General features: G+C 59.8%; 38 protein-coding genes and 1 pseudogene. 21 read left to right on the top strand and 18 right to left on the bottom strand.

Features of this window, described 5'->3' with window-relative positions:
- Window positions 1-829 precede the first annotated feature (829 nt).
- A complete protein-coding gene (locus tag CKW16_RS30345) occupies window positions 830-1096 on the top strand; it encodes a DUF6124 family protein (RefSeq protein ID WP_095133217.1) in 267 nt (88 codons plus the stop codon).
- A gap of 179 nt (window positions 1097-1275) precedes the next feature.
- On the opposite strand, the gene CKW16_RS30340 is transcribed toward CKW16_RS30345, so the two are convergent.
- The 3 genes from CKW16_RS30340 to CKW16_RS30330 all read right to left on the bottom strand — a co-directional run bounded on the left by CKW16_RS30340 (window position 1276) and on the right by CKW16_RS30330 (window position 3060).
- Window positions 1276-1872 (bottom strand): superoxide dismutase, encoded by a 597-nt coding sequence (locus tag CKW16_RS30340; RefSeq protein WP_095133215.1) that lies wholly within the window; start codon window positions 1870-1872, stop codon window positions 1276-1278.
- A gap of 176 nt (window positions 1873-2048) precedes the next feature.
- The gene (locus CKW16_RS30335; protein WP_095133214.1) at window positions 2049-2651 is read right to left on the bottom strand and encodes a LysE/ArgO family amino acid transporter; all 603 of its coding nucleotides are present in this window, start codon (window positions 2649-2651) and stop codon (window positions 2049-2051) included.
- Window positions 2652-2658: 7 nt separating this feature from the next.
- Entirely contained in the window at window positions 2659-3060 is a 402-nt protein-coding gene (locus CKW16_RS30330; protein ID WP_033057513.1) for an ACT domain-containing protein, read from the bottom strand.
- 96 nt (window positions 3061-3156) lie between these two features.
- Between CKW16_RS30330 and CKW16_RS30325 the strand changes: the two genes are divergently transcribed.
- From CKW16_RS30325 to CKW16_RS30310, 4 genes are all read left to right on the top strand, one after another.
- Window positions 3157-4050, top strand: a complete 894-nt coding sequence (locus CKW16_RS30325) for a LysR family transcriptional regulator ArgP (RefSeq protein ID WP_056741339.1) — start codon at window positions 3157-3159, stop codon at window positions 4048-4050.
- Window positions 4051-4104: 54 nt separating this feature from the next.
- On the top strand, window positions 4105-5097 hold the full coding sequence (locus CKW16_RS30320; RefSeq protein WP_046049716.1) for an NAD(P)-dependent oxidoreductase: 993 nt from the start codon (window positions 4105-4107) through the stop codon (window positions 5095-5097).
- Between the two features lie 118 nt (window positions 5098-5215).
- Entirely contained in the window at window positions 5216-6091 is an 876-nt protein-coding gene (locus tag CKW16_RS30315) for an ATPase (protein WP_095133213.1), read from the top strand.
- 123 nt (window positions 6092-6214) lie between these two features.
- On the top strand, window positions 6215-7063 hold the full coding sequence (locus tag CKW16_RS30310) for a cache domain-containing protein (RefSeq protein WP_095133211.1): 849 nt from the start codon (window positions 6215-6217) through the stop codon (window positions 7061-7063).
- A gap of 123 nt (window positions 7064-7186) precedes the next feature.
- Here CKW16_RS30310 and CKW16_RS30305 read toward each other — a convergent pair whose 3' ends face one another.
- Both CKW16_RS30305 and pobA read right to left on the bottom strand, forming a co-directional pair.
- The gene (locus tag CKW16_RS30305) at window positions 7187-8704 is read right to left on the bottom strand and encodes an MDR family MFS transporter (RefSeq protein WP_095133209.1); all 1518 of its coding nucleotides are present in this window, start codon (window positions 8702-8704) and stop codon (window positions 7187-7189) included.
- Window positions 8705-8784: 80 nt separating this feature from the next.
- Entirely contained in the window at window positions 8785-9978 is a 1194-nt protein-coding gene (gene pobA / locus CKW16_RS30300) for a 4-hydroxybenzoate 3-monooxygenase (protein ID WP_095133206.1), read from the bottom strand.
- 179 nt (window positions 9979-10157) lie between these two features.
- Between pobA and CKW16_RS30295 the strand changes: the two genes are divergently transcribed.
- Window positions 10158-11054: a helix-turn-helix domain-containing protein gene (locus CKW16_RS30295; protein ID WP_008156068.1), complete on the top strand. Its 897-nt coding sequence runs from the start codon at window positions 10158-10160 to the stop codon at window positions 11052-11054.
- Between the two features lie 9 nt (window positions 11055-11063).
- On the opposite strand, the gene CKW16_RS30290 is transcribed toward CKW16_RS30295, so the two are convergent.
- Both CKW16_RS30290 and CKW16_RS30285 read right to left on the bottom strand, forming a co-directional pair.
- The gene (locus tag CKW16_RS30290; protein ID WP_046049710.1) at window positions 11064-11285 is read right to left on the bottom strand and encodes a hypothetical protein; all 222 of its coding nucleotides are present in this window, start codon (window positions 11283-11285) and stop codon (window positions 11064-11066) included.
- Window positions 11286-11489: 204 nt separating this feature from the next.
- Window positions 11490-12395 carry a LysR family transcriptional regulator gene (locus CKW16_RS30285; RefSeq protein WP_095133204.1) on the bottom strand — a complete coding sequence of 302 codons (906 nt, stop codon included), beginning with the start codon at window positions 12393-12395 and terminating at the stop codon, window positions 11490-11492.
- A 114-nt stretch (window positions 12396-12509) separates the two neighbouring features.
- Between CKW16_RS30285 and CKW16_RS30280 the strand changes: the two genes are divergently transcribed.
- Both CKW16_RS30280 and CKW16_RS30275 read left to right on the top strand, forming a co-directional pair.
- Window positions 12510-13391: an MBL fold metallo-hydrolase gene (locus tag CKW16_RS30280; protein ID WP_095133202.1), complete on the top strand. Its 882-nt coding sequence runs from the start codon at window positions 12510-12512 to the stop codon at window positions 13389-13391.
- 170 nt (window positions 13392-13561) lie between these two features.
- Window positions 13562-14176 carry an NAD(P)-dependent oxidoreductase gene (locus tag CKW16_RS30275; protein ID WP_095133187.1) on the top strand — a complete coding sequence of 205 codons (615 nt, stop codon included), beginning with the start codon at window positions 13562-13564 and terminating at the stop codon, window positions 14174-14176.
- 121 nt (window positions 14177-14297) lie between these two features.
- Here the strand turns inward: CKW16_RS30275 and CKW16_RS30270 are convergent, their stop codons facing one another.
- Window positions 14298-15179, bottom strand: coding sequence for a LysR substrate-binding domain-containing protein (locus tag CKW16_RS30270; RefSeq protein ID WP_095133185.1), 882 nt, complete (start codon window positions 15177-15179; stop codon window positions 14298-14300).
- A gap of 159 nt (window positions 15180-15338) precedes the next feature.
- Between CKW16_RS30270 and CKW16_RS30265 the strand changes: the two genes are divergently transcribed.
- The 6 genes from CKW16_RS30265 (at window position 15339) to CKW16_RS30240 (ending at window position 22711) form a co-directional block, all read left to right on the top strand.
- Window positions 15339-16976 carry a 5-guanidino-2-oxopentanoate decarboxylase gene (locus CKW16_RS30265; protein ID WP_095133183.1) on the top strand — a complete coding sequence of 546 codons (1638 nt, stop codon included), beginning with the start codon at window positions 15339-15341 and terminating at the stop codon, window positions 16974-16976.
- Entirely contained in the window at window positions 16973-18421 is a 1449-nt protein-coding gene (locus CKW16_RS30260) for an aldehyde dehydrogenase family protein (protein WP_095133181.1), read from the top strand. Before CKW16_RS30265 ends, CKW16_RS30260 begins: the two co-directional genes overlap by 4 nt.
- Before the next feature lie 218 nt (window positions 18422-18639).
- Complete coding sequence (locus tag CKW16_RS30255; protein WP_095133179.1) at window positions 18640-19743, top strand: ABC transporter substrate-binding protein; 1104 nt, start codon at window positions 18640-18642, stop codon at window positions 19741-19743.
- Window positions 19744-19886: 143 nt separating this feature from the next.
- On the top strand, window positions 19887-20795 hold the full coding sequence (locus tag CKW16_RS30250; protein ID WP_095133177.1) for an ABC transporter permease: 909 nt from the start codon (window positions 19887-19889) through the stop codon (window positions 20793-20795).
- Window positions 20792-21640: an ABC transporter permease gene (locus CKW16_RS30245; RefSeq protein WP_095133175.1), complete on the top strand. Its 849-nt coding sequence runs from the start codon at window positions 20792-20794 to the stop codon at window positions 21638-21640. The genes CKW16_RS30250 and CKW16_RS30245 overlap by 4 nt, the downstream gene beginning before the upstream one ends.
- Window positions 21641-21655: 15 nt before the next feature.
- Window positions 21656-22711 carry an ABC transporter ATP-binding protein gene (locus CKW16_RS30240; protein ID WP_046049700.1) on the top strand — a complete coding sequence of 352 codons (1056 nt, stop codon included), beginning with the start codon at window positions 21656-21658 and terminating at the stop codon, window positions 22709-22711.
- A gap of 131 nt (window positions 22712-22842) precedes the next feature.
- Here the strand turns inward: CKW16_RS30240 and CKW16_RS30235 are convergent, their stop codons facing one another.
- Window positions 22843-23772, bottom strand: a complete 930-nt coding sequence (locus tag CKW16_RS30235; RefSeq protein WP_095133173.1) for an AraC family transcriptional regulator — start codon at window positions 23770-23772, stop codon at window positions 22843-22845.
- Between the two features lie 335 nt (window positions 23773-24107).
- Between CKW16_RS30235 and CKW16_RS30230 the strand changes: the two genes are divergently transcribed.
- Together CKW16_RS30230 and CKW16_RS30225 are read left to right on the top strand one after the other, a co-directional pair.
- Window positions 24108-24461, top strand: coding sequence for a putative quinol monooxygenase (locus tag CKW16_RS30230; RefSeq protein WP_095133171.1), 354 nt, complete (start codon window positions 24108-24110; stop codon window positions 24459-24461).
- 42 nt (window positions 24462-24503) lie between these two features.
- Complete coding sequence (locus CKW16_RS30225) at window positions 24504-24734, top strand: hypothetical protein (protein WP_008156042.1); 231 nt, start codon at window positions 24504-24506, stop codon at window positions 24732-24734.
- Here the strand turns inward: CKW16_RS30225 and CKW16_RS30220 are convergent, their stop codons facing one another.
- From CKW16_RS30220 to CKW16_RS30185, 8 genes and pseudogenes are all read right to left on the bottom strand, one after another.
- Window positions 24735-25364 carry a flavin reductase family protein gene (locus CKW16_RS30220; protein ID WP_095133169.1) on the bottom strand — a complete coding sequence of 210 codons (630 nt, stop codon included), beginning with the start codon at window positions 25362-25364 and terminating at the stop codon, window positions 24735-24737.
- 87 nt (window positions 25365-25451) lie between these two features.
- A pseudogene (locus tag CKW16_RS30215) lies at window positions 25452-25646 on the bottom strand (hypothetical protein); the annotation flags it as partial.
- 206 nt (window positions 25647-25852) lie between these two features.
- Window positions 25853-27172, bottom strand: a complete 1320-nt coding sequence (locus tag CKW16_RS30210; protein WP_095133165.1) for an MFS transporter — start codon at window positions 27170-27172, stop codon at window positions 25853-25855.
- Window positions 27173-27463: 291 nt separating this feature from the next.
- Window positions 27464-28789, bottom strand: a complete 1326-nt coding sequence (locus CKW16_RS30205) for a sigma-54 dependent transcriptional regulator (protein ID WP_095133163.1) — start codon at window positions 28787-28789, stop codon at window positions 27464-27466.
- Entirely contained in the window at window positions 28783-30549 is a 1767-nt protein-coding gene (locus tag CKW16_RS30200) for an ATP-binding protein (RefSeq protein WP_095133161.1), read from the bottom strand. Before CKW16_RS30200 ends, CKW16_RS30205 begins: the two co-directional genes overlap by 7 nt.
- 96 nt (window positions 30550-30645) lie before the next feature.
- The gene (locus CKW16_RS30195) at window positions 30646-33396 is read right to left on the bottom strand and encodes an RHS repeat domain-containing protein (RefSeq protein WP_095133159.1); all 2751 of its coding nucleotides are present in this window, start codon (window positions 33394-33396) and stop codon (window positions 30646-30648) included.
- Window positions 33393-37946: a SpvB/TcaC N-terminal domain-containing protein gene (locus CKW16_RS30190; protein ID WP_095133156.1), complete on the bottom strand. Its 4554-nt coding sequence runs from the start codon at window positions 37944-37946 to the stop codon at window positions 33393-33395. Before CKW16_RS30190 ends, CKW16_RS30195 begins: the two co-directional genes overlap by 4 nt.
- Window positions 37947-38180: 234 nt before the next feature.
- A complete protein-coding gene (locus CKW16_RS30185; RefSeq protein WP_095133154.1) occupies window positions 38181-39704 on the bottom strand; it encodes a fumarate hydratase in 1524 nt (507 codons plus the stop codon).
- Window positions 39705-40188: 484 nt separating this feature from the next.
- On the opposite strand from CKW16_RS30185, the gene CKW16_RS30180 reads away from it, so the two are divergent.
- The 3 genes from CKW16_RS30180 to CKW16_RS30170 are packed head-to-tail and all read left to right on the top strand — an operon-like array spanning window position 40189 to window position 43001.
- Window positions 40189-41295, top strand: coding sequence for a GGDEF domain-containing protein (locus tag CKW16_RS30180; protein WP_095133152.1), 1107 nt, complete (start codon window positions 40189-40191; stop codon window positions 41293-41295).
- Window positions 41288-42223, top strand: coding sequence for an iron-sulfur-binding ferredoxin reductase (locus tag CKW16_RS30175; RefSeq protein ID WP_095133150.1), 936 nt, complete (start codon window positions 41288-41290; stop codon window positions 42221-42223). Before CKW16_RS30180 ends, CKW16_RS30175 begins: the two co-directional genes overlap by 8 nt.
- Window positions 42224-42251: 28 nt before the next feature.
- Window positions 42252-43001 carry an enoyl-CoA hydratase-related protein gene (locus CKW16_RS30170; protein WP_095133148.1) on the top strand — a complete coding sequence of 250 codons (750 nt, stop codon included), beginning with the start codon at window positions 42252-42254 and terminating at the stop codon, window positions 42999-43001.
- A gap of 173 nt (window positions 43002-43174) precedes the next feature.
- On the opposite strand, the gene pyk is transcribed toward CKW16_RS30170, so the two are convergent.
- On the bottom strand, window positions 43175-44626 hold the full coding sequence (gene pyk / locus CKW16_RS30165) for a pyruvate kinase (protein WP_074879559.1): 1452 nt from the start codon (window positions 44624-44626) through the stop codon (window positions 43175-43177).
- A gap of 157 nt (window positions 44627-44783) precedes the next feature.
- Between pyk and CKW16_RS30160 the strand changes: the two genes are divergently transcribed.
- Together CKW16_RS30160 and CKW16_RS30155 are read left to right on the top strand one after the other, a co-directional pair.
- Window positions 44784-45170 (top strand): tol-pal system YbgF family protein, encoded by a 387-nt coding sequence (locus CKW16_RS30160; RefSeq protein ID WP_095133145.1) that lies wholly within the window; start codon window positions 44784-44786, stop codon window positions 45168-45170.
- A 231-nt stretch (window positions 45171-45401) separates the two neighbouring features.
- On the top strand, window positions 45402-45761 hold the full coding sequence (locus tag CKW16_RS30155; RefSeq protein WP_095133143.1) for a PilZ domain-containing protein: 360 nt from the start codon (window positions 45402-45404) through the stop codon (window positions 45759-45761).
- Window positions 45762-45990: the final 229 nt, after the last annotated feature.

Raw genomic sequence — 45990 nt, 5'->3', positions numbered from 1 at the left:
CGTCCGGCCCCTCGCCTGGGCTCGGCGTTCCTTCGTTCCGGCATTCATCTGGGGGCATCGCCTCCGGTCGGCTTCGCTTCGACCTCCTCTCGATGTGTTCGACTGCGTCGAACGGCGCTGCGCGCCTCCCCCCAGATGAACGCCTCCACTCAGCCTCCCGATGGGGCGGGTGGATCAAGATCAAGAGCTGCAGGCGAGCTAACGCTCGGCCTGTTGAGTGGTGAAGGGCGGGTGTGCGCTGCTCTGCTTTTGCTTTTGTAGGAGCATGGCTTGCCCGCGATGGCGGCCTGACAGCCGACCAATCTCTTCCTGCCAAACATCCAATCCCTGTGGGAGCGAGCTTGCTCCGGGCGGCGTTCCGACGATGGCGGCCGCACAGGCAACGGATGCATCCGTTTAAACAGCGGGGAAAAAAACCAGACCTTTCCCACGAGGTTTTGATCGTTCCCACGCTCCGCGTGGGAATGCAGCCAGGGACGCTCCGCGTTCCGCTTTTACATGTTTTAAGACATGCGAAAACGCCAGACCTTTCCCACGCAGTTTTCAGGTTGCCCGTCGGAAGCGGAGTCAATAGCCTCTGACTGTCGCTGAAAACTCAGCGATCGGGTGTGAGAACCCGGCAACTTATGGTCATACAGAACTCGTACACGCATAATTGCCGCCAGCTTATCCTGTCGTAAATGCGTTATGGCGGCTGTGTGCGGGCAGACTTTGTTCCTTTGGTCTGGCCCGGGTGTCCATAACCGGTTTCTCACCCCGCACATAGCTGCCACCTCTTCTCCGCGTGAGAACGGTAAGTAGTGGCCCTCAACGAGTGAGGAATTTTTCTATGGATAAATTAATCCCCGACCCACCCTTCAACACCACCAAACCCTACAGTCCCAACACTATGTTCATGATCGCCCCCGACATGGATACCGAATCCCTCCTGGCCCACGCCTGTGAGTCATTGGCCTCGGCAAGTGTCCTGGCCAGCGACTTCGCCACCTACCTGACCGGCTCCCGGCGCAGTACGGCGTTGGCCATTGCGCAGATCGTCATGCTGGCGGACTTAGCCGTTAATCGGGCGTTGGATATCGTCGATCCGCAGGAATAGGCGTTCAGTCAGTTTTACCGCGTCATCGTTCTTCGTCGGAACGCCGCCCGGAGCAGGCTCGCTCCCACAAGTACAGTGGTGGAGCCTGCTCGCGAAGGTGGTCCAACTGCCGCCGCAAGACTTTTCCTTGCCCATAAAAAAACCCGGCAAAAGCCGGGTTTTTTTGACTGGCGTCGATCTTAAGCGGTGAAGGTTTTGCCTTCGAACTGCTCAGCCACGAATTTCCAGTTGACCAGGTTCCAGAACGCTTCGACGTATTTTGGACGAAGGTTGCGGTAGTCGATGTAGTAAGCGTGTTCCCAGACGTCGCAGGTCAGCAGCGGGGTGTCGCCGTTGGTCAGCGGGTTGCCGGCGCCGATGGTGCTGGCCAGGGCCAGGGAACCGTCAGCCTTTTTCACCAGCCAGCCCCAACCGGAACCGAAGGTGCCGATGGAAGTCTTGCTGAATTCTTCCTTGAACTTGTCGAACGAACCGAAGGCTGCGTTGATCGCGTCAGCCAGTGCGCCGGTTGGTTGACCGCCGGCGTTTGGCGCCAGGCAGTTCCAGTAGAAAGTGTGGTTCCAGACCTGAGCGGCGTTGTTGAAGATACCGCCCGAGGAAGATTTGACGATTTCTTCCAGAGTCTTGCCTTCGAACTCGGTGCCTGGCACCAGGTTGTTCAGGTTCACGACGTAGGTGTTGTGGTGCTTGTCGTGGTGGTATTCCAGAGTTTCCTTGGAAATGTGCGGCTGCAGGGCATCGTGTGCGTAAGGCAGCGGCGGCAATTCGAAAGCCATGATGATTCTCCTAATCAGGTCAGTTGCGGTGAGCGCAAGGCCGATCACGGGCGGCCAGACAAGCGCCGGGGAGTTTGTACTCTTTGCGGCGCATCGGACCGGATCATAGCACCGGGGGTGCGGCATAACCACGCAACAACTGTGTGGAATAGAGGTTCCAGAGCCATTTGGAATAATCAGGAGGCGAGGATTAATTGAAAGGCCACTGTGAACATCATCACCGCCACCAACAGATCAAGGATTCGCCAGGTACTTGGCCGAGCCAACCATGGCGCCAACCACGCCGCGCCGAGCGCCAGGGTGAAAAACCACAGCAACGACGCACTGGCCGCGCCCACGACATAAGCGCCGGGCTCGGTTTGTTGGGCACCGAGGGAGCCAATCAGCAGCACGGTATCCAGATAAACGTGCGGGTTAAGCAGCGTTACGGCCAAAGCGCTGAGCATCACTGCGCGCAGCGAGCGCACCGTTTGGTTTTCGCCTTGTTGCAGGCTCTGTTTCGAGCAGGCCCGACGCAACGCCAGGCTGCCATACCAAATCAGAAACGCCGCGCCACCCCAACGGGCGACTGCCAGCAATGTCGGGTTCTGCGCCAGCACCGTCGCCAGGCCGAATACTCCGGCAGCCACCAGCAAGGCATCGCAGGTCACACACAGTGCCGCCACGGGCAGGTGATGTTCGCGCCGTAGGCTCTGAGCCAACACGAACGCGTTCTGAGTACCGATCGCCATGATCAGCCCCGCGGCTACCAACAGGCCGTTCACATAGCTTTGCCACATAAGATGTTTACTCCGCGTTGGCCGCCAGATCCCGCAGCACGTGCAGGGCGCGTTCGGCATCGGCCTGGCCGACGAATAAATGGTCGTGGTAATAGCCAGCGATCACGTTGCAGCTGATGCCGGCCTGGCCTAATGCCGTGGCGAACGCGGCGGTCAGGCCGACGGCTTCGAGGGCCGAGTGCACGTTCAAAGTGATCCAGGCCGCGACGTAATCGAAACTGAAACCGGCCTTCTCAGCGTGGGAACGTTCCAGAATCACCGTCAGACCTTCCTGCTCGCGGAAGCTGCCGACAATCTCCAGGCCTGCCGGCAGCTTGCCGTCGCGCAGGGTGCAGAACACGTATTCTCCGACGTTGAGTTGCGGGCTCATGCTGCGCAGCAGCGTTGCCAATGAAGTTTCGCCAGCCATGTCGATGATCCTTGTTGAAGAGTTCTTGCTGGCCATTCTCCAGTGCCAGGCTGTATAAGAAAAACCAATCATGCTGATCGCTCATTAGGAAAACTGATGTTCGACTATAAATTGCTTTCTGCCTTGGCCGCGGTGGTTGAGCAGGCCGGGTTCGAACGTGCTGCTCAGGTGCTCGGTTTGTCGCAATCGGCGATCTCCCAGCGCATCAAATTGCTCGAGGCACGTGTCGGCCAACCGGTGCTGGTGCGGGTGACGCCGCCGGCCCCGACCGAAATCGGCCGACGACTGCTCAACCATGTGCAGCAGGTGCGTTTACTTGAACGGGACTTGCAAACATTGGTGCCGGCACTCGATGAAGAAGGTCTGCCGGAACGTCTGCGCATCGCTTTGAATGCCGACAGCCTCGCCACGTGGTGGGCGGTGGCGGTCGGGGATTTTTGTGCGCAGCAGCATCTGCTGCTCGATCTGGTGGTCGAAGACCAGACCGTCGGCCTCAAACGCATGCGCGCCGGAGAAGTCGCAGCGTGCGTCTGCGCCAGCGAGCGCCCGGTGGCCGGCGCGCGCAGCGTTTTGCTGGGGGCCATGCGCTACCGTGCGCTGGCCAGCCCGGCCTTTATCGCCCGACATTTTCCTGAAGGTGTACGCGCCGATCTATTGTCGAAAACGCCCGCGCTGGTGTTTGGCCCGGACGATTTCCTACAGCATCGCTACCTCGCGTCCCTCGGCGTCGATGGCGGATTCGAACACCATCTATGCCCCTCGTCCGAAGGCTTCATCCGCCTCACGGAAGCAGGACTCGGTTGGGGGCTGGTGCCTGAACTGCAGGTGCGCGAGCAACTGGAGCGCGGTGTATTGGTAGAGCTTTTGCCTGATAAGCCGATCGATGTGCCGCTGTACTGGCATCATTGGCGCAATGGCGGTCAGTTGCTGGGGTTACTCACCGATCAGTTGGTGCGTTCGTCGAAGCAATGGCTGGTGCCGTTGGACTGACGGGCAGCGTCAAGACCTGACGAAATACGCAAAACGAAATATTCGGAGCAATTCATGAAAATTCTGGTTACCGGCGCAAGCGGCTTCATCGGCGGGCGCTTTGCGCGTTTTGCCCTGGAGCAAGGCCTGGACGTGCGGGTCAACGGTCGCCGGGCCGAAAGTGTGGAGCATCTGGTGCGCCGTGGCGCCGAGTTCATCCAGGGGGACTTGAGCGACCCGGAACTGGCACGCGATCTGTGCTCCGACGTCGAAGCCGTGGTGCATTGCGCCGGTGCGGTCGGTTTGTGGGGGCGTTATCAGGACTTCCATCAAGGCAATGTCCAGGTCACTGAAAACGTGGTCGAGGCCTGCCTGAAACAGCGGGTTCGGCGACTGGTTCACTTGTCGTCGCCGTCGATCTACTTTGATGGCCGCGATCACCTGGGGCTGACCGAAGAACAGGTGCCCAAGCGCTTCAAGCATCCCTACGCCGCGACCAAATACCTGGCCGAGCAAAAAGTTTTCGGCGCTCAGGAGTTCGGCCTCGAAACCCTGGCCCTGCGCCCGCGTTTCGTGACGGGGGCTGGCGACATGAGCATCTTTCCGCGGCTGCTGAAAATGCAGCGCAAGGGACGGCTCGCGATCATCGGCAACGGCCTGAACAAGGTTGATTTCACCAGCGTGCAAAACCTCAATGAGGCGTTGCTCAGCAGTTTGCTGGCCAGTGGTTCGGCGTTGGGCAAGGCCTACAACATCAGCAACGGGGCGCCGGTGCCGTTGTGGGACGTGGTCAATTACGTGATGCGCAAGATGGATGTCCCACAGGTCACGCGCTACCGTTCCTACGGCTTGGCCTACACCGTAGCGGCGCTCAACGAGGGGGTGTGCAAGTTGTGGCCGGGTCGTCCCGAGCCGACCCTGTCGCGCTTGGGCATGCAGGTGATGAACAAAAATTTCACTCTCGACATCAGCCGCGCCCGGCATTATCTGGACTACGATCCGAAAGTCAGTCTCTGGACCGCCCTCGATGAATTCTGCGGCTGGTGGAAGGCCCAGGACATCCGCTGACGCGCGGGTTAGCGCCGCCACACTGAACCGAGTTCGGGGTTGAGGGTCAATCGATGCGGCCGTGGGGGTTATACTGCGGCGCATCAAGCCATCACCGCGTTCCACAAAGGTTGACTCAATGTCCATGCGTAACGATGCCAACGACGACTTCGACGATGTACCAAGCCTGCGTGCCGACAGCCTCGACGACGATGATTTTCCGACCACGGCTCGTAACTCCGTGCATTCGCGGACCGCGCCAGTCGTCAAAGTCAAAAGCCCGAGCACCGGACCGCTGTGGGCGCTGGTTGGCGCCTTGTTCTTTGCTTTTGCAGGCCTTGCCTGGTGGAGCTTTCAGCAGCTCTCGCTGATGGAGCAGCAATTGGTGGCGACCCAGGAAAGTTTCGCGCGTATCAGTGAGGATGCGGCGGGACGCTTGCAGGACATTTCCGGCAAGGTTGTCGCCAGTCAGACCAACGTCAGCAGCGACAGCGAAGCCTTGAAGCTGCAAATCAAACAGCTGGAAAGCAAACTCCAGGATCAAAGCAAACAACAGCAAGGCGTTGTCGGCCAGACCACCGATCTGGACAAACGCCTGGCACTGATGAGCGCACAAACCACCGATCTGGATAAGCGCTTGGCGCAGATAACCGAGCAAGGCACCGAACAACAGACCGCCACCATTCAATTGCAGGCTCAGGTCAAAGTCTTGAACAGCGATGTAGCCGTGCTGAAAAGCAATCTGGCGGACACAGACAAATTCGATGCGCAACTCAAGAGCCTTGGCTCCGACATCGTTGCACTGAGGAAACAAGGCAACCCGAGCGCCGCCATCGAGCGTCTGGAGCAGGAAGTCATCATCCTGAAAAGCCAACAGGACAATCGCCCGGCCGCGACACCAGGCGGGACCAATACCGCCGAATTCGACGCCTTCCGTAGCCAGGTCACCCGCAACATCAACACCCTTCAGGCGCAGATTCAGAATCTGCAACAGCAGCTGCGCGCCAGGCCTTGAGCCATGAATCATTCCCGGATTCCCCGGGAATGATCTCCTTACACACTGCCATTCGCTGAATATCCATACATACCCCATTGCCGTCTACGCTCTTGAAACACCAACAAGAACGAGGGATGCGCAATGGGGTTTTTGCATAGGTTGGCCTTGCTGGGCGTGATGATTTTGCTGTGCCTGGGCCAGGTTCAAGCTGCCGGCACGGAAAAGGACGACAGCCAGGCTGCCAAAGCCTTGCTGGAAAAAGCCCTGGCGTACTACCACGACAATGGCGACAAGGCCTTTGCTGCTTTCAGCCGTCAGGGGGAGTTTGTCGACAAGGATCGTTACGTGTTTGTGGTCGACACCAAGGGCGTGATGCTCGCCAGCGGCGGACCGTCTTCGGCGTTGATTGGCCGTGATGTGTCCGATGTGCTCGGGCCGGATTTGCAGAAAGCCTTCAAAGACGCCTTGAAAGTGCCGGAGGGCAATGGCATTCAGCAGGCCGAATACCGCTGGCAGAACTGGTCCGACGGCAAGGTCGAACGCAAGCATGTGTTCTACCAGCGCATCGGTCAGCGGATCCTGGCGGTGGGGTACTACTTGCCACGGGCTTCAGCGGAACAGGCGATGGCCTTGCTGAACAAAGCAGCGGCCGATCTGGCCAAGGACGAGCAGGGCACGCTCACGGCCATCAACTCCCTCAAGGGCGGTTACTTGCAGGATGACCTGTACGTCTTCGTCGTCGACCTGGATAACCAGCGATACGTCGCCCACGGCACCAACCTGCGGTTGATCGATACCGATTTCAGCAAGATCAAGGACCCGGAAGGCAAACCGGTTGGCGAGCCGATCCTGGCGCTGATGGCCAAACAGGACTACGGCGAATACGAGTATCGCTGGAAAAACCCGGTGACCGGCAAGGTCGAGGACAAGCATGCCTACCTGAAAAAGGTCGGGCATTTTCTGGTGGCTGTCGGGTATTACAGCCCTTGAGCAATGATCGTTCCCACGCTCTGCGTGGGAATGCAGCCCGGGACGCTCCGCGTCCCAAGAGCGGACGCAGAGCGTCCATTGAGGCATTCCCACGCAGAGCGTGGGAACGATCAGGCGGAGGGGTTATCGGACTTTATCCTCACGCCCACGCAACACCATATTCGGCATGGCAATCGCCGCCGCCAGCCCCAGCAGCGACACCGCCGCGCTGACCATCAGCAAATGTTGAAAGGTCAGCAGCAGTTCGGCGCGCAAGGCGTTCTGCGCATCCCCCGGCGCGGCGTTCAAACCATCGAGCAAGACATTTCCCGAACTGCCCTCGGCAATCATCGAAGAGCCGGCCAGGTGGACAAAACTTGAGTCCTGCAACAATGCCAACAGCAGTGCCGACATCAACGCCACACCCACCGCACCGCCCAATGAGCGGAACAGATTGGTGGTGCTGGTGGCGACACCGATGTCCCGCTGTTGCACCGAGTTCTGCGTTCCGACCAGGGACGTCGGGAACTGCATGCCGCTAGCGATCCCGCTGAGCAACATAAACAAACTACTGAGTACAAAGGCCTGGGGAGGACTGAACGCCATACCGAGAATAGAGATCGGCATAAGCAGGGCGCCGGTCAGAATCATCGGTTTGTAGCGCCCGGTCACTGAGGTTCGGCGGCCGGCGAAATACGCCCCGATCGGCAAACCCATCGCCAGCGGCAACAGGTGCAACGCGGCGCTGTCGGCCCCGGCGCCGGTAACGCTCTGGAAGCGCAGCGGCATCAACACAATCAGCGAGATCGCCTGGAAACTGGTAAAGAAAATCGTGCACCAGCACAGGATCGCATTGCGATTTGCGAACAAATGCATCGGCAGCAGCGGCTCTTGCGCCCGGCGTTCATGCCAGACGAACAGCGCCAGTACCAACACCGCACAACCGAGCAGGCCCAGCACTTGCGCACTGCGCCACGAATGGCCCTGGCCGACCTGGGTGATGCCTAGCAGCAAGGCGGTCAAGCCGATGATCATCAGCAACGTGCCGAGGTAATCGATGATCGGTTTACGTTGTGGCACTGGCAAACCCACCAGCGTTCGATTGGCCACCAGCCAGGCACCGAGGCCCAACGGAAGATTGATCAAGAACACCCAGCGCCATGACAGGTACTCGGTCATGTAACCGCCGAGTACCGGGCCGGCCACGCTGGCCACGGCGTACATGCTGCTGAAATAGCCTTGATAACGGCCGCGTTCCCGGGGCGGCACGATGTCGCCGATGATCGCCTGGCTGACCGAAATCATCCCGCCAGCACCGATGCCTTGAAGAATTCGCGCCAGCACCAGTTGCTCCATGCTCTGGGCCATGCCGCAAAAAAACGAAGCGACCGTGAACAACCCCATGCCAAACAGCATCAACTTGCGGCGACCGTACAGATCGCCCAGTTTGCCGTAGATCGGCACGGCCACCGTCATCGCCACCATGTAGCCGGAAATCACCCAGGCCAGCAGACTGACGTCCTTGAATTGTGCGGAAATAGCCGGCATCGAAACGGCGACAATGGTCTGGTCCAGCGCGCCCAGAAAAATCGCCAGCATCAGGGCGATCAACACGCTGCGAATGGCCGGTTTGGGCGTTTCAGGCTGGTTGAGATTGGTCACGGGTTAGAACCTGCGGACAGTGATTGACCCGCAAGGAGCAAGGCGAGCGGGGATGCTCGCCAGTGTAAGTCGATAGCAGGCTATTCGATAGCCTCGTATGGAAGGCCGACGTAATTTTCTGCAATGGTTTTTCGACCGGCCTCGGAGTCGACGAAGTACCCCAGTTCCGACTCGGCAATCCGCTGGCTGAAGGCGTCTTTATCGTCGAAGCGGTGCAGCATCGAGGTCATCCACCAGGAAAACCGTTCGGCTTTCCACACCCGTCGCAGGCAGACCTCGGAGTATTTCTCCAACAAATCCACACGGCCTTCTCGGTAAACCTTCAGCAGAATGTTGAACAGCGTACTGACGTCGCTGGCCGCCAGGTTCAGGCCCTTGGCGCCGGTAGGCGGGACGATGTGCGCGGCGTCGCCGACCAAAAACATCCGTCCGTACTGCATCGGTTCGACGACAAAACTGCGTAACGGCGCGATGCTTTTTTCGATGGAAGGCCCGGTGACCAACGACGCTGCCAACGCGCCAGGCAGACGGGATTTGAGTTCATCCCAGAAGCGCTGATCAGACCAGTTCTCGACGTGCTCGTCGGCCGGTACCTGGAGATAGTAGCGAGTGCGGGTGGCCGAACGCATGCTGCACAGGGCAAAACCGCGCTCATGCCGGGCGTAGACCAGTTCTTCGTGAACGGGCGGCGTGTCAGCGAGGATGCCAAGCCAACCAAACGGGTAGACCCGCTCAAACACCTTCAGGCACTCGGCAGGAATCGACTGCCGGGCAACGCCATGGAAACCGTCGCACCCGGCGATGTAGTCGCAATCGAGTCGATACAGCTCGCCGTCCTTCTCAAAAGTCACGAACGGCTCTTCGGTTTTCATCCCGTGAGGAACGACGTTGCCTGCCTCGTAAATCGTCTTTGCACCGGCCTCCCGACGAGCGGCCATCAGGTCGCGGGTGACCTCGGTCTGGCCGTAGATCATCACCGTTTTGCCACCGGTCAGGGCTTGCAGATCGATGTGTACGCGGCGTGCGTCGAGGGCCAGTTCGAAGCCTCCATGGACCAGCCCTTCGGCGTCCATCCGCTGTCCCACCCCAGCCTGGCGCAACAGCTCTACCATGCCTTGTTCGAGGACGCCGGCACGGATTCGTCCGAGCACATAGTCCGGGGTCTGGCGTTCGAGAATGAGGGTGTCGATGCCGGCGTTGTGCAGCAATTGGCCGAGCAATAAACCGGACGGACCGGCGCCGATGATGGCGATTTGGGTTCTGAGCGTTTTCATTGTTTTTATGACTCGCAAGCTTCACGCGACCAAGGCCGGTGAGTAATTTTTATGGATCGAGTGCTTGCATTTTTCTCTCGCGAGTCTGTCAATTGAAGGGGAAAACTGAGCCGATACCTGTACATTCTGCCAATCGGTGCGATTATCGCCCGCTTACCCCCGAGGCCTGGATTGAAGTGATGAACAAGCCTGACCTACCTTCGATTCCAGTGTTCAAGCTCTACGGTGAAAGCCTGGATTGGCCGACCCCGGACTTGCTGCACTGTGAAACCATTTCCAAACGCAGCCGCGAACACCAATGGGAAATCAAACCCCACCGCCACGCCGATTTGTGCCAGTTGCTCTTCGTATTCAAAGGTCAGGCAGAGCTTGAAATCGAAGGCAAACGTACGCAGCTGACCGAGCCGGCGATCCAGATCCTGCCACCGCTGTCCGTTCACGGCTTCCGGTTTTCCGAGGACGTCGAAGGGTTTGTCGTGACCCTTGCCGCGCCGCTGGTCGCCCATCTTCAGGCGCAACTGGGTAACTCGGTGAACGCCCTGGCCCAGGCCGAAAGTTATCCGGCGGGCAAGGAAGGCGAATACCTCAACAGCCTGTTTTCAGCGCTGCAAGACGAATACACCGGCCACCAGCCGGCTCGCGAAATGCTCATGCATTCGCTGGTCAGCGTGATCATGGTGTGGGTCAGCCGCCAGGTGATTTCCCGCCGCAACGCCAGCCAGCGTCCGCAGCGTGCCCGGGAATATCTGAACGGTTTTATCCAATTGGTGGAAGAGACCTATCGCCAGCACGTCAAGGTCGAGGACCTGGCGCATCGACTGGGGATTTCCGTGTCACACCTCAACGGCACCTGCCGTGAGCTGGCGGGACAACCGGCGTTGCAGATCATGCACGAGCGTCAGTTGCTGGAGGCCAAGCGCTTGCTGACCTACACCAGCATGACCATTTATGAAATGTCCGACGTGTTGGGGTTCTCTGATCCGACCAACTTCACGCGCCTGTTCCGGCGTCGAGTGGGGATCTCGCCCAAGGCATTTCGCGACCGCTTGAAGGCCGATCAGGACAACGAGGCCTGATCACCTTCGTTACTTGAGGGCGTTGAGGGTCGCGTTGTGGGGAATGCAGCGTTCGAAGTTGCAGCTCGCGTATTCACGGGGCAGTTGTCGCAACTGCTCGACGCGCCAGGCCGCGGTGCCATACAGCGCGAGCGTGGCCGCGCAGGTGATGAAAATAGCGAGGTATCTTCTTGTTTTGATGTTCATGGCGTTGACCTCTGAACGAATACCCTTCGGTACTACTTTGAGCATAGGTCAGCGCCAGTGAGTTGCCAGCAAAGCGGCATTTGCATGTAACCCGGTATTCAGAACGCTGATGTCCGATCGTTCCCACGTCGAGGCGTCGAACCGTCCGCGTGGGAATGCCTCAAGGGACGCTCCGCGTTCCAGCTCTCGAAAGGGACGCGGAGCGTCCCGGGCTGCATTCCCACGCGGAGCGTGGGAACGATCATTCGGTTACAGGCCGATATCCCACTCCGGCTCCTCGGGGAATCTGAGCACCAGAAAATCCAGCATGCTGCGCAACGCCGCCGGCATGTGTTTGCGTGAGGCATACACCGCGTAAACGTTCATCTGCCGGGGTTCGGCGTGGGGCAGCAGGCGGATCAGTTCGCCGCTGTGGATATGCACGCCGGCCTGATAGCTGGGGAGCATCGCCACCCCGGCGCCGGCCATCGCCGCGCGCAACAATGTGCTGGCTTCGTTGGCGCTGATGTTGCCCTGCACCGGCACTGACACCTGCTCGCCGTCCTCCTCGAAATGCCAGAGGCTTTTGCCGAAGTAGGAGTGGGTCAGGCAATTGTGCTGGCTCAAATCCTCGACCCGCAGCGGTGTCGGGTGTTCGAGCAGATAAGCGGGGGAGGCGCAGATCACCGAGCGGCAGACCGTCAGCCGCCGCGCGATCAGGTTCGGGTCCAGGTCGTTGCTGGTGCGGATCGCCAGATCGATGCGCTCATCCACCAGGTTCACCGTGCGGTCGAGCATCTGCAGGTCGATGCTGACGCCGGGATGACGTTTGACGTAAGCGGCCATGGCATCCGCCAGTTGTGCCTGACCGAACGAAGTGCTGACGCTGATGCGCAGCAGGCCGCGTGGTGCATCGTCGGGTTCGCTGACGGCGGCTTGCATGTCCGTGGACAGGTCGAGCATCTGCCGACACCGAGGCAGGATTTCACTGCCGGCGGCGGTCAGGCTCAACTTGCGCGTGGTGCGGTGCATCAGGCGTGCGCCGACCCAATCCTCCAGCTCCGCCAGATAGCGCGAAACCACGGGCCGTGACAGGTCCAGGTGATCGGCGGCGGCCGACTGGCTGCCGAGGTCAACCACTGTGACGAACACCCGCATTGCTTGTAGACGATCCATGATTTGCCCGCTTTCAGAAACAAACTATGTCCCAGCATCGCATTTTTTGTACTGAGTCATGCAACTAAGCTCTGTCCCATCGCCAAGCACGGCATTCGGACAACGGAGCAACAGATGATCGGCTTCACCTCGCTTAAACGTATTTTGCTGGCCACCGCCACCCTCGGTTTCGCCGCCCACGCAGCGGCAGCCTCGACCCTGACCCTCGATGTCTACAACCCGGGCGACAAGGCGATCTTCCCGGTGACCTCGGTGTTGGTCAGCGGCGAGAAAGACGCGATTTTGGTGGATGCGCAATTTGGCAAATCCCAGGCCGAGCAAGTGGTCGAGAAGATCCGCGCCAGCGGTAAGCAACTGACCACCATCTACATCAGCCACGGTGACCCGGACTACTACTTCGGCCTCGACACCCTGACCGCCGCATTTCCCAACGCCAAAGTGCTCGCCTCGCAGCCGACCGTGGATCACATCCAGAAAACCGTCGACGGCAAACTGGCGTTCTGGGGGCCGAAAATGGGCGCCGATGTACCGGCCAAAACCATCGTGCCGCAGGTACTCAAAGGCGACAGCCTGATGCTCGAAGGGCAGAAGTTGCAGGTGGTGGGGCTTGAGGGCAAGCAGCCGGATCGCACCTTTGTCTGGATTCCGTCGATCAAGGCTGTGGTTGGTGGCGTCGTCGTCGCGGAAAACATCCACGTGTGGATGGCCGACACCCAGACGCCGCAGTCCCACGCCGATTGGCTGACCACGCTGCACGCCATCGAAACCCTGAAACCGAAAACCATCGTGCCGGGTCATTACCTCGGTGAGAGCGCCCGTTCGCTGGCCGCTGTGCAGTTCACCGCCGATTACATCAAGGCGTTCGACGAAGAAACCGCCAAGGCAAAAGACGCTGCCGCGCTGATTGCCGCGATGAAAAAACGCTACCCGAAGCTGGGTGAAGAAAGCTCGCTTGAGCTGAGCGCCAAAGTCGCCAAGGGCGAGATGAAGTGGTAACCCGATTCACTCACACTCGCTGATCGTTCCCACGCTCTGCGTGGGAATGCCTCAACGGACGCTCCGCGTTCGGCTCTTGATGGGACGCGGAGCGTCCCGGGCTGCATTCCCACGCGGAGCGTGGGAACGATCATTCGCACTGGATACACCCAAGCCAACTGGAGAACGTCATGAGCAAAATCGCAATCATTGGTGCCACCGGTCGTGCCGGTAGCCAACTGCTGGAAGAAGCCCTGCGCCGTGGTCACAGCGTCACCGCCATTGCCCGCGACACCTTGAAGATCGGCCCGCGGGCCGGTGTGGTCACCAAGAATGTCGATGCCCTTGATGCCGAAGCGTTGCAAGCGGCCGTTGCGGGCCATGACGTGGTGATCAGCGCTGCGCACTTCGCGACCCTTCCTGCCAGCGCCGTTATCGGGCCTGTGCAGAAGGCCGGCGTGAAACGTTTGCTGGTGGTGGGTGGTGCCGGATCGCTGTTGCTGCCGGACGGAACTCGCGTCATCGACAGCGAGGGTTTTCCGCAGGCGTACAAGGCTGAGGCCAGTGCCGGTGCGCTGTTTCTGGAAAACCTGCGGCAGGAAAAAGAGCTGGACTGGACCTTTGTGTCGCCGTCGGCAGAGTTTGTCGAAGGTGAGCGCACGGGGACGTTTCGGATCGGCAAGGATGATTTGCTGGTGAGTAGCGAAGGGCGGAGCTGGATCACTTTTGCTGATTATGCGATTGCGATGATCGATGAAGTGGAAGCGCCAAAGCATCCTCGGCAGCGGTTTGCTGTCGGGTATTGATTTCAAGTAACCGATCGTTCCCACGCTCTGCGTGGGAACGCCTCAACGGACGCTCCGCGTTCGGCTCTGGATGGGACGCGGAGCGTCCCGGGCTGCATTCCCACGCGGAGCGTGGGAACGATCAGCGGGAACTGGCCTGCTCCACCAACCACCCCATCAATTCCCTCAACTTCGGCGAAGGTCCGGGTTTTTCCGGGAAAACCAGGTAATACGCCAACCCGGTCTTCACCTTCAATTCAAACGGCATGACCAGCCGCCCCGCACTCAAATCATCGCCAATTAGCGACCAATCCCCGATCGCCACGCCGGTCCCTTGGGACGCCATCGACATCGCCAGGTCCAGCGTTTCGAAATGCTGACCCTTGCCGACATTGCTCAAACGAATATCCGCAGTGGCCAGCCAGGCCTTCCAGTCCCGTTCATCCCGGGTCGGGTGCAGCAACATGTGCTGCTCCAGATCCTCCGGCGTCAGCAGCGGCACCGGACCTTCGAGCAACGGCTTGGAACAGACCGGCGTCAGTTGTTCATCAAACAACCGATGGGACGCCAGTGAGGTGTCCGGTGGCACGCCATACACCACCGCTGCATCGAACTGCTCGCGATGAAAGTCCACACCGTGCTTGACCGTGGTGGTCAATTCCACCGGCACATCCGGGCGCTCCCGTTGCCACTGCAACAACCGCGGCAACAGCCAGCGCATGACGCACGTCGGGGCCTTGAGTTGCAGGGTTTCGCGCTTCTCGCCTATCTGCTCCACCGCTTCGTCGATCAAGCCGAAAATCTGCTGGACCCGTGGCAGCCATTCCCGTCCTTCGGCCGTCAGGTCTAGGCCGCGGGCCTGGCGAATGAACAGTTCATAACCCAGATGTTCTTCCAGCCCGGCGATCTGCCGACTCACCGCACCTTGGGTGATGTACAGCTGTTCGGCAGCACGGGTGAAGTTGCAGCACTGCGCGGTAATCAGAAAAGTGTGCAGCGCCGGCAGGGGAGGCAATCGTTTCATTGGGATCCAAGGTATGACGTGAGGACATGGCTAGTATGACTTTTTATCCATTGTTGCGGCTACGTGTCGCCCGTTCCAATGAGGTCATCCCTGGACCTGCCCACTCATCATAAACACTGCGCAGGTCCGGCGTCTCAAACGAACAAGAAGGGCAAAGACATGGCGACGTGCGGCGAAGTATTGGTCAAGTTACTCGAAGATTACGGGGTTGAGCAGGTGTTCGGCATTCCCGGGGTTCACACCGTGGAGCTGTATCGCGGGCTGGCCCGTTCGAGCATCAACCACGTCACTCCGCGTCACGAACAGGGCGCCGGTTTCATGGCCGACGGTTACGCTCGCACCAGCGGCAAACCGGGTGTGTGCTTCATCATCACCGGCCCTGGCATGACCAACATCACCACCGCCATGGGCCAGGCCTACGCCGACTCGATCCCGATGCTGGTGATCTCCAGCGTGCAATCGCGCAGCCAATTGGGCGGCGGTCGCGGCAAGCTGCACGAGCTGCCAAACCAGAGCGCATTGGTCGGTGGCGTGGCGGCGTTCACCCACACCTTGATGTCGGCGGCTGAATTGCCGGGCGTCCTGGCGCGTGCCTTTGCTCTGTTCCAGGCCGGCCGTCCGCGTCCGGTTCACATCGAAATTCCGTTGGACGTATTGGTCGAAGAGGCCGATGACCTGCTCGCCAGCGTACCGGTGAACATCGACCGCGCCGGTGCCTCGCCGAGCGCAATCAGCCGCATGACCGCACTGCTGGCCGGTGCCAAGCGCCCACTGATTCTCGCCGGTGGCGGCGCCATCGATGCCGCCGTCGAGTTGACTGAACTGGCCGAACTGCTGGACGCCCCGGTGGCCCTGACCATCAATGCCAAAGGCATGCTCGAATCCAACCATCCGTTGCTGATCGGCTCGACCCAAAGCCTTGTCGCTACTCGCGCTCTGGTGGCTGAAGCTGACGTGGTGTTGGCGATCGGCACCGAACTGGCCGAGACCGATTACGACGTCACCTTCGCCGGCGGCTTCGAGATTCCCGGCGTGCTGCTGCGTGTGGACATCGACCCCGACCAGACCGTGCGCAACTACCCGCCGAAAGTCGCGTTGGTAGCCGACTCGCGCAACGCCGCCCAAGCCTTGTTGAGCGAACTGTCCCACCACTCGCTGGCCGAGCGCCGTAACGATTGGGGCCAGGTGCGTGCCGCACGCTTGCGCGACGAACTGGCCGCCACCTGGGATGCGCCGACCCTGGCCCAGACCCGTTTCCTGGAAACCGTCTTGCACGAACTGCCAAACGCAGTCTTCGTCGGTGATTCGACCCAACCGGTGTATACCGGCAACCTGACCTTCAACCCGGAACGCCCGCGTCGCTGGTTCAACTCGTCCACCGGTTACGGCACCCTCGGTTACGCCTTGCCAGCAGCGATTGGCGCCTGGCTCGGCGGCAGCGTTGAAAACGGCGCGCGTCCTCCAGTGGTGTGCCTGATCGGCGACGGCGGTCTGCAATTTACCCTGCCGGAACTGGCCAGCGCCGTTGAAGCGCGCACCCCGGTGATCGTCCTGCTGTGGAATAACCAGGGCTACGAAGAGATCAAGAAATACATGGTCAACCGCGCCATCGAGCCGGTCGGCGTGGACATCTACACCCCGGACTTCATCGGCGTGGCCAAGGCGCTGGGCTGTGCAGCCGAAGCCGTCTGCGGTGTCGAGCAACTGCGCAGCGCACTGCGTGCCGCTACTGATCGTCAGGGTCCGACCCTGATTGAAATCGATCAGACTGTGTGGATGAAGGCGGTGTCGAAATGAGTTTTCCAACGACGCTTGACGGCCTGTTCATCGACGGCCAATGGTCCGCTGGCAACGAACACCTGCGCGTGATCAACCCGGCAACCGAAGCCCTGTTGACCACCGTGAACGGCGGCGATGAACATGCAGTCGATCAAGCCGTCACTGCCGCAACCAGCGCTTTCAAGGAGTGGTCGAAAACCACCGGCGCCGAGCGTGGTGCGATCCTGCGCAGAATCGCTGCGGGCGTGCAGGCCGGCCGCGAACAGCTGATGCATTTGCAGTCGAGCAACAACGGCAAGCCGCTGTTTGAAGCCGCCATCGATGTCGACGACGTGATCGCCACCTTCGAGTACTACGCAGGTTTAGCCGAAGGGCTCGATGCCAAGCAAGACAGCAATGTTGAGCTGCCAACCGACGACTTCAGCGCTCGTGTGCGCCGTGAGCCGTGCGGTGTGGTCGGCCTGATCGTGCCGTGGAATTTCCCGATGGTCACCACTGCCTGGAAACTCGCCCCGGCCCTGGCCGCCGGTTGCTGCGTGGTACTCAAGCCGTCCGAAGTCACGCCGCTGCCGGAACTGGAATTGGCGGCGATCATCGCCGAGGCCGGTCTGCCCAAGGGTGTGTTCAACCTGGTCTGTGGCACTGGCCTGGCGGTTGGCGCGCCGTTGTCGGCTGACCCGCGCATCGCCAAGATTTCCTTCACCGGCAGCAACGCCGTCGGTGTTCAAGTCATGCAACGTGCTGCAGAAACCGTGAAGGGCGTGAGCCTGGAACTGGGCGGCAAATCCTCGCTGCTGGTGCTCAAAGACGCAGACATCGAACTGGCCGTGGAAGTGGCCTGTGGCGGCGGTTTCTTCAATGCCGGGCAGATGTGTTCGGCCACCAGCCGCGTGCTGATCGCCGATGAACTGGCGGACGAATTCCTCATCCGTTTGAAGGCCCGCGCCGAAGCCATTCGCGTGGCCGACCCGTTCGACCCGAACGTGGAAATGGGCGCGCTGGTCAATCAGGCGCAATACCAGCGCGTACTCGGCCACATCGATCGTGGTTTGAGTGCCGGCGCCAAGCTGGTTTGCGGCGGCAATCGTCCGGCAGACCTGCCGCGCGGCTATTTTTTGCAGCCGACCATCTTCATCGACGTGCCCCTCGAAAGTGCGCTGTGGTGTGAAGAGATTTTCGGTCCGGTGATCTGCGTACGCAGTTTTGCCACCGAAGCCGAGGCGATTGCCCTGGCTAACGACAGCCAGTTCGGTCTGGTGGCCAGCGTGGTCACCCGCGACGCCGAAGCGGCAGATCGGGTCGCCAACGCCTTGCAGGCGGGGCTTGTGTGGATCAACGCGCCACAAGTGATCTTCCCGCAGACCGCTTGGGGAGGCTACAAACAGAGCAGCATCGGCCGCGAATTGGGGCCGTGGGGCTTGCAGGCTTTCCAGGAAATCAAACACGTGATTCGAGCGGTCTGACGGCTCGAAAAGGCTCAGCGCATGCCTCGTGATGAGGCATGCGCTGGCGTCATGGCTTCAATGAGTTTTTATCGATAGTCAGGTGTTTTGCACGACCTCAGGATGAAGCGGTCGGCTCAACTAAAACCCTTTGAAACCGGGGGTTTGGTGCTGATCTGGGCGCGCGGATGCAACGGTTGCGACCAACCTCATACTTACAAAAACAAAGGGAGTCCTTCATGGGCGAGCATGATTTAAACAGACGTCAATTCATTAAAACCGTGGGCGTGGCGTCTGTAGCCGCGGCGGCCATGAGTTTGCCCTTCGTCAAGGCCAATGCCAGCGACACACGCTTCCAGGGAAAAACCCTGCGTTTGCTGACCTGGTCCGATGACACGGGCCTGGCTGCACTGCGCAACATCGCGGCAACCTTCGAAGACAAGTACGGCTGCAAGGTCATCGCTGACCGCACCGGCAGCACCTCGGAAATGGTCGCCAAACTCAAGGCCGCCGGTGATCGTCCGCAGTACGACATCATCACCCTGGCAGGCGTCGGTGCCGAAGGTCTGGCCGCGGCCGGACTGCTGGAAAAACCCGACCTCAACCGCATCCCCAACCTGGTCGACGTACCGGAGAAATACCGCACCGGCGCCAACGGTCACGGCATCGGTTACCTGCTGTGGTGCAACAGCCTTGTCTACAGCACCCGCACCATCAAGGAAGCGCCGGACAGTTACGCGGCCCTGTGGGACGCCGAGCTGTCGCCGAACATCTTCCTGCCGCCGCCGAACTGGACCGAAGCGATGGACCTGATCATCATCGCCGCCAAACTGGCTGGTGGTGACGAACACAACATCGAGCCTGGCTTCAAGAAACTCGCCGAGCTGAAAGATCGTGTGGTGACCCTGGGTGAAAACCCGAACCAGATCGCCGAACTGTTCCGCACCGGCTCGCTGGACATGGGTGGCCTGTACGCTCCGGCATTCTTCCCGAAACAGATCCGCGACCCGGCTTACGGTCTGGGCGCCACGTTCGGCATGAAGGAAGGTTTCTACACCGACCTGATGCTCTCGGTGATGCCGAAGAATCGTCCGGGCGATATCGATCTGGCCTACGCCTTCATCAACCACTCTCTGGACCCACTGGTGCAGGGCAAGATGGCTGAGGACATCTACAACGGTCCGGTCAACGCCAAGGCGATTATCTCCGCCGAAGCGCGCAAGAGCCCGTACATCCTCACGCCTGAGCAGATTGCCGAGAAAGCGATCATGCACGACAACGCCTTCCTGGCCTCCGTGCATGACCAATGGATTCGTCGTTACACGGAAATCTTTTCTTCCTGATCTGAATCGCAGGGAGGTTCTTCGAACCTCATCGCGGGCAAGCCTTGCTCCTACAAGAGCAGCGCCTTACCTGTAGGAGCATGGCTTGCCCGCGATCGAGTGCGCAGCACTCGCCAAGATCTTCCATTGACGAGACCCTTGCTATGGAACACCAACCTCTGACTCATCCGGTTGCCGCCGCTCCAGTGCGCACCAATCGGGGTGTTTCGCCGACGGCGCGTGCCTGGTTTTTTCTCTCGCCGTCGATGCTGTTTCTGGGCGTATTGATCGCCGCGAGCCTGCTGGTACTGCGCATGAGCGTGGGTACCAAAGGCGCGGAATGGACTGGGTTCAGCCTGGCCAGTTACGCCCAACTGCTGGAACCGTATTACCTCAAATCCTTGCTGCTGACCCTGCGCCTGGCCCTGATCAGCGCGGTGATCGCCGTCGTGCTGGCGATCCCGGTGGCCTACACCATGTCGAGGCTGACCTCACCGTTTGTGCGACGGATCTTCCTCGCCGCGGTGCTGTTGCCGTTGCTGGTCAACCTGTTGCTGCAAAGCTACGGCTGGCTGGTGATTCTGGGACCTGGCGGGATGCTCAATCAGGCACTGATGGGCCTGGGCCTGATCAAGCGCCCGATCATGTTGCTCTACAACCAGAACGGCGTATTGATGGGCCTGGTGCAAACCGCGTTCCCGTTGGCCGTGCTGCCGATTGCCAGCGCCATGCGCGGCGTCGCCCGTACTTATGAAGAAGCCGCTGCGACGCTGGGTGCCAGCCGTTTGCAGGTGTTCCGTCAGGTGGTGCTGCCGATGAGCATGCCGGGGATCATCACGGGTGCGACGTTGGTATTCGCCTACAACGCCAGCAGCTTCGTGGTGCCTTTGCTGCTCGGTGGTCGACGCGTGCCGATGCTGGCCGTGATGGTCCATGACCAGATCGCCCCGCTGATGAACTGGCCCGCCGCCTCCGCTGCCGGTGTGGTGTTGATTGTCACCACGCTCGCGATCATGACCTTGTCCGAATACATCACTGGCCGTCGTCGGCGCATGCTGGAGGCTTCCCAATGAGCACCCTGATCAAGAAACGTTATGGGCTGCTGCCCGGCGAGACCGGCAAGTTTGCCGGCATCCTGTCGGGCTTCATCCTGCTGCTGGCGGTGTTGCCGATCCTGACCATGATCGTGATGTCGTTCAGCGGTGCGTCGAACCTCGACTTCCCGCCGAGCAGCTACAGCCTGCAGTGGTACAAGGCCGCCTGGCACACCTTCGTGTCGCCGGATGCAAGCGATGTGCTGAGCCTCGGCAAAGCCATGACCACCAGCCTGATGGTCGCGTGCCTGACCATGGTGTTCGCGACGATCGTCGCAGTGCCGGCGGCTTACGCGCTGACCCGTTGCGAGTTCCGCGGCAAGGCTGTGGCGCTGCAACTGATGTCGCTGCCTCTGGTGTTTCCGATGGTGGTGTTGGGGCTGGCGTTGCTGCTGGTGTTCGACAGCCTGCCGTTCCAGATGACCACCTCACGGCTGGTGATTGCCCACGTGATCCTGGCGCTACCGTTCGTGGTGAAAAACTGCACCGCCGCGATGCTCTCCATCGGCAGCGAAGTCGAAGAGGCCGCGCAGATGCTCGGTGCTTCGCCGACCCGGGCGATTATCGATGTGGTAGTGCCGCTGATGAAGTCGGGGATTCTGGCGGGGATGCTGCTGGCATTCATCGTCTCGTTCAACGAATTCACCGTGACCTACTTCCTCTACACCATCGACGTCATGACCGTGCCGATCTGGATGTACAGCCGCACCGTGTCTTCGCTCGACCCAACCGTTTTCTCGTTTGCCGTGCTGATCGTGCTGATCGACTTCGTCCTCATCTGGGCGCTGGAGAAGCTGGTTGGTGAAGGTGGCGTTTCGTTCTGATTCTTGAGGTGCAACATGACTGGTCTGATTCTGGAAAACGTCGAGAAACATTACGGCTCGGCCTGCGCGGTAAAGGATGTAAACCTGCATTTGCCTGAGGGCAAACTGGTGTGTTTCCTCGGCCCATCGGGCTGCGGCAAAACCACGTTGCTGCGCATGATCGCAGGGCTCGAAACCCTGAGCGGTGGCGAGATTCGCCTGGACGGTGAAGACATCGGCCATACGCCTGCGCATCAACGTAATTTCGGCATGGTGTTTCAATCGCTGGCGCTGTTCCCGCACATGACGGTGGGGGAGAACATCGCCTATCCGCTGAAACTGCGTGGCGTCAGCAAGGCTGATCAGCAGGCGCGGGTGGTGGAGTTGCTGCAACTGATTCAGTTGCAGGAAATGATCGACCGTCCGGTGTCGAAACTCTCTGGTGGTCAACGTCAGCGCGTGGCGATTGCCCGGGCGATTGCCAATCACCCGAAAATCCTCCTGCTCGACGAACCGCTGTCGGCGCTGGACGCCAAGCTGCGTGAATCGATGCAGGTGGAAATCCGTCAGCTGCAACAACGCTTGAACATCACCACCATCATGGTGACCCACGACCAGCGTGAAGCCATGACCATGGCTGATATCGTTGTGGTATTGGGTGAGCATCGGGTGCAGCAGGTGGGCACGCCGATCGAGATTTATCGTCACCCGGCCAATGAATTTGTCGCGGACTTTATCGGCTCGGGCAATATCTTCCCGGCCACCGCACTGGGTAACGGCAAGATCGGGCTGCCGGGTGGCGATGCGCTGGAAGTGCCGATCTGCAGCAGCATCGTGGTGGGTGAAAAAGTGAAGATGCTGATTCGCCCTGAGGACCTGCAACTGTCGCATCCACAGGCGACGGCGGGGAATCGGTTGCTCGGCAAGGTGACGTTCGTGCGTGATATTGGCGCGACGATTGAGACGACCGTGGAGTGTTCCGGGGTGTCGTTTACGGCATTGAGCACGCCGTGTCAGGGGTTTGGGTTGAGCATTGGGAATCCGGTGTCGGTGACCCTTCCTGCCGAGGCGTGCCGAGTACTCGGCGCCTGACATTAGAGGTGGTTTGCCTTCACTGGCCCCATCGCGAGCAAGCTCGCTCCCACAGGGTTCTGGTGTACACCGATCCAATGTGGGAGCGAGCTTGCTCGCGATAGGGCCGGCACAACCAACACAAATTTTCGCTAAACACTCAACCGCAACCGCGCCAAATCCCGGAGCGGCGGCGCCCCGAACAATCGGCTGTACTCACGGCTGAATTGCGAAGGGCTTTCATACCCGACCCGATACCCCGCCGCCGAAGCCTCCAACCCTTCCGCGAGCATCAACCGCCGCGCTTCTTGCAGGCGCAGTTGCTTCTGATACTGCAACGGACTCATCGCCGTCATCGCCTTGAACCGGTGATGCAACGTCGACACGCTCAGGTTCACTTCCTTCGCCAGATCATCGATGCGCAGAGGCTGTTCATAGTTGCCGTTGAGCCATTTGATCGCCTGGCTGATGCGATGGCTCTGGCTGTTGGCGATAGCGATTTCGTACAGCCGATGGCCCTGCTGGCTGCGCAACAACCGATAAAGAATCTCCCGGCGAATCAGCGGTGCGAGCATGGCGATGTCTTTCGGCGCATCCAGCAAACGTGCCAGACGCAACACCGCGTCGAGCATCGCGGTGTCGATCCGTTCGACATACAGTCCACGGCCGGTAGGGCGGGTCGGTACGCCCAAAGGGCCAGCGTCGGCGATCAGCGCGGAGATTTCCGCCGGATCAATATCCAGCCGCACCGCGAGGATCGGTTCTTCAGACGTGACGTTCACCACTCGTCCGCTCAAGGGCATCGAGACTGAGACCACCAGGTAATTCAGCGGATCGTAATTGAAGTATTCATCGGCCAGCCTGACCTCTTTTCGCCCCTGCGCCATGATGCACAGCGCGGGTTGCGCCAGTACCGGGGCAAACTCATGGGACTTGCTATGGCGAGACATGAAGAGCGAGCCGACGGCAGTCGCATAAGTGCCATCCTCCTGAGTGTTGCGGCGGATGATGGCGGCCAGTTCCGCGCGCTGTTTCTCCATGTCGGCGTCCAGCGGGGCTTCAAAGTGATCGAGCGACGACATGCAAGGCATCCTCGGTGAGGCGTTGGTAATGAGCTGAGCTTAAGTTTGTGCAAACAACAGCGGTAGACACATCCTGCCAAAAGCTTGCCTGATTCTGCACGGGGTTGAGGTGTTGCGCGGCTATGGCAGCGCATGGCCGGGAATACTTGCTTGAAAGTCGTGTTTCAACCCTGATACAGGATTCACGCGTTGTTACAGGTACGGGGTGCAGCTTCGCAGGATTGTGCAACAAGCCGGCAGGAATCGACTAACCGCGATGGAAGGGGCGCGCTTAATCTTGGATCCTGTCGCAGCCCGTCCCACGGCTGCCACTCGAGTACCTGGGAGGGTTGAACATGTCTACGCAGATCCCCGTCAGTCATATGGCTTTTGTTCGTGCCCGCGCCGGGCGTTCGGCGGAGCTCGGTGCGCGCCTCAGCGCGTTGATCGAGCCGTCTCGCAGCGCCCCGGGTTGCTTGAGCTTTGCCTTGCAGCAATCGCAATGCGATCCCGAGTTGTGGCTGGTGTCCGGTTTCTGGGTCAATCAGCAGGCCATGACGGCCTATTTCAGTAGCCCGGCCATGGATATTTTTGCCGAGCTGGTTCAGGAGATGGTGGTCAACAGCCTGGATTTCCATACCTTCAAGGACGTCTCGGTGGGCCAGGCGCTCAGCCACCCACAGGCACCGGTACACAAACTGGCCGGTTGAGGGTTTAATGGCTCAATTCTCCATTCAGCCAGGATCCGCGACATGGCACGCAAAGCCTTTGAAACCTTCGAAGCCGTATCTGCCGTAGTACCCCGTGAAGGCGGTTATCACGCCGCAATCGCCACCAAGGCCATCGGTGGTTCGGGCGCACCGCGCTTTCACAAGCTGCTCGAAGAACAGACCTTCAAAACTGCCCATGAGGCCGATGAGGCCGCAGCCAAAGAGCTGACCCGTCTAAGGGACGTCAGCGAAGACGGCGACCTGATCTGGTAATTACTTGACCGCCCCCGGGCGATACATCTTGAACAACGCCTCAGGCCCCAGCTGGAAATAATCCGCTGGCCCGCCGCCGCGCAGAATCGGTTCTGCCGCGGCGGTGTCGTACACCCCATCCTTCAATAGCCACTTGGCGATATGCACGGCGACCACTTCGCCGAGAATCAGCCAGCTCGGCACCACGTTGCCATCGGCCCGCTGCAACTGAATGATCTGCGTGACTTTGCATTCAAAGGACACCGGGCTTTCGGCGACGCGCGGCACCTGAATGATTTTCGACGCTGCCGGGGTTAGCCCGGACAGTTCGAACTCGTTGACCTCAGGCCCGACCATGGCAGAGCACTGGTTCATCTGCTCGGCCAGCGGACGGGTCGCCAGGTTCCAGGCAAATTCGCCGGTTCGCTCGATGTTATTCAGGCTGTCTTTGCGCCCGACACTGGAAAACCCAATGATCGGCGGAATGTAGTTGAACGCGTTGAAGAAACTATAAGGCGCCAGGTTCAGGCGGCCATTGGCATCCTGAGAGGAAATCCAGCCAATGGGACGCGGGCCGACGATGGCATTGAACGGGTCATGCGGCAGTCCGTGGCCGTTGGCGGGTTCGTAGTAATGGATGTCGTCAGCCATGGCATGGGGGTTCCTGAATTCGGTTCGTAGCGAAGACGGCCATAGTGCAAGGGCTGACGAGTAATTTCCAGAGTGAGATCAGTTGGTACGGGCTGCCTCGGTGTGATCGGCGCCGTCGGAAGCGACCTCGGCTGAGTCAGTGCGATCGTTTCCAGCGGAGGCGACTGCAGCGCCACTTCCTAAGGTGAAAGCGGCAGAGCCGGTGCGATCGTAACCGTCAGCGGCGAAGGTATTGGCGGCCAGTACAGAGAGGGTCAGGGCGAGGATCAGTTGGGTTTTCATGGTGTGTACTCCAGGTTCGCTTGCACAATGCAATGAATCGGCGAGGAGAGTCCGTGGAGGGCGTTAACCGCTGATTAATTCGCTCTTTTGCTTATGTGACAAATTGTTCGTGGCGCACCTTACTTGTCTTGATCGCACGCTTTCAGCGTCAATGAAAAGGGACAGACCTTTGCCAGGTCTGCCCCTTTTTTGTGTCGCTGGCGGACTCAGTCCGTCTCGATCCGCGAATGCTTGCGGGTGTCTTTCATGGTCACGTAGACCAGCAACGACACGGCAATACACGCGGTGACATACCAGTAGTAACCGGTTTCCATGCCGATGCTCTTGAACCACAGTGCGATGTATTCAGCGGTGCCGCCGAAGATCGACACGGTCAGCGCGTACGGCAGGCCGACGCCCAGCGCACGGATTTCGGTCGGGAACAGTTCGGCTTTGACCACCGCGTTGATCGAGGTGTAGCCGCTGACGATGATCAGCGCTGCCATGATCAGGAAGAACGCGCCCCACCAGGTTTGCACGGTGTGCAGGGTGGTCAGGATCGGCACGGTGAACAGCGTCCCGAGAATACCGAAGGCAATCAGGATTGGCCGGCGACCGACTTTATCCGAGAGCCCGCCAATGATCGGTTGCAGGCACATGAACAGGAACAGTGTGGCGGCCGAAATAGTGGTGGAGTCGGAGATGCTCATGCCGACAGTGTTCACCAGGTATTTCTGCATGTACGTGGTGTAGGTGTAGAACGCCAGGGTGCCGCCCATGGTCAGGCCGACCACGGTCATCAGTTCCTTCGGATGGCGCATCAAGGTGCGCATGGCGCTTTCCTTGGCCTTCTCTTTCTTGGTGAACGACTCGGTTTCTTCCATGCCACGACGCAAGTACAGCGCGACCACGGCACACAGTGCGCCGATGGCGAACGGGATGCGCCAGCCCCAGGCGTACAGCTCTTCAGTGGTCAGGGTCTGTTGCAGCACGATCAGCACCGCCAACGCGATGAGCTGACCGGAGATCAGGGTCACGTACTGGAAGCTGGAGTAGAAACCGCGACGATCCTTGGTCGCCATCTCGCTGAGGTACGTCGCCGAGGTGCCGTACTCGCCACCGACCGACAGGCCTTGCAGCAAACGGGCGAAAATCAGCAGGATCGGTGCGCCGATGCCAATGGTTTCATAACCCGGGCTCAGGGCGATCAGCAGCGAGCCGAAACACATCAGGTACACCGAAGCCATCAGTGCTTTCTTGCGACCGGCCTTGTCGGCGTAGAGGCCCATCAGCCAGCCACCGATCGGGCGCATCAGGAAGCCCACGGCGAAGATCGCGGCGGTGTTCAGCAGTTGTGCGGTGGTGTCGCCTTTGGGGAAAAAGGCCTTGGCGAAGTACAGGGAGAAGGCGGCGTAGACGTACCAGTCGTACCACTCGACCATGTTGCCGACAGAGCCGCTGAAGATCGATTTGATGCGACTGGCAGTGGTTCTTTCTTTGGCAGGCGTAGCTGCCGACCCAAGAGGCAGGGTTTGTGAGTTATCCATGACGGATCCTTCATTTAATTGTTTTTGTGGAGCGCGTTGAAACGCAGCCTGCTTGGGCTATAGCAGGAGCTGTGCCAACGGGAGGAGGGCCGGTTTAGAGGGGTTTTGAAACTTGAGTAAGCGGAAATCCGCTTATGGTGCGCAGGGTGGCAAGCGGATTTTCGCCGAACCTGATCGTTCCCACGCTCCGCGTGGGAATGCAGCCCGGGACGCTCTGCGTCCCAAAAGCCGAACGCGGAGCGTCCGTTGAGGCATTCCCACGCGGAGCGTGGGAACGATCAGTGTGATGGGTTAGATGAACATCTCGCGCGTCAGGCCATGCCGCTGCATCTTTTCATTGAACGTCCGGCGCGGCAGCTGCAGCTCTTCCAATACTGCTTTCACATCGCCCTTATGCCGGGTCAACGCCGCGCGCAAACAATGCGCTTCAAACGCTTCCTGTTGCGCCGCCAGCGATTGCCCAGGATCAATCCCCGCCGGTTCCGGCTCGCCCAGTCCCAGCACCTGTCGCTCAGCAACGTTTGCCAATTCGCGCACATTGCCGGGCCAGTCGTGGCTCAACAGGTGGCTCAACTGCGGGCCGCTCAGCGGTGGAAAAGTGCGCCCCAAACGCTCGGCGGCCTTTTGTGCAAACGACTCGAACAACAGTGGAATGTCTTCACGCCGCTCGCGCAACGGCGGCAGCCGCAACTCGGCCACGTTCAACCGATAGGCCAGGTCCTCGCGAAAGCGTCCGGCCCGGGCTTCGTCCAGCAAGTCGGGTTTGGTCGCGGCGATGATTCGCAAATCCACGCGGATGCTCTGATTGGAGCCCAACCGCTCCAGCTTCTGCTCCTGCAATACCCGCAGCAATTTCACCTGCTGGGCCAGCGGCATGCTTTCGATTTCATCGAGAAACAGCGTGCCGCCGTCGGCGTATTCGAGCTTGCCGATGCGTTTGCCCGAGGCGCCGGTGAACGCGCCGCTCTCATGGCCGAACAGCTCGGCCTCGAACAACTGCTCGGGTATCGCCGCACAGTTCAATGCCACAAACGGTTTGTCGGCACGCGGACCAAAGTCGTGCAGGCAACGGGCAACCAATTCCTTGCCGCTGCCGGTTTCACCACGAATCAACACATTGACCGGCAGCGTCGCCAGGTCCAGCACTTGCCGACGCAGGGTCTGTAAACCACGGGACACGCCCAGCAACGTCGAATCGAGTTTGGCGCGATTGTCCGCCTGCTCGTGCAGGGCGCGGTTTTCCAGCACCAGCCGCCGCTTGTCCAGCGCACGGCGCAGACTGCCGAGCAGGGTTTCGGGGCTGAAGGGTTTTTCAAGGAAGTCGTAGGCGCCATCGCGCATCGCTTCGACCGCCATCGGCACATCGCCGTGACCGGTCAGCAGAATCACCGGCAAGTCGGCGTCGCGCCGCTGAACCTCGGCCAGCAGTTCCAGGCCGGTCATGCCCGGCATGCGCACATCGCTGAGGATCACCCCGGGGAAATGCTTGGGCAGCTGCGCCAGGCACTCATCGGCGCGACTGAACAATTGCACCTCGAACCCCGACAGGCTCAGCCATTGTTCGACCGCGTTGCGAATACTGCTTTCGTCGTCGACCACCATTACTGAATTCAGCATGAGCCAGGGGCCTCCAGGTCGATGGGCAAGGTCACGGTGAACACCGCGCCGTTTGCATGATTGTCGGCGCTCAGGCGTCCGCCCGATTCATGAACGATGGCAAAGGATACGGCCAGCCCGAGGCCCAGGCCATCACCCACCGGTTTAGTGGTGAAGAACGGATCAAACACGTTGGCCAAGTGCTCTTCTGCAATGCCGCCACCGTTGTCAGTGACGGTCAGGCGCCAGAGTTGTTCGTCGGCTTCGAGACGGATTTCCAGGCGTTTGCAGGGTTTGTCCTGCATGGCGTCCAGGGCATTGCGCAGCAAATTGATCAGCACCTGTTCCAGACGAATCGCATCGCCACGCACCCACGCCGGGCGCGTCAGGTGCCGCACCGTGCTGACCTGTTCATCGCGCAACCTTGTGTCGAGCAGCTGCAACGATTGGTCGACCACCGCTGCCAGGTCCAGCCGTTCGCGCAGGCCGCTGGGGCTTTTGCGGGCGAAAGTTTTCAGGTGACCGGTGAGGGCGGCCATGCGCGTCAGCATGTCATCCACCGGTTTGAGCGCCTTGTAAGCATCGTCAACCCGACCGTGGTCGAGCAGCAGCCTCAGAGTAGCAAGCTGCATGCGTTGGGCGGTCAGCGGCTGGTTGATTTCATGGGCCAGCGCGGCAGACATCTGGCCGAGGGCGGCGAGTTTGGCCGATTGCACCAGACCGTCCTGAGCGGTGCGCAGGTCGCGAGTGCGTTCTTCCACCAGTTGCTCGAGCTCTTCGCGACTGCGCTGGCGCAGCTTGGCCAGACGCCAACGCTGATTGAGGAACAGCAACAGAAATACCACCGCCAGCCACAACCCGGCGGCGGCGAGCCCGGCATTGCGGCTGTCTTCGAACGCAATTTGCGGGCGGCGCAGCAGGTGCAACGTCCAGCCTTCAGTGCTCAGCGGCAGCGATTCCCACAGGTAATTCGCCGTCCCGTCAGGACCCACGACCCGCGTCAGGTCACTGTTGTCGTCGAAGCGCCGCACCGATTGATACTCGAGCGGTGTCAGCGGTTGTTTGTCGTATTGGCGGGTGGCCTTGAGTTCGGCGTGATCGCTGTCACTCAGCGGTTTCAACAGGCGATAGCGCCAGCCCGGCTGGTTGGCGATGAAGACAATCCCGCGTGCATCGCTGACCAGCAGCGTGTCGCTGCCCTGACGCCACTCGCGCTCAAGTTCCGGGAATTCGAGTTTCACCACCATCGCGCCAAGGAACTGGCCGTTGTCACCGGTAACCGCACTGGACAGGAAGTAACCGGGAATGCCGCTGGTCACGCCCACCGCGTAAAAGCGCCCGGTGCCCTGAGTGCGGGTCTGGCTGAAATAGGGGCGAAAACCGTAATTGTGACCGACGTAACTGCTGGGCAAACGCCAGTTGCTGGCGGCCACCGCCAGTCCGGTGTGATCCAGCAATTCGAGGGTTGAGGATCGCGCTGCGCCGTTGATCTTTTCCAGTTTGCGGTTCAACGCAAGTTGCTGTTCGGGGCTCACTCCACCGCTTAGCGCTGTGCGTAGTTCCGGGTCCAGCGCCAGCACGGCGGGCAGGGCGCGGTAGCGGTCGATCAGGGTGTGCAGGGAATTGGCGTACAACGCCAATTGCTGATTGGCGCGGGCGGCGTCTTCGACCAGCGCCTGACGCTCGGCGTGACGAATGGCCAAACCGGCCGCGAGGGCCGCGCCGGCGAGGATCAACAGGGTATACAACGACAAACGCACGGTACGGGAAGTCGGCAGCATGCTGGCGCAAACAGGTAGAAAGTCGGGCGGGCACCATAGCATGGTGTGCCCGCCGAAAGAGACAAGGAGCGCCAGAAGTTCTGGAGCCCCAATGCTCTACCTCTGAACTACAACTGACTTGAAGCTCGAGCTTGATCTGCTCGAGCTCACGCTCAAGCGTCTGGACGACGATACCGGTATTCGACTTCGTGAAAGGCTGACATTGCTGGGGTGCCGAGGCAATGCTGGCGACGCCGGAGTGGGCCCCTCTGAATACCCGTAGTTAGGTCCCAACGCTCGAATTGACTCAAGCATCTCTGTTGTTCTCGACGTAATGCCTGTCAAACCTTCGAGCTTGAGTACCTGATTGATGAGTGTGGTTTGCGCGTTCTCGGGCACTACTCCTGGTGGGAACATCTGTTGCTGGAGAATTGTCGTCTCGAGATTACTCATCAGGGCACTTGCTTGAGCTTTTTTTTCAGTTATTTCCTTTGTGTCTCTGAGATAGTCAACAAAGCGACCTACTATCGGGGTTAGATACATCCCGGTCACCGCTGTAGCCGCGATTACGGAAATACTGAGCGAATTAAAAATCCTGAAGGCATCTTGGGTCACGTCGACAGGAGGAACTGTGCCACCCCCTTCTGAATTCCAGGTGCCAGCGGGTGACGCACCTGGGTTAAACACCAATGCTTGGAAGATGAGTTGTCCAGTGATGCCGATAACGGTTGAAACGATCCCAGCGCTATAAACACCCGTGGTGGTAACCGGAAAGAAGTCTTTCGCGACATTTGAGTTGACGACCGACAAAGCCATCCCCTTGGGAGAGCTGACGGCCGATAAGACTCTCGAGCCCAATTCCCTCCAGGAGCCAGGTGTGGGGGGGATGGGGGGAGGCGTTGTTGGGTCTGGAAAATGGGGACCATAGACGGGCGGCGAACCGCCAACAGCAGAGCTGGTGGATGACGGTGGTTGAGGGGCTTGGGTTTTGATTCCCCCCGTGTCATCAACAAAGTTCATCGGGTTGTTTCCCACCATCCGATACAGATTCAACCCATCCACAGCCCCCAACGGATCTGGATTGACCCACCGCCACAACCAAGGCGCGTAGTACCGCAGCCCGTAGTAGTAAAGCCCGCTGACATCCATTTCCTTGCCTGAGTAACGGATGGTTTTATAGCTGACCTCCAGTGCGGAATCCGCCGTCAGCCACGCGGTGCCGCCGAAGGGGTAGTAACCTTCGTGGCTGATCAGGCTAGCGTGTTGATCGAGCTCCATGAGGCTGGAGCCCAAAGGGTCGGCGAGGCTGTAGCGCAATTGATCGGCATCGATGCCGTCGGGTTTTTCGCTGACCCAATGCAGGCATCGCACGCTACCGAACCCGCTCGGCAAGGTAATGACGTGCAGCTCTTCGCCGTTGTCGCGTTTACGGATCTCCAGCCCCGGCAAATACATCACTTCGTGAAAATGGCTGGTCGATGGCGTATGCCATTGGTGGCATTTGTAGACGCGTACGCCCTGGCTATAGCGATAGGTTTCTTCATCGTCGGGTCCGTCTTCGCGTTTGACCAGCGTCACTGATGCCAGTTGATCACGGCTGCTCCACTGCAAGTCGATTCCCGATTGCAAGGCCCGGAGATTGCCGTGGCGGTCAAACAGCGCAGGAAAATCGGGTACGGGGTCTCCCTCTTTCCCGCGCACGCCACGGTTGCTCGATGGGTCAATGAGCATCTCTTGGGTGTAACCCCCCACGGCACGGCCATGGATCAGCTTGTTCAGGTTGCCACCGAGGTCGTACTCATACGTCTGGTGATAGTTGAGATGATTGTTGGGATCGCTCGGTAGCGGGCGGCCCGGCAGGTCAGATGTCGGGGGCGCGTCATGGCCGGTGGCACTGATCAACCGATAGAGCGAGTCATAGGTGAACTCGCGGTGGCCATCCATGTGCTGATTGGCAAAGAACCTGGTCTGGAACGTGTGATCGTCGATGCGCAACACGTTACCGACCCGATCATGGACATACTCGAGGTTCTGCCGCAGGGCCGTTTCAGGCACACCGGCTTTCAAGTGCTTGAGCCGACCATCCACTGCGTCGTAGATCCAGCTGCTGACCACCTTGTTTCCCGCACGCTGTTCGATGATCTGACCGGCGGCGTTGTACCGGGCATCTTCCAGAATGGGCAGCCAGACGCCCTCGGGCTTGATCCGCAGTTGAGCCTTTTTCAGCTGCCCGGTAATGTCATAGCGCAACTGTTGCTGATGATTACCGGCATCGGTCTGGGTCAGCATCGCACCGAGAGGGCTCCAGGTTCGACTACCGACAAAAACCTTGTCGGCAATCGTTCGTGTTTCGCGCAACGATTGGCCCTGCAGGCTGAAGCTGCTGAGCTCAAGCCCACCAGAAGAATCGGTTTGCTTGATCATCTGGCCACGGAGGTTGCAGCCGGGGTCGCCTGAGGCGTCGGCATACATAAAGGTTTCGACGTTCGGTTGACCGTTTTCCTCGATGGCGAGCGGGCGCAACTGAGGGTCGTAGGTGGTGCGCCAATGACTGCCACGTTGATCCCAATGCTGGAGTTTTTCACCGGCCAGCCCCGGCAGGCTCAGACGCCAGCCGGCATCGACAGAATCGACCTTTAGCGGTTCGCCGGAGAGGCGGTACACGGTGGCCAGGTTGGAGACGACCCCGAACAGTCGCGGATCCGATTGTTCAAGCAGTCGCCCGGCGGCGTCATGCCGCTGTCGGGTGATCAGGGTTTCCAGCGTGCCGTTAACGACCTTGCGCAAGTAGGTGACCTGGCGAATCGGTAAGCCCCGGCTATCAATGACCGTCAGGTTCGGGGTCCGCCAATGAATGGTGGTCGTCATGGCTTGCCTGCCTTCAACTCACTTTCAGGCGGCGCAACGTAGGTGTCATTAAAGTCCAGGCTGGTGGAGTACCAGGGATGGATGATCTCGAGCGCGACATCTCCTTTGGCGTTGATGACTTTGTTCTGGCGACCCAGCACGTCGTAAAAGTTCTGATCGTGATGGCCAAACTCACGGAAGGAATGGTCATTGATATAGCGATGTCCATTGGCGAAGTAAGGGCGAAATACCCGAACAGTCAGTCCTTTGTTGTTGTATTCCACACGTTCGCTGACGCGCCAGCGTTGATCGGCGTGCGCGACCTTTGGCTTGCCGTCTTCAATCACCAGCTCACCGTTTTCCACCACAAAAGCCTGTCCCGGCTCGACCAACTGTTTGGTCTGCAGTGGCCGGCCGAAACCATCCACAAAGGCTTTGACGATCTGGATTTGTTGCAGCTCATCATACCAATAGCGGTCGGCGGTGAGGACGACGCTGTGCACCGGTTCGCGGGGAGTCGAGTGGATCAGGTCGAGCAGCGCTTGTTCAGGCCCGGTCAGGGACTTGAGCCGGGACAGACGAAGGCGGGCGCTGGCGCGAATGTGCAGACTTGGCAACACGTAGCCTTGTGCGATCCAGGTGGTCAGCCAGTCAGGTATCTGCCTGACGGATTGGGGGAGTTCGCCCATCCAGCTGAACAGGTCCTTGCGCAATACGCTGGCCGCTTCTTGCAGGGCGCCTTTCGGATTTTCGATGGCAGGGTCCGGACGATGATCCACGGGACGTACGTGTTTATCGAGGGGGAGAAAACCAACGTCTTCGCCGTCTTCAGTTCCATAAAAACTGATGGCAAGGGGTTGTCCGGATGGCTCGTAAAGGGCTTCCTCGACATTGCTATTGGCATCGATGCTGCGCATGAGTTGCAGCGCGTGATAGTCATATTCGAAACGGGCTTCGCACCCGTCCGGCTGCGTGATGCTTTTCGGCAGCAGACAGTAGGCGTCGTAGCGGGCTGTCGTGATGCCGTAACTGGGCGTTTCGTTGTACTCCATCACTTTGTAAAAACTATCGAACTCGCCGTACTTGGCAAAACCATACCGGGACGACCATAGATTTCTCTCCTTGTCCTCTTCCTTGTCTGCCTCCTCGTCTATCCCCAGAACCAGAGGCATGGCCGAATAGCCGATTTTTTCCAGTTCGTCCCGAATAACGAGCGACGGCACTGTGTCGTAGGCTTGCAGTGCTGTCTTGTCCAGTTGTGCGAGTTCCAAGGGTGCCCTCAGAGCTTCGAAATCGGCTTTGCCATCGGCAAGCACTGTTCGATCGTCAGTCTTGAGGTAGCGATGTACCGACTGCGTGGTCAGTAGCCGCTGAGCGGCCCATTCGGGCGAGGCGTACAGATCGATAAAGCGTTCATGGGAGATATCTGCCGGGGTAAGTCCTGCGGGTGCCGTTCCCTTGGGCAAGACCATTGCGTTGCCACGTTGCAGATAGGGCAGACCCAGTCGCCAGCCTTGCAGGTCCTCCTTCAAGTGAATGAACTCGACGCGGGTTTCGCTCAGGTAATAAGACTGTTGCGCCGGGTCGTGGGCATCAAGCCACCATTTCTGTTCATCGACATCGTCAAAGGGCGGTTCATCAATGGAGGTTCTGCGCCGTGCATAGCTGACCGTAATGGCATGCACAGGCAGACCGAACTCGTCATGGCCCAAGGTGATTTCATGTCGGCTCAGAGGGTCGTTCATGAAGCGCTCGTACTGGTAGCTGATCTTCTCCAGTTGCAAAGGCAGCATGATCGGGTACGCGTCATGGTCTCCCTTTTTGCGTAGCTCGCGGACCTTGTAGCGGCTTTCCTCCACGGCGAAAGGCACCGCCATGCCCAAGCTATCGTCGGCGGCGTAGGTTTCGACCCGCAACACCGAACCGGCGAGGGCGCGGGCGATTTCGTGGGCGGTGGCTTCGTCGGCGGGTGGGACGGGATCATCAAAGTGGTCGTTGCGGTGATACCGGCAAAACAACGTGGGCTTCAAGGCAAGGGCTTCGGGATCACGATTGAAGTAGCCATCGCGTGGCAGGTCGATTAGCCGTCCGGTGTGAAACCAGGTGCAGACCAGCGCCGGGGCGGTAAAACCGATGTCATCTTCAATTGCACCGGTTTCACTGTCGGTCTGGCGCAGCAGCCCGAAACCGCGAAACTCGCGGTTCTGGCCATCGTAATAACCGTGCAAATACTGGAAAAACTGGTTCAGGCGATTGCCGGTGATTTCATCGAGCTGGCTTTGTTGCTTGACCACGGGCACCGGGAACGGCAAGTAGGAAACCGGGAAACGTTTGAGCTTGAGTATCCGATGCTTTTCATCCAGCCATTCCTGCGCGGAACTGCGATACACCACCTGGGTGCTGCAGCCCATGTTGTTGTTACTGGCGACCAGCATGTAAGGCTTGGCACTGACGAAATCGTAGCGCCAGTGCCGTGGCTTCATGTGTGGCACGGTCAACATCAGGCTCGCGCAACCCAGGCCTTGCAGGTCGGCGAGGGTGACCTGGCACAGGTTGTCGTAGCGGATGCCGTCGGGCCAAGGGACCGTGACAGGGATCTGCTCCAGACCATTGCCACCGTGATTCAAATAGATCTCGAAACAGTCGGACTGCAGATAAATCAGTGCCGGTGCGCCGGAGCCGTCGAGGTCGGCAATCCGCACCCGCGCCGCGTCGAATGTCGCGTAGTCGAAGGGCAGGGCACTCATGACAAAACCCTTGCCGAACCGACCGTGGCCCAGGTTCGGCCAGCATTTGATTTCGTCATGCCGGATGCGGCACAACTCGGTCATGTCGCTGCCCAGCAAGTTGCCCAGCATCACCAGTTCGGTGCGTGAGTTGCTGAACAGCGGCAGGCGATCGGTGTCCGGTTTATGAGGCACGTCCTTACCCGGGGCGAAACCATCCTCACGCCGATTGGCGTACAGGCGCACGCTTCGCGGGCCGATCAGCGCCATCGAGCTGAGCCCGTCACCTATCAAATCGCCAGACTGTGAAAGCGTGTGGAAGAACTCCACCGGGAACGCCGTAAAGGGAATGAACCCTGACCAGCTGCGATCGGGGTTGAGGGTGTGGAAACCGCTCATGCCGGGTGAGGCGAGGATCCAGTCGAGCCGACCATCGCCGGTCAGATCGGTCAGCGCCTGATAGGTCGGTTGATAGCGATCGGCCACGGGAATTTTGGACAGTTCTGTCCATGGGCCATAGTGGATGTCATCGGTGCCCGTGGGCGCACGCAAGGGTTCGCGGTAATACCAGCTCTTGTCGTAACGACAGATAAATCCGGGCACGCCTTCACCAAACAGATCAATGCATTGGTGGTGCGCGCTGTCCTCGATGCCGGGCATGTTTTCGAAGGGGAAGAACGGGCTCGACTGCTTGTTGAGTTCGAAGCCCGAGTAGTCGAACTCCACTGGCGGCATGTTTTCCACGGCGCCACTGGCGTCGTACGCCTGATAGTGCGCCGCTGTCAGTTGGGTGTATGCCAAGGGAGTCGTTTGGTATTGCAGCAGCAATCGCCGAATCAGCGCCGGTTTTTGTTCCGGTTTTGCGGGGAAATGGTGAAACATCAAGATCTGATGGCACAGGCGTCGGGTGCCCAGTTCGAAACCATAGGTGTAGCTATGGAAGGGATCGGCGCGCAATTGCCACTCACCATAACCCTCGCCGGGATTGTCGAACGGCGGGCCGTAGAGCGGTTTCTTTTCCAGATCGAGGGTGCGTTCGCCGTAGTCGAACACCAGGTGGAAATGCCAGTTCAGAGTCGCCGGGTTTTCCACCGTCCAGGCGTACAGGTGTTTGCTGGCCAGGGCATTGCCGTAACACACCCGGTGCAGAAAACGCTGGGCACGATAGTCGTGCGAGTCATCCGGGGAGTGAGTCTCATCTTCGGGCTTGTAGTCGAAACAGATGTGTTCGCCATGGGGGGTCATGCTTTCGAGCAGCAACCACACACCGATACGCTGCGGCGCGTCAGGGGTGGCCGGGTCGACAGGTTCGGCACGGCGCGAAGCGTCGGTTTTGCCGTACACATGCAGGCTGCCATTGGCCCCGTGTACCAGCCAGAAGGGCGGTTTTTCTTGAGGTTGCCAAAGCTCGATCAGATCGAATGAACTTTCGACCCGCGGCCGGTAGCGCACAACGTGGTGCTCACCAATGGAGAGGCCGCGATAGTCGATTACGACTCTGGACTTGGGCTTGCCCTCGTCATCCAGCTCGGGCATCAACTCCTCGCCACCAGGGCCGACCATGATGTCGACGTCGAGGTAATCAGGCACCCCCTTGCTGGTCTGGCGAGTGATGGCACTGGTGCCCAAACGCCAGCCAATGCCGAACGGACCATTACCGCCCTGATTGTCATAGCTCAGCGCCATGGCGGGATCGAAACCGCGCCCTGCTGAAAGGGGCAGCGGCAACTCGAACGAGGCACTGCCCGTCACGCCGACCGATCCCCAGCTTTTGCCAATCGTGGCAATGGAAGCACTCTTGGCGATGGAGGGTTCAGTGATGCTCAGGGAGGCTTGTTCTTCCATGGGGCTGATCCTGTGTCGGCTTTGCGCGCTCCCGTGGTAACGGAATTGCGTGATGACGCAACGCTAACAAGATCAAGGTGCTACGTGACCTGTCAGATGTGACAGGTAAGGCCGGTATTTTTAGACCGAATAAGATGGACGACACGACGTTTTATCGCGAATGGTAAAAGTGGTGCCAAAAAAACGGCCGGGTCATCTAAAAGCCGACCCGGCCGTATTGGCAAGCTGAAGCGCTTACTGCACTTCTACCGCCAGGCTTTCACTGATCTTTTTCTGCCAGATGGCAGGACCGGTGATGTGTACCGACTCACCCTTGCTGTCGACTGCAACAGTCACTGGCATGTCTTTGACGTCGAACTCGTAGATCGCTTCCATGCCCAGTTCGGCGAAAGCCACCACGCGGGATTTCTTGATGGCTTGTGCCACCAGGTAAGCCGCGCCGCCGACTGCCATCAGGTAAACGGCTTTGTGGTCCTTGATCGCTTCGATCGCGGTAGGGCCGCGCTCGGATTTGCCGATCATGCCCAGCAGGCCGGTTTGTTCGAGGATCTGACGGGTGAACTTGTCCATCCGCGTCGCGGTGGTCGGGCCGGCAGGGCCCACTACTTCTTCGCGCACCGGATCAACCGGGCCGACGTAGTAGATGAAGCGACCTTTGAGGTCCACCGGCAGGGTTTCACCCTTGTTCAGCATCTCGACCATGCGCTTGTGCGCGGCGTCGCGACCGGTGAGCATCTTGCCGTTGAGCAGGACGGTTTCACCCGGCTTCCAGCACTGCACGTCTTCCGGGGTCAGGGTGTCGAGGTTGACGCGACGGGCCGATGGGCCGGCTTCCCAGACGATTTCCGGGTAGGCGTCCAGCGGTGGCGCTTCCAGCGAGGCCGGGCCGGAACCGTCGAGCACGAAGTGCGCGTGACGGGTGGCGGCGCAGTTCGGGATCATGCACACCGGCAACGAAGCGGCGTGGGTCGGGTAATCCATGATCTTCACGTCGAGCACGGTGGTCAGGCCACCGAGGCCCTGGGCGCCGATACCCAGTTGGTTGACCTTCTCGAACAGCTCCAAACGCATCTCTTCGATACGGTTCTGTGGGCCACGTGCTTTCAGCTCGTGAATGTCGATGGATTCCATCAACACTTCCTTGGCCATGACGGCGGCTTTCTCGGCGGTGCCGCCGATGCCGATGCCGAGCATGCCCGGTGGGCACCAGCCGGCGCCCATTTCCGGAACGGTTTTCAGCACCCAGTCGACGATCGAGTCGGACGGGTTGAGCATGGCCATTTTCGACTTGTTCTCGGAACCGCCGCCCTTCGCCGCCACGTCCACTTCCACGGTGTTACCCGGAACGATGGAGTAGTGGATAACGGCCGGGGTGTTGTCCTTGGTGTTTTTACGAGCGCCCGCCGGGTCGGCGAGGATCGAGGCACGCAGAACGTTTTCCGGCAGGTTGTAAGCCCGGCGCACGCCTTCGTTGATCATGTCGTCCAGGCCCATGGTGGCGCCATCCCAACGTACGTCCATGCCCACGCGAACGAAGACGGTAACGATGCCGGTGTCCTGGCAAATCGGGCGGTGGCCGGTGGCGCACATCCGCGAGTTGATCAGGATTTGCGCCATGGAGTCACGGGCCGCTGGCGATTCTTCGCGCAGGTAGGCTTCGTGCATCGCCTGGATGAAGTCAACGGGGTGGTAATAGGAAATGAACTGCAGGGCGTCGGCAACGCTCTGAATCAGGTCGTCTTGCTTGATCACGGTCATGAGTCGCGCTCCTCTAAAAGACGGGAACATTCAATAAGGTGCTTGCAGCTTGGGTGCATCGGTCGGTTGCAAGCACCTTTACAAGGCACGCCGGGGCTGCTGGCGCGACGCTAAAAAGGCGCGGCAGTATACCGCGCCTCGGTTCCGGGCACACCCGCCGGTAGTCAATCGTTGGTCGCATATCGAACACGATCCCTGTAGCAGCTGGCGAAGCCTGCGTTCGGCTGCGCAGCAGTCGTAAAATCAAGCACCGCGGTGTGTCAGGTAAATCAGGGTGTCCGTTTCACGACTGCTTCGCAGCCGAACGCAGGCTTCGCCAGCTGCTACAAGGATTGTTGTTTTGGCGAGAAATGAGGTCATGACATTGACGCCAGTTTTCCGCCCTGAAAATTGAATGGTCATTTATCAGGCACGCTACTAAAGTGGCATTCGGTCTGTAGAGTAGGACACTCAAGCAGCCTCCCTTCGCACGGTGAGTCAACGATTGACCCATAACGCCATCCAGCGCTTGTTGCTCAAACGCTTTGCCCTCGCAGCCGGCACCTACGCCCTGGCTTTGTTGCTGTTGTGGCTGGCGTTTTTTACCGATCATTACGATGAATCCCTGTCCAACGTGGCCATCGGCAGTGCGCTGGTGGTCATCAGTCAGGCGGCGTTGTTTGCGGTGTTTTACAGCGGCTGCAACCTGCGTTTTTCCGACCCCAGCCTGACCGAGGCGCAAGTGTTGCTGGGGCTGGGTTGGCAAACCTGGCTGATCGCCCATCTGGACGAGGCACGCGGCGCGTTCCTGGTGTTCTACGTGCTGATTCTGCTGTTCGGGTTGTTCCATCTTTCGCGCCTGGCCTTTTTGCGGTGCGCGCTGTTGGTGTTTTTCAGTTTCAGCGCGATCATGCTGTGGGAGGGCTACCACTTCCAGTTACCCGACCCGGCACTGGCTGCATTACAGGTGTGCGTGCTGCTTATCGTGTTGGTCTGGCTGGAACTTTATGCCCGTCACGTCCAGGCCTCCCGTCAACGCATGCGTCAGCGCCGATTTGCCTTGCAGGCGCATCAGGACACCCTGCGCGGGATGATGCGCCAGCTCGAAGACCTGGTGGCCACCGACGAACTGACCGGGTTGTTTAATCGCCGGCATTTCCTGCGCCTGGCCTCCCGTGAGCTGAAGGCCATGGACGCCGGTGTCATGCATGGCCTGGCGCTGATCGACCTCGACCATTTCAAACGGATCAACGATGTGCACGGCCATGCCGCCGGTGATCAGGTGCTGCAAGCCTTTGCCGCCGTGGCCACCGCCTGCTTGCGCGATGGCGATGTTCTGGCCCGTTACGGTGGCGAAGAATTCGTCGTGCTGTTGCCCGATTGCAACCCCGAGCGCTTGACCTCCTGTTGCGAGCGGCTGCGCATTGCGTTCACCGATGTAGAGCTGGTCGGACTCAACGTCGCCCATCTCAGCTTGTCGGCGGGCATGACGTTGCTCGAACTGGGTGACGATCTCGATGAAGCCTTGCAGCGCGCCGATCAGGCGCTCTATCGCGCCAAGCGTGACGGCCGCAATCGTTGCGCGGCGGCGTGGGAGAACGTCGATGCCTGAGTTACGGGTCGGCGAACGCCAATGGTCGGTGGCGGCGGGCAGCAACCTGCTCGATGCGTTGAATCAGAACGGCGTATCGGTGCCCTACAGCTGTCGCGCCGGCAGTTGCCACGCCTGTCTGGTGCAATGTGTCCAAGGGCTGCCGAGTGACAGCCGCCCCGACGCCCTGAGCGCAGACCAACGCCAGCAAGGCTGGCGCCTGGCGTGTCAGTGTCAGGTGGTCGAGGACTTGCAGGTGCACACCTTCGATCCTCAGCAGGACGGCCGCCCGGCCGAGGTGGCCGCTGTCGATTGGTTAAGCGCCAGCGTGTTGCGTTTGCGCCTGACACCTCAACGTCCATTGCGCTACAGCGCCGGCCAGCATCTGGTGTTGTGGGCGGGCAACGTGGCGCGGCCGTATTCATTGGCCAGCCTGCCGGAAGAAGACCGCTTTCTGGAGTTCCACCTCGATTGTCGCCAGCCGGGGGGATTCAGCGACGCGGCCCGTCAATTCAAGATCGGCGATAAGATCCGCCTCGGCGAGTTGCGTGGCGGGGCATTGCATTACGACCCGGACTGGAACACCCGACCGCTTTGGCTGTTGGCTGCCGGCACGGGTTTGGGGCCGTTGTTCGGTATCTTGCGTGAAGCGCTACGACAAGATCACCAAGGTGAAATTCGCGTCATTCATCTGGCCCATGATGCCGAGGAACATTACCTGGCCAAACCCCTGCAAGCCATGGCCGCCAGCCGCCCGAACCTGAGCATCGAGCTGTGGACGGCGGCCGAGTTGCCCGCGGCTTTGGCGCAACTGCGGCTTGTCTCCCGGCAAACCCTGGCCTTACTCTGCGGGGCCCCTGACAGCGTCGACGCCTTTGCCCGGCGCTTGTATCTGGCGGGATTGCCGCGCAATCAACTGCTGGCGGACGTCTTTGTTCTCCGCGGTTGAGCGCTGATTTTCAGACGCGAGACCGACCATGAGCGATGCCATCCAATTTGAACGTGAGCGCGGCCTGCTTATCCTGCGCCTCAACCGCCCTGACAAGAAAAACGCCCTGACCCGCGCCATGTACAGCCACTTGGCTGAAGCGTTGAAACTGGCCGATACCGACCCTGAAATCAACGCCGTGCTGATCACTGGCAGCGCCGAGTGCTTCACCGCTGGCAACGACATCGCCGATTTCATCCAGCAACCACCGAGCAACCTCGACAGCCCGGTGTTTCAGTTCATGCTCACCCTGCTCGAATGCCGCAAACCGGTGATCGCCGCCGTGGCCGGCGCAGCGGTGGGCATTGGCACGACGATGCTGCTGCATTGCGATCTGGTGTATGTCAGCCGCGATGCGCGCCTTCGCATGCCGTTCGTTAATCTTGGGTTATGCCCGGAGTTTGGTTCCAGCCTGCTTCTGCCGCGATTGCTCGGGCATGCCAAAGCGGCCGAGTTGTTGCTGCTTGGCGAAGGTTTCAGTGGTGAGCAGGCCGCACAGTGGGGGATTGCGACTGAAGCTTTGGGCAGTGGCGAAGAGGCGCTGGCCAAGGCGCGGGAGATGGCGTTGCGTTTCGAGTCGCTGCCACCGGAAGCGGTGCGTATCAGCAAGCAATTGATGAAAGCCCCGGACCGCGAACAACTGCGCAAGGCAATAGAAGAAGAGAGCGCACAGTTCACCCAACGGCTGCGCTCGCCGGAAGCGATTGCGGCGTTGTCAGCGTTTATCCGCAAACACTAGCCGATCGTTCCCACGCTCCGCGTGGGAATGCCTCAACGGACGCTCCGCGTTCGGCTTTTGGGACGCGGAGCGTCCCGGGCTGCATTCCCACGCGGAGCGTGGGAACGATCATCAGAAAGCAAAAAGCCCCGTCATTCACATGACGGGGCTTTTGTTTTTCAGCGGTTGGTCAATCAGACCATCTTGTCGCCAACGTGCAGGATTTTCATCCCGTTGGTGCCGCCGATGGTGTGGTAGCTGTCGCCCTTGGTCAGGATGACCCAGTCGCCTTTCTCGACTACGCCGCGCTTGAGCAACTCGTCGATCGCGGCCTGGCTGACTTGCTCAGGCGGCAGCGATGCCGGGTCGAACGGTACGGTGTAGACGCCACGGAACATGGCCGCGCGGGCCTGGGTTTCGCGGTGCGGGGAGAACGCGTAGATCGGTATCGAGGAACGGATGCGCGACATGATCAACGGCGTGTAGCCACTTTCGGTCAGGGCAATGATCGCCTTTACGCCCGGGAAGTGGTTGGCGGTGTACATGGCCGCCAGCGCGATGCTCTGGTCGCAGCTTTCGAAGACCTTGCCGATGCGGTGGCTGGAGGTCTTGCTGGTCGGGTGCTTTTCAGCGCCGATGCAGATGCGCGCCATGGCTTGCACCGCTTCCAGCGGGTACAGGCCGGCAGCACTTTCAGCCGAGAGCATCACGGCGTCGGTGTAGTCGAGCACGGCGTTGGCCACGTCGGACACTTCGGCGCGGGTCGGCATCGGGTTCTGGATCATCGACTCCATCATCTGGGTCGCCACGATCACAGCCTTGTTGTGGCGGCGAGCGTGCAGAATGATTTTCTTCTGAATGCCCACCAGCTCGGCGTCGCCGATTTCCACACCCAGGTCACCACGAGCCACCATGACGGCGTCGGATGCATTGATCAGCGCGTCGAGGGTTTCGTCGTCGGCCACGGCTTCGGCGCGTTCGATCTTCGCCACCAGCCAAGCGGTACCGCCGGCTTCGTCGCGCAGTTGACGGGCGTATTCCATGTCAGCGGCGTCACGCGGGAAGGACACGGCGAGGTAGTCGACCTGCATCTCGGCAGCGAGCTTGATGTCGGCCTTGTCTTTTTCAGTCAGGGCCGGTGCGGTCAGGCCTCCACCGCGACGGTTGATGCCTTTATGGTCGGACAGCGGACCGCCGATCAGTACGGTGCAATTCAGCTCGGTGGCATTGGCGGTATCAACGCGCATGACCACGCGGCCGTCGTCGAGCAGCAGCTCGTCGCCCACGCCGCAGTCTTTAACCAGGTCCGGGTAGTCGATGCCGACGACGGTCTGGGTGCCTTCGGTCAGAGGATGGCTGGTGGAGAAGGTGAATTGATCACCGATCTTCAGCTCGATCTTCTTGTTGGCGAATTTGGCGATACGGATTTTCGGGCCTTGCAGGTCACCCAGCAGGGCGACGAAGCGGCCGTGCTTGGCAGCGAGGTCACGCACCAGCTTCGCGCGAGCCTTGTGCTCGTCGGGGGTGCCGTGGGAGAAGTTCAGGCGGGCGACGTCCAGGCCAGCCAGAATCAGCTGTTCGAGAACTTCCGGCGAGTTACTGGCCGGGCCAAGGGTAGCGACGATTTTGGTGCGACGGACGGACATGCATAGACTCCTGAGTTCAAGCGCTGAGTGAGGCTACTATGGTCTCCGGTTGTAGTCATTGTTCATATGCACTACTTATTCGTTTGTTTATTGAAACGAACATTCCTGAAGATTTCGCGTCACGGGTCGATACAGAGCTCAAGACAGGAGAACCCCCATGCGATTCGTGCTCATTGCCGCCCTTGCCATCAGTGTCCTCAGCGTCACGGGCTGCACCCGTTGGTCGATGAACCATCATTTGAATAACGCCTACAGCGCCTACGACCGCGGCAACTGCGAGCAGGTCATGCTCGAACTGTCCAAAGTCGAACGCGCCAGCCGAGCTCGGCCTTATGTGTGGCCGGAAGCATCGATGATGCGCGGCTTGTGCCTGGAACGTCAGAAACTGTTTGTCGATGCGGCGCAAACCTACCAGTTCATCATCGCCTCCTACCCGCAAAGTGAATACGCCTACCGCGCCCGCGCCCGCCTGGAAACCTTGCAGTCGCTGGGTCACTATCCGCTGCGCAGTGCTGCTGCGGTCGTGCGCCCGACGCAGTTCTGATTGTCAAAGGCTGGCTCACCGACGGTGGTGAGCTATAGTCGAATAGATCGGTTTAGAGCCTTGCCTCTAATCGACGCAACACCTGTGATCGGCAGGAGTAAGCGACAGCGGCTCAAGGACTGTCGCACCGGGATCGGGGAGAGCGCGCCCATGCCTCTGTATAAAAAGAAGCAGGCCCGTTCCGAAGCATTAGTGCGGCTCTGCTTAAGAGCCTTGCTGGGCCATTTGCACATGTTTACTGACCGCCGGATCGAGCGGCATCAACTGCCGTATTTTCTAAGAGTGTTCAACAGCATCACCGACAAACCCATCGGCTTTCTGGGCAACGTGTCCGAAGACGGGCTGATGCTGATCAGTCAGTTGCCGATGATGATCGGCGCCGATTTCGATTTGCGCCTGAAAATCCCCGCCAGCAATGGCTGCATGCAGGTCATTGACCTTCAGGCGTGTTGTTTGTGGTGCCATGAAGACACGACCCCTCACCACTATGACGCCGGTTTCAGCCTGCAACGGGCACCGCCGGAATATGGGCAATTGGTCAGCGCCTTGAAGCAGTACTTCAGTTTTCAGCCGTTGCCTGCCTCCGCCTGAACGTCAACAACCTGTAGCAGCTGGCGCAGCCTGCGTTCGGCTGCGCAGCAGTCGTAAAATCAGAGCTCGCGGTGAATCAGGTGGACCGTGCCTCTCGGGTTTACGACTGCTGCGCAGCCGAACGCAGGCTGCGCCAGCTGCTATGTATGGACTCGCCCCCACTGTCTACCCGCTTTTAAAAAAACTGCCGCCCCGTTGCATCTATGTATCAGGCCTACTCGAGGAAGCC

Source organism: Pseudomonas sp. Irchel s3h14, assembly GCF_900187425.1.
Taxonomy (GTDB): Bacteria; Pseudomonadota; Gammaproteobacteria; order Pseudomonadales; family Pseudomonadaceae; genus Aquipseudomonas.
The sequence above is the reverse complement of the archived record's forward strand: the minus strand, read 5'-3'. Positions and strand labels throughout refer to the sequence as shown.

Bases quoted from the DNA above. Each gene is read 5' to 3' on its own strand.
- CKW16_RS30190 (WP_095133156.1), bottom strand. From the start codon at position 37,946: ATGGAAGAACAAGCCTCCCTGAGCATCACTGAACCCTCCATCGCCAAG.
- CKW16_RS30345 (WP_095133217.1), top strand. From the start codon at position 830: ATGGATAAATTAATCCCCGACCCACCCTTCAACACCACCAAACCCTAC.
- CKW16_RS30245 (WP_095133175.1), top strand. From the start codon at position 20,792: ATGAGCACCCTGATCAAGAAACGTTATGGGCTGCTGCCCGGCGAGACC.
- pyk (WP_074879559.1), bottom strand. From the start codon at position 44,626: ATGTCCGTCCGTCGCACCAAAATCGTCGCTACCCTTGGCCCGGCCAGT.
- CKW16_RS30220 (WP_095133169.1), bottom strand. From the start codon at position 25,364: ATGGCTGACGACATCCATTACTACGAACCCGCCAACGGCCACGGACTG.
- CKW16_RS30320 (WP_046049716.1), top strand. From the start codon at position 4,105: ATGAAAATTCTGGTTACCGGCGCAAGCGGCTTCATCGGCGGGCGCTTT.
- CKW16_RS30160 (WP_095133145.1), top strand. From the start codon at position 44,784: ATGCGATTCGTGCTCATTGCCGCCCTTGCCATCAGTGTCCTCAGCGTC.
- CKW16_RS30230 (WP_095133171.1), top strand. From the start codon at position 24,108: ATGTCTACGCAGATCCCCGTCAGTCATATGGCTTTTGTTCGTGCCCGC.
- CKW16_RS30240 (WP_046049700.1), top strand. From the start codon at position 21,656: ATGACTGGTCTGATTCTGGAAAACGTCGAGAAACATTACGGCTCGGCC.
- CKW16_RS30195 (WP_095133159.1), bottom strand. From the start codon at position 33,396: ATGACGACCACCATTCATTGGCGGACCCCGAACCTGACGGTCATTGAT.
- pobA (WP_095133206.1), bottom strand. From the start codon at position 9,978: ATGAAAACGCTCAGAACCCAAATCGCCATCATCGGCGCCGGTCCGTCC.
- CKW16_RS30235 (WP_095133173.1), bottom strand. From the start codon at position 23,772: ATGTCGTCGCTCGATCACTTTGAAGCCCCGCTGGACGCCGACATGGAG.
- CKW16_RS30280 (WP_095133202.1), top strand. From the start codon at position 12,510: ATGATCGGCTTCACCTCGCTTAAACGTATTTTGCTGGCCACCGCCACC.
- CKW16_RS30330 (WP_033057513.1), bottom strand. From the start codon at position 3,060: ATGGCTGGCGAAACTTCATTGGCAACGCTGCTGCGCAGCATGAGCCCG.
- CKW16_RS30155 (WP_095133143.1), top strand. From the start codon at position 45,402: ATGTTTACTGACCGCCGGATCGAGCGGCATCAACTGCCGTATTTTCTA.
- CKW16_RS30250 (WP_095133177.1), top strand. From the start codon at position 19,887: ATGGAACACCAACCTCTGACTCATCCGGTTGCCGCCGCTCCAGTGCGC.
- CKW16_RS30285 (WP_095133204.1), bottom strand. From the start codon at position 12,395: ATGGATCGTCTACAAGCAATGCGGGTGTTCGTCACAGTGGTTGACCTC.
- CKW16_RS30310 (WP_095133211.1), top strand. From the start codon at position 6,215: ATGGGGTTTTTGCATAGGTTGGCCTTGCTGGGCGTGATGATTTTGCTG.
- CKW16_RS30185 (WP_095133154.1), bottom strand. From the start codon at position 39,704: ATGACCGTGATCAAGCAAGACGACCTGATTCAGAGCGTTGCCGACGCC.
- CKW16_RS30175 (WP_095133150.1), top strand. From the start codon at position 41,288: ATGCCTGAGTTACGGGTCGGCGAACGCCAATGGTCGGTGGCGGCGGGC.
- CKW16_RS30170 (WP_095133148.1), top strand. From the start codon at position 42,252: ATGAGCGATGCCATCCAATTTGAACGTGAGCGCGGCCTGCTTATCCTG.
- CKW16_RS30335 (WP_095133214.1), bottom strand. From the start codon at position 2,651: ATGTGGCAAAGCTATGTGAACGGCCTGTTGGTAGCCGCGGGGCTGATC.
- CKW16_RS30200 (WP_095133161.1), bottom strand. From the start codon at position 30,549: ATGCTGCCGACTTCCCGTACCGTGCGTTTGTCGTTGTATACCCTGTTG.
- CKW16_RS30225 (WP_008156042.1), top strand. From the start codon at position 24,504: ATGGCACGCAAAGCCTTTGAAACCTTCGAAGCCGTATCTGCCGTAGTA.
- CKW16_RS30260 (WP_095133181.1), top strand. From the start codon at position 16,973: ATGAGTTTTCCAACGACGCTTGACGGCCTGTTCATCGACGGCCAATGG.
- CKW16_RS30255 (WP_095133179.1), top strand. From the start codon at position 18,640: ATGGGCGAGCATGATTTAAACAGACGTCAATTCATTAAAACCGTGGGC.
- CKW16_RS30210 (WP_095133165.1), bottom strand. From the start codon at position 27,172: ATGGATAACTCACAAACCCTGCCTCTTGGGTCGGCAGCTACGCCTGCC.
- CKW16_RS30340 (WP_095133215.1), bottom strand. From the start codon at position 1,872: ATGGCTTTCGAATTGCCGCCGCTGCCTTACGCACACGATGCCCTGCAG.
- CKW16_RS30325 (WP_056741339.1), top strand. From the start codon at position 3,157: ATGTTCGACTATAAATTGCTTTCTGCCTTGGCCGCGGTGGTTGAGCAG.
- CKW16_RS30315 (WP_095133213.1), top strand. From the start codon at position 5,216: ATGTCCATGCGTAACGATGCCAACGACGACTTCGACGATGTACCAAGC.
- CKW16_RS30290 (WP_046049710.1), bottom strand. From the start codon at position 11,285: ATGCTCAAAGTAGTACCGAAGGGTATTCGTTCAGAGGTCAACGCCATG.
- CKW16_RS30295 (WP_008156068.1), top strand. From the start codon at position 10,158: ATGAACAAGCCTGACCTACCTTCGATTCCAGTGTTCAAGCTCTACGGT.
- CKW16_RS30205 (WP_095133163.1), bottom strand. From the start codon at position 28,789: ATGCTGAATTCAGTAATGGTGGTCGACGACGAAAGCAGTATTCGCAAC.
- CKW16_RS30275 (WP_095133187.1), top strand. From the start codon at position 13,562: ATGAGCAAAATCGCAATCATTGGTGCCACCGGTCGTGCCGGTAGCCAA.
- CKW16_RS30265 (WP_095133183.1), top strand. From the start codon at position 15,339: ATGGCGACGTGCGGCGAAGTATTGGTCAAGTTACTCGAAGATTACGGG.
- CKW16_RS30270 (WP_095133185.1), bottom strand. From the start codon at position 15,179: ATGAAACGATTGCCTCCCCTGCCGGCGCTGCACACTTTTCTGATTACC.